The organism is Paenibacillus sp. FSL R10-2796 (assembly GCF_037965315.1).
Lineage (GTDB): Bacteria > Bacillota > Bacilli > Paenibacillales > Paenibacillaceae > Paenibacillus_AQ > Paenibacillus_AQ odorifer.
In genome coordinates this window covers 807400-865070 of record NZ_CP150178.1, presented here as the reverse complement: position 1 = coordinate 865070, position 57671 = coordinate 807400, and the positions used below count along the sequence as shown (strand labels likewise).

The 57671-nt window shown below is 43.5% G+C and carries 48 protein-coding genes, 1 pseudogene and 1 riboswitch (2 of these 50 only partly in view); of the genes and pseudogenes, 9 read left to right on the top strand and 40 right to left on the bottom strand.

The annotated features are described in order from the left end of the window. The 6 genes from NST58_RS03960 to NST58_RS03935 all read right to left on the bottom strand — a co-directional run. A protein-coding gene (locus tag NST58_RS03960) for a helicase-related protein (protein WP_339246332.1) crosses the window boundary here: on the bottom strand, positions 1–1271 show its 5' end (the start). Its footprint begins 1930 nt before the window's first position; 1271 of the gene's 3201 nt are visible here — the first part of the coding sequence; the start codon lies at positions 1269–1271; its stop codon lies off the left edge, out of view. 171 nt (positions 1272–1442) lie between these two features. Next, a complete protein-coding gene (pglZ, locus tag NST58_RS03955; RefSeq protein ID WP_339246330.1) occupies positions 1443–3947 on the bottom strand; it encodes a BREX-1 system phosphatase PglZ type A in 2505 nt (834 codons plus the stop codon). Positions 3948–4124: 177 nt separating this feature from the next. Then, positions 4125–7580 carry a BREX-1 system adenine-specific DNA-methyltransferase PglX gene (pglX, locus tag NST58_RS03950; protein WP_339246328.1) on the bottom strand — a complete coding sequence of 1152 codons (3456 nt, stop codon included), beginning with the start codon at positions 7578–7580 and terminating at the stop codon, positions 4125–4127. 51 nt (positions 7581–7631) lie between these two features. Next, a complete protein-coding gene (gene brxC, locus NST58_RS03945; protein WP_339246325.1) occupies positions 7632–11222 on the bottom strand; it encodes a BREX system P-loop protein BrxC in 3591 nt (1196 codons plus the stop codon). Positions 11223–11234: 12 nt separating this feature from the next. Beyond that, the gene (locus NST58_RS03940) at positions 11235–11786 is read right to left on the bottom strand and encodes a BREX protein BrxB domain-containing protein (protein ID WP_339246323.1); all 552 of its coding nucleotides are present in this window, start codon (positions 11784–11786) and stop codon (positions 11235–11237) included. Next, entirely contained in the window at positions 11764–12375 is a 612-nt protein-coding gene (locus tag NST58_RS03935) for a BrxA family protein (RefSeq protein ID WP_339246320.1), read from the bottom strand. Before NST58_RS03935 ends, NST58_RS03940 begins: the two co-directional genes overlap by 23 nt. A gap of 603 nt (positions 12376–12978) precedes the next feature. On the opposite strand from NST58_RS03935, the gene NST58_RS03930 reads away from it, so the two are divergent. Then, entirely contained in the window at positions 12979–13146 is a 168-nt protein-coding gene (locus NST58_RS03930) for a transposase (protein WP_339246317.1), read from the top strand. A 571-nt stretch (positions 13147–13717) separates the two neighbouring features. Here NST58_RS03930 and NST58_RS03925 read toward each other — a convergent pair. The 4 genes and pseudogenes from NST58_RS03925 to NST58_RS03910 all read right to left on the bottom strand — a co-directional run. Continuing rightward, positions 13718–14034, bottom strand: a pseudogene (locus NST58_RS03925) (transposase); the annotation flags it as partial. 200 nt (positions 14035–14234) lie between these two features. Next, complete coding sequence (locus NST58_RS03920; protein WP_339246314.1) at positions 14235–14825, bottom strand: zeta toxin family protein; 591 nt, start codon at positions 14823–14825, stop codon at positions 14235–14237. Continuing rightward, positions 14818–15003: a hypothetical protein gene (locus NST58_RS03915; RefSeq protein WP_339248818.1), complete on the bottom strand. Its 186-nt coding sequence runs from the start codon at positions 15001–15003 to the stop codon at positions 14818–14820. Before NST58_RS03915 ends, NST58_RS03920 begins: the two co-directional genes overlap by 8 nt. 224 nt (positions 15004–15227) lie before the next feature. Then, positions 15228–15392, bottom strand: coding sequence for a helix-turn-helix domain-containing protein (locus tag NST58_RS03910; protein WP_339246312.1), 165 nt, complete (start codon positions 15390–15392; stop codon positions 15228–15230). Positions 15393–16084: 692 nt separating this feature from the next. On the opposite strand from NST58_RS03910, the gene NST58_RS03905 reads away from it, so the two are divergent. The 5 genes from NST58_RS03905 to NST58_RS03885 all read left to right on the top strand — a co-directional run bounded on the left by NST58_RS03905 (position 16085) and on the right by NST58_RS03885 (position 22126). After that, positions 16085–16918: a hypothetical protein gene (locus tag NST58_RS03905; protein WP_339246310.1), complete on the top strand. Its 834-nt coding sequence runs from the start codon at positions 16085–16087 to the stop codon at positions 16916–16918. Between the two features lie 115 nt (positions 16919–17033). Continuing rightward, complete coding sequence (locus NST58_RS03900; protein WP_339246307.1) at positions 17034–18566, top strand: site-specific integrase; 1533 nt, start codon at positions 17034–17036, stop codon at positions 18564–18566. 2 nt (positions 18567–18568) lie between these two features. Then, complete coding sequence (locus NST58_RS03895; RefSeq protein WP_339246305.1) at positions 18569–19672, top strand: tyrosine-type recombinase/integrase; 1104 nt, start codon at positions 18569–18571, stop codon at positions 19670–19672. A gap of 9 nt (positions 19673–19681) precedes the next feature. Further along, the gene (locus NST58_RS03890) at positions 19682–20605 is read left to right on the top strand and encodes a site-specific integrase (protein ID WP_339246302.1); all 924 of its coding nucleotides are present in this window, start codon (positions 19682–19684) and stop codon (positions 20603–20605) included. A gap of 345 nt (positions 20606–20950) precedes the next feature. Continuing rightward, on the top strand, positions 20951–22126 hold the full coding sequence (locus NST58_RS03885; RefSeq protein ID WP_339246300.1) for a site-specific integrase: 1176 nt from the start codon (positions 20951–20953) through the stop codon (positions 22124–22126). Positions 22127–22282: 156 nt separating this feature from the next. Here the strand turns inward: NST58_RS03885 and rlmD are convergent, their stop codons facing one another. The 4 genes from rlmD to NST58_RS03865 form a co-directional block, all read right to left on the bottom strand. After that, positions 22283–23842, bottom strand: a complete 1560-nt coding sequence (gene rlmD, locus NST58_RS03880; protein ID WP_339246298.1) for a 23S rRNA (uracil(1939)-C(5))-methyltransferase RlmD — start codon at positions 23840–23842, stop codon at positions 22283–22285. Positions 23843–23906: 64 nt separating this feature from the next. After that, on the bottom strand, positions 23907–24797 hold the full coding sequence (locus tag NST58_RS03875; protein WP_036680719.1) for a diacylglycerol kinase: 891 nt from the start codon (positions 24795–24797) through the stop codon (positions 23907–23909). Positions 24798–25027: 230 nt separating this feature from the next. Next, complete coding sequence (locus tag NST58_RS03870; RefSeq protein ID WP_036680721.1) at positions 25028–25798, bottom strand: CbiX/SirB N-terminal domain-containing protein; 771 nt, start codon at positions 25796–25798, stop codon at positions 25028–25030. 3 nt (positions 25799–25801) lie between these two features. Next, complete coding sequence (locus NST58_RS03865) at positions 25802–26092, bottom strand: YerC/YecD family TrpR-related protein (protein ID WP_019913624.1); 291 nt, start codon at positions 26090–26092, stop codon at positions 25802–25804. Between the two features lie 429 nt (positions 26093–26521). Here NST58_RS03865 and NST58_RS03860 point away from each other — a divergent pair, with 429 nt between their 5' ends. Continuing rightward, complete coding sequence (locus NST58_RS03860; RefSeq protein WP_038568686.1) at positions 26522–27082, top strand: hypothetical protein; 561 nt, start codon at positions 26522–26524, stop codon at positions 27080–27082. A gap of 82 nt (positions 27083–27164) precedes the next feature. Here the strand turns inward: NST58_RS03860 and corA are convergent, their stop codons facing one another. The 9 genes from corA to NST58_RS03815 all read right to left on the bottom strand — a co-directional run bounded on the left by corA (position 27165) and on the right by NST58_RS03815 (position 36334). Beyond that, a complete protein-coding gene (gene corA, locus NST58_RS03855; protein ID WP_076136897.1) occupies positions 27165–28124 on the bottom strand; it encodes a magnesium/cobalt transporter CorA in 960 nt (319 codons plus the stop codon). Positions 28125–29277: 1153 nt separating this feature from the next. Then, positions 29278–29595: a hypothetical protein gene (locus tag NST58_RS03850; protein WP_280753612.1), complete on the bottom strand. Its 318-nt coding sequence runs from the start codon at positions 29593–29595 to the stop codon at positions 29278–29280. Between the two features lie 81 nt (positions 29596–29676). Then, positions 29677–30669 (bottom strand): inorganic phosphate transporter, encoded by a 993-nt coding sequence (locus tag NST58_RS03845; RefSeq protein WP_036686873.1) that lies wholly within the window; start codon positions 30667–30669, stop codon positions 29677–29679. A 13-nt stretch (positions 30670–30682) separates the two neighbouring features. Further along, positions 30683–31300, bottom strand: coding sequence for a DUF47 family protein (locus tag NST58_RS03840; protein WP_036686871.1), 618 nt, complete (start codon positions 31298–31300; stop codon positions 30683–30685). Between the two features lie 202 nt (positions 31301–31502). After that, complete coding sequence (locus NST58_RS03835) at positions 31503–32600, bottom strand: DUF3048 domain-containing protein (protein WP_076104156.1); 1098 nt, start codon at positions 32598–32600, stop codon at positions 31503–31505. A 204-nt stretch (positions 32601–32804) separates the two neighbouring features. Beyond that, positions 32805–33581 carry a class III extradiol ring-cleavage dioxygenase gene (locus NST58_RS03830; RefSeq protein WP_038568677.1) on the bottom strand — a complete coding sequence of 259 codons (777 nt, stop codon included), beginning with the start codon at positions 33579–33581 and terminating at the stop codon, positions 32805–32807. Positions 33582–33666: 85 nt separating this feature from the next. After that, the gene (locus NST58_RS03825) at positions 33667–34497 is read right to left on the bottom strand and encodes an alpha/beta fold hydrolase (RefSeq protein WP_339246296.1); all 831 of its coding nucleotides are present in this window, start codon (positions 34495–34497) and stop codon (positions 33667–33669) included. A gap of 330 nt (positions 34498–34827) precedes the next feature. Then, positions 34828–35211 carry a hypothetical protein gene (locus NST58_RS03820; protein WP_339246294.1) on the bottom strand — a complete coding sequence of 128 codons (384 nt, stop codon included), beginning with the start codon at positions 35209–35211 and terminating at the stop codon, positions 34828–34830. Positions 35212–36133: 922 nt separating this feature from the next. Beyond that, entirely contained in the window at positions 36134–36334 is a 201-nt protein-coding gene (locus NST58_RS03815; protein ID WP_036680885.1) for a hypothetical protein, read from the bottom strand. A gap of 183 nt (positions 36335–36517) precedes the next feature. On the opposite strand from NST58_RS03815, the gene NST58_RS03810 reads away from it, so the two are divergent. Both NST58_RS03810 and NST58_RS03805 read left to right on the top strand, forming a co-directional pair. Next, positions 36518–37180: a DUF1129 family protein gene (locus NST58_RS03810; protein WP_076128474.1), complete on the top strand. Its 663-nt coding sequence runs from the start codon at positions 36518–36520 to the stop codon at positions 37178–37180. Positions 37181–37231: 51 nt separating this feature from the next. Then, entirely contained in the window at positions 37232–38170 is a 939-nt protein-coding gene (locus NST58_RS03805; RefSeq protein WP_339246292.1) for a hypothetical protein, read from the top strand. Between the two features lie 87 nt (positions 38171–38257). Here NST58_RS03805 and ilvA read toward each other — a convergent pair whose 3' ends face one another. The 17 genes from ilvA to NST58_RS03720 all read right to left on the bottom strand — a co-directional run. Beyond that, positions 38258–39520 (bottom strand): threonine ammonia-lyase IlvA, encoded by a 1263-nt coding sequence (gene ilvA / locus NST58_RS03800; protein ID WP_076104158.1) that lies wholly within the window; start codon positions 39518–39520, stop codon positions 38258–38260. Positions 39521–39678: 158 nt separating this feature from the next. Beyond that, on the bottom strand, positions 39679–40974 hold the full coding sequence (locus NST58_RS03795) for an SEC-C metal-binding domain-containing protein (RefSeq protein ID WP_076128473.1): 1296 nt from the start codon (positions 40972–40974) through the stop codon (positions 39679–39681). A gap of 287 nt (positions 40975–41261) precedes the next feature. Beyond that, on the bottom strand, positions 41262–42527 hold the full coding sequence (gene purD / locus NST58_RS03790; protein ID WP_076142419.1) for a phosphoribosylamine--glycine ligase: 1266 nt from the start codon (positions 42525–42527) through the stop codon (positions 41262–41264). A gap of 23 nt (positions 42528–42550) precedes the next feature. Continuing rightward, complete coding sequence (gene purH, locus NST58_RS03785; protein WP_339246289.1) at positions 42551–44098, bottom strand: bifunctional phosphoribosylaminoimidazolecarboxamide formyltransferase/IMP cyclohydrolase; 1548 nt, start codon at positions 44096–44098, stop codon at positions 42551–42553. A 206-nt stretch (positions 44099–44304) separates the two neighbouring features. Then, a complete protein-coding gene (gene purN, locus NST58_RS03780) occupies positions 44305–44922 on the bottom strand; it encodes a phosphoribosylglycinamide formyltransferase (RefSeq protein ID WP_339246286.1) in 618 nt (205 codons plus the stop codon). Further along, positions 44922–45962: a phosphoribosylformylglycinamidine cyclo-ligase gene (purM, locus tag NST58_RS03775; protein WP_076128465.1), complete on the bottom strand. Its 1041-nt coding sequence runs from the start codon at positions 45960–45962 to the stop codon at positions 44922–44924. The genes purN and purM overlap by 1 nt, the downstream gene beginning before the upstream one ends. 562 nt (positions 45963–46524) lie before the next feature. After that, the gene (purF, locus tag NST58_RS03770) at positions 46525–48021 is read right to left on the bottom strand and encodes an amidophosphoribosyltransferase (protein ID WP_036680905.1); all 1497 of its coding nucleotides are present in this window, start codon (positions 48019–48021) and stop codon (positions 46525–46527) included. Then, positions 48006–50252, bottom strand: coding sequence for a phosphoribosylformylglycinamidine synthase subunit PurL (gene purL / locus NST58_RS03765; RefSeq protein WP_076282750.1), 2247 nt, complete (start codon positions 50250–50252; stop codon positions 48006–48008). The genes purF and purL overlap by 16 nt, the downstream gene beginning before the upstream one ends. Beyond that, entirely contained in the window at positions 50230–50919 is a 690-nt protein-coding gene (gene purQ / locus NST58_RS03760) for a phosphoribosylformylglycinamidine synthase subunit PurQ (RefSeq protein ID WP_036680909.1), read from the bottom strand. The genes purL and purQ overlap by 23 nt, the downstream gene beginning before the upstream one ends. 5 nt (positions 50920–50924) lie before the next feature. Then, positions 50925–51170: a phosphoribosylformylglycinamidine synthase subunit PurS gene (purS, locus tag NST58_RS03755; protein ID WP_036680912.1), complete on the bottom strand. Its 246-nt coding sequence runs from the start codon at positions 51168–51170 to the stop codon at positions 50925–50927. 124 nt (positions 51171–51294) lie between these two features. Next, complete coding sequence (locus tag NST58_RS03750; protein WP_076279486.1) at positions 51295–52185, bottom strand: phosphoribosylaminoimidazolesuccinocarboxamide synthase; 891 nt, start codon at positions 52183–52185, stop codon at positions 51295–51297. A 278-nt stretch (positions 52186–52463) separates the two neighbouring features. Then, positions 52464–53759, bottom strand: coding sequence for an adenylosuccinate lyase (gene purB / locus NST58_RS03745; RefSeq protein WP_036680917.1), 1296 nt, complete (start codon positions 53757–53759; stop codon positions 52464–52466). Between the two features lie 5 nt (positions 53760–53764). After that, the gene (gene purK / locus NST58_RS03740) at positions 53765–54997 is read right to left on the bottom strand and encodes a 5-(carboxyamino)imidazole ribonucleotide synthase (protein ID WP_076309277.1); all 1233 of its coding nucleotides are present in this window, start codon (positions 54995–54997) and stop codon (positions 53765–53767) included. Next, positions 54994–55479: a 5-(carboxyamino)imidazole ribonucleotide mutase gene (purE, locus tag NST58_RS03735; protein ID WP_036680920.1), complete on the bottom strand. Its 486-nt coding sequence runs from the start codon at positions 55477–55479 to the stop codon at positions 54994–54996. The genes purK and purE overlap by 4 nt, the downstream gene beginning before the upstream one ends. Before the next feature lie 305 nt (positions 55480–55784). Beyond that, positions 55785–55886, bottom strand: a riboswitch (purine riboswitch). Between the two features lie 233 nt (positions 55887–56119). Further along, positions 56120–56554, bottom strand: coding sequence for a universal stress protein (locus NST58_RS03730; RefSeq protein WP_036680923.1), 435 nt, complete (start codon positions 56552–56554; stop codon positions 56120–56122). Between the two features lie 40 nt (positions 56555–56594). Further along, positions 56595–56858: a DUF1294 domain-containing protein gene (locus tag NST58_RS03725; protein ID WP_036680925.1), complete on the bottom strand. Its 264-nt coding sequence runs from the start codon at positions 56856–56858 to the stop codon at positions 56595–56597. A 91-nt stretch (positions 56859–56949) separates the two neighbouring features. Next, on the bottom strand, positions 56950–57671 hold the 3' portion of the coding sequence (locus NST58_RS03720; RefSeq protein ID WP_081393633.1) for an MFS transporter. Its footprint extends 502 nt past the window's final position; only the last 722 of its 1224 coding nucleotides appear in the window; its start codon lies off the right edge, out of view; it ends in the stop codon at positions 56950–56952.

Below are 57671 nucleotides of genomic sequence, written 5' to 3'. Positions count from 1 at the left end.
ATTAGTGCTTCAATTTCCTCTTGTTCATCAATCGACAGTTCATCATATTCAAAAGGTTCAACCGTTTTAACTGTTGATATTTCCGACTGCAGTAGTTCTTCTAACTTTTCTTTTCGTCGTTTTAACGATAAATAAATCGCATCTATGGATGAACTTAAACGACGCTGTAAAATCATCATTGCAAACGCAACATTTGGTTTATTATTTTGCTTCGCCCTATTAAAATGCTCACGAGCATATGCTGTTACTTCTTCATAGAGCTGTTGTTCTTCAGAGCTTAAGTCAAATGCAATTGTTTTCGTTGTACGCTTCGGGAATAATGGAGTGCCATCAAAGTTTTTCATCGTTTCTTTTAAACGACGAATAACAAACGGATTACTCTTTTCATAAATAGATTCTCCTGTATTTAATCGTGAAAAAATATCATGATCGACTAAGCTCATCAAATGACGGAAGTTTTCTTTATCGCCCTTATGGGGTGTAGCAGTTAACAATAAGCAATGTTCGGTATGGCGAAGTAAACCTTCTCCTAGCTGATAAATTTTCGTTCGACTAATTTTCCGTTTCTTCACTCCATGCGTATAGGCAGCCATTTTATGAGCCTCATCGACAATGACTAAATCAAAATTAGCCTTCATTATGTACGCTTTAATCTCTTCTCTTGCAGCCCAATAAAGCGATGCGATTATTTTGTCATGTGTTTCAAAAGGATTCACTTCGCTCGAACTATTCAATAGGCTACGATTAACAATCGTAAACTCTTCCCCAAACTTATCCTTTAACTCCTCTTGCCATTGCTTTAACACTAATGGAGGTACTAAGATCAAAACTCGCTCTGCCGCTTGTCTAGCCATTAATTCTCGAATGAGCATCCCAGCCATAATCGTTTTCCCTGCCCCTGGATCATCGGCAAGTAAATAGCGAATTTGTGGAGACTGTAGCATTCGACTGTAAACAGCCTCAATTTGGTGCGGAAGCGGAATAACCTTTTTATTCCCACGTGCGCGGGACTGAGAGTACTTCTCTTCGACTTTTAAAATGTAATATTGAAGATAATGTTGCAGACGCTCGGCATTAAATGTATTTTCTTCTTCTTTGATGTTCTCTAGCTGACAAAGCTGTGCTTTATCTAGATACTGCTCATAATACTTATTCGTTTTACGTCCAATCGATTCTACTAGATATAGGTCTTCATCGATTTCTTCAAAGTGCTTAATTTCTACGATTTCTGGCCAGAATGAGCCTTTAATAATTTCTCCAACTTTGAGCATAAGTAAATTCCTCACATCCATTAAGTTCTTATAGCTAAAGTATAGAACAACGCAAATCATTTGTTAATGAATAGTTCTATTACAATGGATAACTTATGTCAATAACATGAGCGTATGTGTTCTTATCCAACTAAAAGAAGCCCTGAAGATTAAATTATCAGGGCTTCCTTACTAATACAACGCATTATACATATGAATCGTAAATTCCGCTTCACTATAAGGCGTTACTTTATTTCCTTCTACTGTCGCCATTTTTAGCGTACATTTTTGACCTGCTTTATAATATTGCTCGGTTAAATCAAATACTAATTTCGCAGTACGTTCATGGTTTAGTCCTTGCATAGTAAATGTATAATCAATTTCATTCGAAATACGTTCTCCTTCTAAATAAAACGCAAAACGAACAGTATGAGCCATAAATTCTGTTGAAATACTTTGCTCTTGGTACATCGGCACTTCAATACGGAAGTTTTTAATGACACGTGATGGCATCGCTACACTAATTTCTACTGGTGCCGCTTGTGACGTACGGCGATAATCAATTAACGGTGTAATGGACTCCTGTGGTGTTGCACCGCCATGTACAAATTGTAACCCACCGCCACCAACAAAACGGTTGATTCCTTTCGCAATAGCCTTCTCTGCACCTTGTAAAGTCGTAAAGGTTTCTGGTACAGCTATTGCCCCATCACCAATGACTAAGTTTTCACCAATGAAAAAGCGACGATTGCCATCAAATTTCTCACCGTCAACACTTGCTACTTTTTCCGCATTTTCAACTTTCGAATTTTGATATAAGAACCCATGATCTGCCGTAATGAAAATCCGCTTCGCCTGCCATCTAGAAAGCATGTCCACAAGTATCTCTAATTCATCTAACGCCCGTGCTACTGCTGCATATGTTTCTCGCTCTGATTTAACAGAATCACCCGTAGCATCAATTACGTCATGGTATATATATACTAAACGTTTACCCTTTAACTGCTCATCCGCTGCAGCACGTGACCAAGATGAAATTTCATCAAATCGAACAGCAATCGATTCTGGTTCAGATTTTTGTAATATCTTAATACGATTCGTTAAACCATTTGTCGGCTCACCATCTGCTAGTACTGTACCTTTTGTATCGATCGTTAATGTTTTATGTGGTAAAAGCGAAGCCATTCCGAGCTGTGTATAGGTTGGCATATTGGCAACAAGTGGACTAATTGCAGCGCTACCATTTGACCGTGCATCTAATCGTTCACGCAACTCGGCACCCGCTTCATAACGTAATGCATCTGAAATGATGACAAACACACGGGTTGACTCCTTTTTCATAATTGGCTCAACGTTTTCCCTATAGAAAGCAGCCTGTTTTGGAAGCTTATCTAGTTCAGCTTGTTCTAACGTATAGTTGGTTTCTTCCGCCACTTTTGATAGATACTTATTTTCATACCAGTTTGTTAACTTTTCAGCTAACTCATCTAATACTTCTTTATTTTCAAGTTGCTTATAACCTACTATAAAACGGCGATAGGCCTGATCTATTAAATATAAGCTACTTGCATACTGCACATATAACGGAATACGCGTATCATATTTCTTTAACAACGTTTTATACATTGTTAAATCGACCGCATGTACTAATATTGTTAACATACTATGAATACGTTTGTTACGATTTGCCCAATGCAAGTTTAAGCGATTTTGTAAAATATCTTTCCATTCTTCTAGATTAGCCGTATGATGCAGTAGCTCTGTCACTAGCTTTTCAATTAATAACACATCAATAACAGGAAACGTTGAAATATCTGCATAATGCTCAATTGGACGGTCATTTAACAATTTAACAATTGAAAACTTCTCTTCAATTTCTTTCATATACTGCTCTAACACTTCACGGTCTTTTGTTTGTAGCCAATCATCTATAAATAAAGCGCTGGCATTAGCGCGGGTCATTTCATACTTTTTCTGCAACGTAGCATCCTCAAACTGAGCATAACGTTGGAAATGGGCATACAAAATATGCTCCATTAAATGTTGCAACGTATATTCCTCAACATGAACACCAAAATATTGTCCTAATAATACAAAGAGTTGCTCTTTACTAAAACGCTTCGCAATCGATTTATAAAGCTCATTTATGTACTCTTGTAAGCCAGCCAATAATAGATTTTGCGCAATTTTATCCATATCCGCAATTTGCGCCCCAGTCAATACAGCTAATATTGCATATTCAAATTCACGCTCACTCGCATGTGGCTTCAACACTTTTTTTAGCTTATCTTTACGTTCTGCACTTTTGAAAAACTCGGGATACTTATGTATCATGTCACGCAGCAGTGCATCACTCACTTGTAGCTGCTCTGCAAATAAAGCCGTCGTATCTGCTTTAAATTCTGTACCGTACAGCTCCATATCAAGCAAATAATTTTTTTCCTTTTCAGGTTTTGCAAAATTCGCATATAGTAAAAATGAATCGTCCTTTTTCTCTGTTTCAATTTCAATTTTTAACGAGAAGAAATTATTACGTGTCAAGGCTCGCACATGAATCGGCTGATCTGCTAGTTCTTCTTTTAACGATTCCACCGTATACTCCCCCTGCTCGTCATACCAAAACACAACCGTACGAGGCTTGCTCTTTTTATGTAACTCATCTTCTATGCGTTCTTTTAATAATTGTAATACGTTCAATGTGAAGCTCCTTTCGAAAATTATTTATAACGCATCATTTTTATAATAAGAGTTTATAAACAATTTGAACATCATCTATCCTCACTACATTATCAAAGAGTAAAGTGTTTCCATTTATATAATAAAACATTCGTCACACTATAAAAATAGTATAACGAATGTTTTACTCAGTAACTATTAAATCTTCGCTAAAACGCCTTTACCACCACGATAAAACTTCTCGTAGTTCACCTTCACACCGTCATCTAAATCAATTTTAATTTCCTCTGCTGCAATGGCGGCTAAACGTTTATCAAACTCACGAAGCTCGTCGATTTTCTTTTCAAACGACACTTTCTCAGCATTTAGCTTTTTCTTATCTGTCGCACTTAAGTTAGGATTTACTAAACGATTTTCTAAGTCAGCAATTTCTTGTTGATACTTCGCTTGTATTTCTTGTAAATGCTCGAAACGGATTGTTGCCATTGTGTCAGGTTGATAATGATGCATATATATCAAAGTTCGTAGGCCTTTTTGTTTACCAGAGTCTACTAACCAGTATATTGGGCGTTTTTGGTACATTTTACAATGATCTGTAAAGAATTCATCTAAGAAATAACGGCGGATACGAGACTCTGCATCTTCTCCATCCTTCATTTCTAAAACTTCTGCTAACCATTGCATATTCTCATCTATTGTATCTTTAGAACAAACTATGCTAAGAAAATCTCGCAATTTAAATATAATATCATTATCAAAATACTTTTTCTCTGAAAAATTAATTACGTTTTGTCCTTCATTTTGAAGACCGCTTTTAAATCTCCCAAATAAACAACCAATAAAGTATGAGATGAATTTAATTACAATCTTTTTTTGATTGTCACTATTTAAAGTTACTTCTGTTTCTGATATTTCAGAAGTAAGTTCTTTTTCTAATCCATAGGAATTAATAAATTTTTCATTAATTAAACTTTCAATTTCAATTACCTTTTTTATTGAATCCTTTTGATCTTTTAAAAACATTTCTACCCTTAATTTTAATTTATCAGAATCATAATTTATTAATGGGTGCTTTTTAAATTCCCAAGATATCTCATTACTATTCCAATCTTTTTTATGAATCTCAATAATCTCTTCCACTAAATCTACTATTTCCTTCTCCTGCTTTATTATAAGCGGAATTTTAGCAACAGACCCCACTTGTAAAGCCATTGTGGGATTTAGAATTGGGATAAACAACTTACTAAGCTTTGAATTTAGTAAACCTAAAATATACTTTACATTTATCTCATTATTTTTATATGTGAAGAGCGAAGCCCCCGTTGTATCGAAAATAAACCCTTTTTCCATATACCTAAATGCCATAGTATTAAGGCTAGTAACTCTAGTCCAAGTAACTCCTTCTTCAAAAATATAATCTAAATTATAATTATGCGATTTAATTTTTTTCCCATTGCCCTTATAATTCCTAATTTCAAATCCTTCATTTTCCCAATCAACAACATATTCTAAATTACCATACCACTTCCTATATGTTCCACCTTTCATCAATGGATAATATTTATTAGGAGAACTGTGCATGGAGGTTCTTGAAAAATCTACTTCATACCAAAGTCTCAAAAATTTTTCATTATTCCCTGTTGTAAGGCCTTCTCTAGTTTCCCCGTGACTTGTTAGTAATTGATGCTTTTTAAATAATTCCCTAACTGTATCAGATGCCCAAAACGCTATTGGCCATCCTATTATTTCCTTTAAGACTAATTGGTCTAATTCGAATTTTTTAACATTATTTTTATCTTTTATAATTCTTAATGCAGCTGCTTGTTTATCAGAATGATTTTTATAATCTACTAGTTTTATATATATACCAAGAAGATTTCTAATATTATAGTTCCTTAATACGAACATTGTTGATTGAACCTTCTCACCACCAATTTCTTCAAATGCTCGAGTTCCTAAATGTATCATTGTATCAATGGTTTTATTTTCAATAATATATTTTCTTAGATCCTTATATGAAATGGTAAACATCCAACTTTGTTGGTTAATAGCTGCAAACAGACCTTTCTTCTTCAAGTACGAATTTTGAAGCATAAATGCTGCATATAAATCAGATTTACCTATTTCATAATTTTTCTTTATAAATTTAGATAATTCTTCTCCCATACTAACAAAACCCAAATAAGGCGGATTCATCACCACAACATCATACTCGTTCCGCATAATCTTTGTCTGATGAATCAATACCGGCATTACTTGTTTCGCAATCTCATGCTGTTCCACATAGAATAAATCTTCTACAGGGTTATTTTCAATTTGCTCAAGTCGCTCTTCAATAAATGTAATCTCACGTTCTGTAATATTAATTAACGATCCGTATGTTTTTGCATTATGATATTGATCAAAGAATGCTTTCACACTGTTATATTGCTCACCAACTTCTTGTTGGGCAATATAGGAAATTAGTTCATCTGTAATATGATTCGTTTCTTGTATCGACGCTAAATTTAATTGAATACCTTTACGTTCTAAACTCCGTAAGAACCGTTTAGAACGTGAAGCTGCCTTCATTACTATCGCAAATGCTGATAATAGGTAGGCACGATCATCAATATCTAAGCCGTATAAGTTGTTTTCTAAAATTAGGCGTGGAATATCACGCTCTGGGTATCCGCACTTCTCGTAAATTTCATAGAATACTTCAAAAGCGTATACCAAAATATGTCCACTTCCCATTGCAGGATCCAGTAGCTTAATGTCTTCTACTTTTAATTCTTTGTTCACATATGGAGCAATCTTTTCGCGGAAGTCTTCTTCTTCATGTTTGATGAAGTATTCCCAGTTATCGATTAAATCTTCGTCTTCTCGATGTGCTTCTGTCCAATAACGGCCAAGTGAGTTTTGTACCATGTATTGTACAATCCATTTTGGTGTGAACAGTTGTGTCGCAAATGGAATTTCTTCTTTTTTATACTTGGATTTTTGCGCAAAGACACGGTCTTTTTCCTCTGCGATATAGTATTGATACAACCAACCAATCACTTCAATTTCCGCAAAACTCTCTGTCAGTTCTTCACTGTGAACAAGCGTTTTAATGACAGACTCTGCATCTAGTAAGAAGTCCGGTAATAGTAACTCTGTATAGTCTTGAATTTTTTCAAACATAAACGGCAGGATTGGATTTAACGCATTACATTGCGCTACAAATAAAAGACGGTACGCCGCTTCTGTATTACCAGTGTTAATCAGCTCACGTACTTCCTCATGATTAATCCCTAAATCCATCGTATCGTATTCAAATAAAATATCCGGATCTACTCGTCCGACACTACTTGATAACACATTCACTCGTTCAGGTAAGTATTCATGTACTTCCATATAGCGAATGGCGATGATTCGGTTAAACCATGTGTAAGCTGCTTCTTCCAGCAATTGCTTATAACCTTTTTGTTCTAATTGCTTTTGTAATGCTTTAAAAGCGCCTTTCATTGATAACGGGTACTTTTCGCCATTAATTAATAGCTGTCCAAACTGTTCTTCTATATGCAAACCATTCTTTTCATCAATTCCATATAAGAGTGCTTTTGTTTGAACTTGCTCAATTAATTTACGACGTGACCAAGTTGCGAAGTTTTTTAATGCAGTTTTATTCATAATTTGCTCACCTCTTGTAAGTAAAAGAAAGGGGGATCTCCCCCTTCCCTTTTATAGTTCAAATTTTAATGTATTGTCTTTTAACTCTTTTAAAAGTTGTTGTTTTAACCCTGCTAATAGATCATCTAATTCGGACTGTGTTTGGATTTCCGTTTTCACTAACATCCCTCGTAGTGTCTGCGATGAAATAACCTTTGTCCCTTTTTCTCGAATAACTGGCGGTGATGTAGGATCAGTTGGTGTTTCCCCTACAGGCTTTTTCGCTAGAAGAAGTAATTCGTCTTCTTTTTGTTTTGCGGCTTGCTGAATTTGTGTTGTCACATCACGTAGCTCGTTTAATTTCATTTGAATCATCATTAAACTATCAGCTTCTAACAGTTGCTTCAGTACATTCGTAAATCGGGGCATTCTTTCAGAAATTATGCTACTTACTACCTCGTTATTTGAATAAAATTCTTGAAGTTCATTTAATTTTTGCTCTAACTGTGTAATTTGTGTACGAACCGCTTGTTTATGATCAATCACTTCCTGTGCAATTGCCTGCTGTAACTTTTCAATAGTTGAAGGAATTAACGGAATATCACGATACGGCTGTGCCTTTATTAAAATATCTGTTAGTTGTTTTTTTAATAATTTCACTTCGTCCGACTGTGTATGAGTTAGATCATTATAAATCGTATTTAGGTATTGTACTGCTTCATCAAATCGTTTAATTGGTGCATTTAAGTAAAAGCCTGATAAATCTTCAAGCTGTTCTTGCGCATCAATCAGATCATCCTCTGCTTCTATAAAAGCTTTCACTAACTGTTCTGGATCACGAATTTGCATTAAGCGTTTTATATCATTTGAAATGGCGACTACTTTTGTATATTCAGGATACGGATATTGCGCTGAATTCCCTCGTTGATAACAATCCGTAATGTTTTGAAGTGGTTCGCTAAAATGTTTATCCATTGCCGCAGTTAAAGCGTCTGCAAACTCTTGATAAGAATCCCCACCATCTAATCGACCGAATAAATCTTTATATAATGCGATGAATTCTCTCCGTACTTTCGGATCAACTTCAATTTCAGGTACGATACGAATTTTATCGCGATCTGTTGTGCGATTTAACTTTGTATAGAAATCCGTTGCGATAGTTGGACTAAACAGTTCATCTGTAATCGTAAATTTCAATTTATTCGCATGCAGTAACGCTAACAAAATACCGATTGTATCAATTTCTGTCCAACCGTATGGCACTTGGCTATATTTATCTAGTACCTCTTTTAATGAAGGCTTTTGATGGAAACGGATCAGTTCTTCTAAATAACGAAGCACTGCATTGTAAGCTCGAATATTTCCTGTTGTATTTAGCAGGTCCTGTTGAATTCCTTGCTCATATATACGTTTCCATTCTGCTGTCACATTCTTCATCAAGATTGGCTCATCGATATATTCTAAATACTTATATGTGTTTTGTACAAGCATTTCAAATGCATCATTTACTTGCTTTTCAAAGCTACCACGGAATGTACGTTCTTGCATTTGAATATAGAAAGTTGCTGATTCACATGCTTTTGCCAATAGCTCTTTTGCTTTTTGATCATAATCATCGACACTCGCTAATTTCGCATCATAAATACGGTGCTGAGCTTGTGTTGTACTTGGGTTACGCTTTGCAGATACATAACGACGAATTTGCTCCGATAAGCGAATTGCTTCTTCTGCCTCTGCCACTAGTTCTTCGTTTAAATAAACAACCATTTGTCCTTCAACCGATTGCAAAGCCGATTCTGCTGGTGTCATAGAGCCTGCAATAACTTGCATCGTTAACGGATATTTCATGTTTGACTTTGAATAGTTGTCAAAGCGTTTATTGTATTCAAAGATAAAGCCTTTGCTATTTGTAAATTTCGCCTTATTGTACATTTCAGTGAAAAATGTCTCTGCTAAGTTTGCCTTAATCGTACTCACATTCACATCTACATTACGAATTTCACTATTAATTTCTTGTTCCTCATCTGAAAGGAAAGAATACGTACCGTCTGCGTGTTTTTCAATAAACATCGTTTGTTCTAGACGATTTAACGATTCTTTAATTGCCATTTCATTTTGCTCGGCATCAATCCGTGTTAATAGGAGCGCCGCGATATTACTTGATATTGCCTGAATATGATCGATTCCTTTAATTAAGTAAAGGACTTTTAAAATATCCACATCCGCTGCGTACAGACCTTCGTTATTAGCTGCTCGGTTTTCCGCTTTCGTAATTGTTTGTACAATTGATGACTCTAGATGCTGACGAATCGTCGGATAAAATTCAGCCATCGTTACTATCGTGCCAAGCTCATCTTCGTTATGCTTAATCGCTGCATCTTGGAATGATTTTAACAGTGAACGTTCACCTCTTGATGCGTAAGAACTTCCTTCACCATGAATACCGATTTTTTCAAGTACAGCTTGTAATAGTTCTACTTGATATGGAACGAACGGATAAATGGCAACAAATTCATCTGTTGATCGGTACGCTGAACGATATTGTGTTTTTTCTTTATCAAAAGATAAGCGGTTGCGAATTAACTGCTCATTTGGCTCATACATGGCCTCTAATGTTTTGGCTGCCGTTTCTGACTTTTCAAGTAAACGACGCTTTAATACTTCATCTGTATTGGAACTGGATAGATTAATACGTGTTTTGAAGCGGCCTTGGATTTTCGAGAAGCTTGTTGTATCAACAACGTTTGCTACGGATTTAATGTTTTCTTGTGAAGTAATAGCAATCCAAGCTTGTCCATTTGTAGCAGCACCGATTTCTTCCACTGCATTTTGTAAGTCGAGCATTAAATTGTTGTCCATACCGATGTATTGACCTACTTCATCAATAAGGAATACTAAACGGTAATCTGCACCCTTTGACTGGCAATATTCAGCGATTAATTTCCCTAATTCTTTCGCTGAAATGCTAAATTCTTTTTGTGCATTGCGTACCATAAAATCTGCAGATGCTTCGTCATAGCCAATTGCCGTTAACGCCGCAATCATTTTCCCAAAACGCATACGGAATTTTAAACGATAGTTTTGCCACGTTTCGCCGTATAGTTCTTCAATTTTATTTGTGAAAGCAAGGTACTTCCCTTCGCGCTCTAATTGGCGTTCAAAATCCGCCACCCAAAGCGTCGTTGAATATCCAACATGCTCGTTAAAAATACGTAAAATGATTTCAATGATACTCTCTTTACTGCCGCGTGTCGCATTTGTACTTGCTTCAGAGCCAACATTGAATAGTAATGCATCAGATGATTTACCGCCAATTCGCCGCATCGCTGCTATTAACTCGTCGTCTTTAATTTTGTCTTCTAAATACTCGAATGGCGCACGACCTTTAATTTGTTTGTTATCTAGTAAGTAAGAAAGGATTTTTAAAAAATGAGATTTACCTGAACCAAAGAATCCAGATATCCAAACACCCACGTCTTTTGTAGGCACTCTATAAACGTCTTCATAGTTTTTATAAAATTCTTTTAAGCTATTTAAAATCTCATCTGTGACAACGTATTCCCTTAACTCCGTGTGAATCGTTTCTACGTCTGTTTGTCCGGCCTGTACAACACCGTTAATAGGCCGATTAATATCTTCTTTAAAGATATCTTTAATGATCATGTAACGCACTCCCTAAGAAATTCTCGTAATTTGATATTCGTCTTCGTGACGGAATTGATTATATAATCGTAAATCGAGACCTGTAAAATGTCCCGGATAGAACAATATTAATGGCGTCCTATAAGCATGATTAGATAGTTTTTTTAGTAGATGGCTAGAACGAATAAACGGATGTACTGTACCTACACCTGTTATAAAAATGAGCTCAGCTCCTTGCGCTTGTTCTATAAAGCTATCCACTAACAACGTACGGTCCTCAAGTACTGTTTGAATTGCCTGCGAAAGTTCCTCGTACCCTTCTTCTTCTGCCAATTCAATAAGTTCCTCTAAATCGTCTTCAAATAATTTAAGCAGGAATTGAAACATATTTATTTCTATTATATTTAAGGGTGTACGCTTTAATAAACTCTCTGTATATGTACGTACAATCAATTCATCTTCCGCTGGATAATCGAATACGAAATGTGGGATTTCACTACCAATTCCTGTTGGTGTAGTAAAACCCTCTTGGTGAATACGGGCTTCTAATTGCTCTAGTCGTTTATAAATCGTCAATATTTCCACCAACCTCTAACTTAATCATTGCTGCTAATAAGTTGTCATGTTTGAAAGCATATTCTTTTAACTGTGAACTTACATGTAATTTTGAGATTGTATATGTATTATCACTTAGGTCAATTATACCACTTGTTTTGTAAAATAATAGGATAGTGTTGCTAATCTTCTTCTTAGAAACACTACTCCAACTAGCAATTTTTTCTGATTGTTGCTCCTTTTCCTCCATATAAAAATTCATATGTACTAACGTTAGCTGTTTATTCTTTTGTTGATAACGATAAATAATCAATTCAAAAAAGTTTTCGTAAGCATAACGGTATCTTTTTAAAAATGTATATAAAATCAATGCTTTTTGATCGTATTTTGTACCTGTTAAATAAAGTCTTCTAAGCTCATTAGTTAAACTAATAGCCCTATTAAAGGCTAACTGAAATCGCTTTTGTAGCGCTGACTCTGTTTTCAGTAAGAATGGATTTTTATTGAAAACAATTTCTCGAATTTCTTCTCTACTCTCACCTTTTTCTAATGAGACCAAAATATATTCAATTTCTTGCTGGTACCATCGTTCACTTGTCATTCCCGATGAGTATTCCATATTAAAACCTCCATTTTTGTTATTATAACAATTGCTAGTTAAATGAGAAATTGATTTATATTTCCAAGATTTAATCCTAACTATACACCCACTGCACTTAGTAAAATCATTTAGTTCCCTATAGAAGTTGGACACTAAGTGAGTAGACAATATGGTGCCACAAGATGTCAAGACAGTTTTTTTGATTTTTAATGTGTATACAAAGGGGATGATGCTAGTGGTTAGAAATAAAAAATCACTAGCATTTAAGTTGCAAGTGATCTGGTAAGCACGTGAAACAGTTAATGAATCAGCTATATTTAGACATAACGAGATTACTACAAATATGATGCACTGTTGGATCTGAGAAATTGAGCACGGTAAATTACATGGAATTGATCTTGTTATCAAATTCAATTTGCACAGTTTTTCTAATAAACCAGTGCTATTTATTTTCATAAACTCTCATTTACTTGTGAATCGTTAATAATTATACCTATAACAAATTACCACATCATTCTCACTATCTATAACAATTCGTTCATGGATCGGCTACACTTAGTTGGACAATAAAAATAAGGGCTTGTAGAATAAATCTATCAACGTAATGAGCGGATCTCTACAATGCCAAAACAACAACGTCGTACCTTTACAACAGCATTCAAAAAGCAAATGGTTGATCTATATAACAATGGAAAAACTCGTTCAGATATCGTGAAAGAGTACGATTTCACCGCATCTGCATTGGATCGCTGGATTAAACAAGCACAAGCGTCAGGATCCTTTAAATAGAAAGACAATCGTTCTACAGAAGAGAACGAACTTATTCTTCTACGCAAAGAAATCCAACATTTAAAAATGGAGAACGACATTTTAAAGCAACCCTCGCTGCTCATGGGACAAAGGTAGCTATCATCCAGAATAATCGATAAATACTCGGTATCAGCAATGTGTGACGTCCTACAAATCGAAAAGAGTACCTTCTACTACGAAGCCAAAGACCGACAATCTGAAGAGCAACTAACTGAAGCGATCGTGGACATATTCCAAAAAAATAGACGAGTTTATGGCACTCGGAAAATAAAAGTAAAGCTTCTAGAACGTGGAATGATCTTATCTAGACGTGGCATTGGACGAATCATGAAGGGTTTCCACGTATACCATTGCCCAATATAAGCCACACAAAAGTACGTGTAATGAGTCAGCTACAGCGAATGTATTGAACAGAGAGTTTCATCAAACAGAAGTCAAACGCTTCGTCGTTAGTGACTTGATCTATGTGAATGACTTATTCCGAAAAATGAATGGTTCTTCCCCCCTCCCAAAAAAAGGGCAACTACTTTCCCTTGTTACATTTTGGATGTCATTCCAATTGGGCAATTCGAGCTTCGATTCGCTTCCAAGCGTAGCAGACCGAAAACGTTGAGCCATTTTAAGAATCGTGGTGCGGCTGTGCCGAACTAAGATAGCCGCACATTGAAAAAACTCTTTTCGGAAGCGGTCAATGGTATAGCGTTGATGGACGGGCTCGCAGCAGTCACGCTTAAAGCGTTCAAATAGATTATAAGCGAGTAGATTGACGAGTAGGTCCAACTCATTGGTCCCAAATTGGCCTGTGACAATTCAATCGATGGAAAAGCCATATTTAGCTTCTCTGTTGTAGTTCTCCATGCATCTGCGCTTGATAATTTCTTACAACTCATCCCATTCATTAGTTTTATTCGTCCAAACAACCTGTTTGACCGCAGCTTGATCTTCAGCTTTTTCTACTCTTCGATTAAGTCATTCTTTTCGTCACACTCGCTCATTTCCCCCTCTAGTTCAGCTTCAAAATTTTTCATTTGTATTCAAAAAGAACAGCCCAAATATTCTGGCTGCTCTTACAAGGACTGTAATCTATGCACAATGGATTCACTCCATTGTGGAAGATAATCCGACCGATATGTTATTGAACCGTCATCTGCACCCAGAATAACGACACCTTCTGTATGGCTGTTATCTATTACAACTAGATGGTCAATTAAATGTAGATGTGAAAGTAAGTTTTGAATGGAAGTATCATGTCTTCTGATAATATCCTCAGTAGCAATGTGATGTCCGCCATTTTTAACACGAACCTTTACTCTCTCGATATTCAAGTGATAATCACCCAAACCAACATAAAACATCGAAACTTCGAATCCTTTCGCCTTAGCGTCATTCATGAGACGAATGACATTACCTCCGGCCAATGTTGTTTCAACTGAAAAATCACGTTTGTTACGAATACAGTCCCTAGCTAATTTAATAGCCTCTTTTCCTGCAGAAATTTTTCGACTATCCGGATTAATTGAATCGATTCCTCGGGCCAATGAATCGGGATCAATATTAACACTGATTCCAATTCGATCAACAATTAGATTACGAATTGTACTTTTTCCGCTTCCATTGTTACCTGCAAAAACGTACATGACAGGAGCCGAATCATGCATGAGAACCGTCCTTTTCAGGCACAGGAATAACATTACCGTTATTGTATTCCTTTACGATTTGGCCATGTTCAGTTTTATATACAATGTATGTCTCGTTTACTTTAGCATCTAACTTAGCTCGTTCACCAGTAAGCCTAATTAGTTTTTGAATGTCTTTGAATTGATTCATTTGAATCATCGTCCTTCTTCCTTAAGTATCGGTATTTGTTTATAATTATAACATACGTTTCTCATTACATCGGAGTATCAATTATTATATCTAATTGTTAACCATCTTTGGGTCTAGTGTATATACGGCAAATAATTAGTGTATTCTTGGTGCCAGCGATTTTTCCTTGTAAAAATTCATCATAAGGTTTCATTTGGAGCTCTTGTTGCAACTCCTCCAAGTTCCGTTCAAATTCAACCTTGATTACGAAGCCATTCCTCTAGTATCTCAATAGAAAAAATTATCTTTCTTCGAATTCTAACGTGAGGAATTTGATTTTCTCGTACCATTGCATAGATACTATCGGTTGATACATTTAAATACTGGGCAACCTCAGAAACAGTAAAAGTTTTTTTCAAGTTACATCATTCCTTTTCTATATTTCTAATCATTTTTTTGTTAAAATGAAACTACATCTATCAATTGGGCACTCCTCATGCTCGTACCTGTTCTCCACAGGCCAAAACAGCATCAAGCTGTAATTACGCTCCTACCTAGCGGCTAGAGTTATGCTCTCTTTAAGCATGCCTAATTCGTGATAGCACATGGAGAACCTAAATATGCAACTCGCCTTCTCAATTCTCCCTAATCTGGCTAATACTTTTTAAATATTGCAATTGCAAACACTTTGAGGAGCTCATCCCAAGGTGTTTTTAATGTGTAAATTAATTTCGTACTAATGGGTTCACATACATTGCGCCTGCAAACTTAATAAAAAACTTCGTTCCCTTGAAATTGTTCTACTCTAACTCATTATCAATCAGTATACTCACTGCTTTTCTTTCCCTAGGAATCCTTAGTCTGACTGAGGATAATTTAAACCTACTATGTCACGTTGTATAAAGCTTTTGATCGGGATTAGGTATATGGTGTTTTCAAATTTCATGAGTGTTTACAGCTTCAAGTTCCTAGTCTAACAAATTTTAGTGGAGGTGCTCTCGATAGTAACAAGTCTTTCCTTTTATACGGTGTGTTTAGGAATTCTTAGTCGAACTAAGAATTCCAATAACACTCCTAAAACTGCGATATCATGGTTAGTGGTGATGATTATATGAAACTTAATCCAATAATGTATAAGATAAATCGCAACGAAGTACACGAGAACTATAACATATATTTAATTGAGACCCAGAAAATAGAGCCTGTTAAAAGTGCAGTTGTGAAAGCAAGAAATAAGATTCTAAATCTTTGGCATTATGAACTGCTTATTTTGCAAAGTTCTAAAGAGCATTGGGAAAAGCTGATGAAGGATCCAAGCCTTAACTTTAGGCGGGAGTTATGTGCTAACCTCTACAGACTCGAACGGACAAATATTATGGAAGAGCTAGATCTATCAAGTGGTGCAGTCAGTAATCTATTTAATGAATCTACCAACCCAAAATGGCCGCGGCCATTTCAACTTAGTGTTCTCTTTGAGCACCCGTGGCAGCTTGTCAATTATGAAATTCCTGATCCATATTCTTATTCAGAATCACCAGAGTATTTTGAAGAAAGAGTATCTAAAAAAATACACCTTAATGATCTAGCGAATGAAAGATCAAAAGTATTGAGCATAAGAGGATACGTGATTATAAATGCCCCAGAGTTGTTCCAAGAGGAATCTACTGCTTTGACTGGACGCTGGGTGACGACGTACCCCGAGTTTGATTACTTTGAATTTCATTTAAATTACGAACCTATAATCGATAAGTTGCTTCGGGAAGCACTTCTGAAACTGTTTCCGATGGCTAAATACCTATTTACAACATATCGTCCATTTAAGCCGCTATCCAAACGAGCGTTATGGGTCATCATCCCTAAAAACGAATCATTACCTTCATACGAAGGAATGCTTCACGAACTGAAAGAGTATCGAGAAAATACGGAATACCACAGACTGAAATAGATATTGTAAGAATTCTTCAAGTTATCTTCTAATTTAGTTGAACTAAGAAAAACAGACCTCCACCCCATTCGTGTCAATGCTAAGTATCAAAAGGACATGAATGGAGGAAATCTAGGTGGATCATTTTGAAAAATCAAAAACTTCGTACCAAAACCCTCATCAGATCAACAATCTGGAATACACAAAAAACCAAGAATCTTTTCGGCAGATTGCTTCTTTAGCCGAAAAGATTCTTCTCAATGAAGGTATGTTTACCCGCTGTAGTGACAATCATGATATTAGAAAAATAACCCGAGCGAGGATTGAGAACATGCTGTACGCGAACAATCTTCAATTATCAGAAACACCGGTCAATATCCACATTGGACGTCAAGAAATCAACCACTGGATATGGGAAAACAAAGTAATACTCGATATTCCAACAAAACAGTTAAAAGATTATCTCAATCAGAAGATAACGAATGATGCCTTTGCTTTTTATAACGAGTATATCGTGGTCTTAGAATTAGCAAAAAAAATTGCTGCCTATCTAAAGATACCTGTCAGTGAAATTTCAGATGAGCACCTTATGGAGAATAAAGTCTTAACGTACTTGTCTACATCATTCACAACAACCATTAAAAAGCAACATCTTATAGCGTTTGTAGTTCAGTATGCTAAACAGACTGTCCTGCACGATACAGAAAATTATCGCCTTCTTTTTACTCCGCGAAGAACGCGTAAAGTAAAACCAGTTCATCCGAAAATTGATATGTATATGAAGCAGTTAACAAAAGAAGGAAAATCCGAACTTACCATAGCAAGAGTCACAACTCACATCAATGCTATGCTGTTTTGGTTGGTTAACAATATGAAGGATTTCGCAGAATATGAATCTCATACAGTTCCAATCTTATCTATTAAAGAGATACACCTACAAGAATTTCGCTCCTACCTTCTAAAGAAACAACGAAAAGGAGAGTACAGCTCAATTACTATCAGTGAATGTATCTATGCCATTAAAAGCTTCTTTCTATTTTTGCATAAGAGTTTCGGGTTTCCAGACCCGTCTAGAAAAATTAAATCCATCAAAGCGTCTCGATATCGTTATAGGAATCTGCCTACTGAAGAACAGATCACTGCGTTTTTTAATGTAATTGAAACATACTCCGAAAATCCACTTTTGGAGCGGATCGCTTTTCAATTTATGCTTACACTTGGATTACGCTCTATGGAGGTCTCGCAAGTATCATGGAATGACATTAATATGGGAATCCGAACGATTTGTATTCACAGCAAAGGCGGAAAACATCACGAACTACCACTGGCGGGAAAACTTTATCGTGATTTACAAATGATCCGGAGTATTCCTTCAACGTCAAAATACTTATTTGGCGATGATCCAAAAAGGGCTATACGGGAACTTCAAAACAACTACAAATTATATAGTCTTATCGCTGGCTGGACTTTCACTGGCGGACTGCATTTGTTCCGCCACTGTTTCGTGACTAATCTAGCAGGCCAAAATCCGCCACCACAAGCACTTCAAGCACTTTCCAGGGTAGTTAAGATGGATACGGTTAGCTTATATACACACCTAAATCAGAAAACGAATTGGCTAGCTCAAGAAATTAACAAGCTTAATTATTCGTACCAAGGAGGCAAATGAGCATGCCTATTTACGATAAGGAATTTGAAATGGACCTTTTAATAGAGGATAAGATTAAAGAAATAGCAGAAGCCTACGGACCCCATAAATTTCTGCATGCCTTAAATCAAATGGATTGGATTCCAAAAGTCACTAATAACGAAAAAACTGCAGAACATGTGATGCTCTCTGATTCAATCGAATTTTATTTTTCTAGTGATTCCTTTACAGAACTTGCGGAAAAATCACAAATAGCTTACCGCTATGAAATGAATTTGTTTGTAAAATTCTGCAATCAACATTTCGATCAAGATCCAGATTTCAAAACGATCTGCACATCTCAATTTTTAAGTGATTATCTGAAGCCGGTAAAAAATAAGAATACTCGAAGCAAAAAGGCTGCATTTTTAAGAAGCTTTTTGCGAACCATTCTTGAAAACTTCTATGAAGAGAAAATAGATAAACTAAAGCGGGTCTTGAAAGTAGAAGTTGATAAAAGACGTGTACCACGTGCTTTCACCAAAGAACAAATTGATGAGTTGATGATGCTAGCAAGATTAGGTCGCGAATCCCATCGAAATTTTATCATTTTATGGACTTTCCTTGGAACCGGAATTCGCCTCAGTGAATTATGTACTCTGCAGATTGGGGACATAAAACCTCAGACGCAAGATATTTACATTCGTTCAAAGGGAGCAAAGGATTTTAAAACTCCATGTAAAATCACTAATTTTTCGCTTGAGCTGTTATGTAAATATGTAAATTTTAGATACGGCTCTATTAAGCACTCTCCTGATTATACTGAACGATATGTATTTTCCGACGATAAAGGGATCTCACCGCTGCATGAGAGTACCATTCAAAAAATGTTTAGCAATCTCATTGATGAGGCATCATCGATTACGGAGGATGATAAACGGGTTTATCAGCTATCTGTTCACTCCCTTCGTCATTCATTTGCCCTTTATTTGCTGGAGTCTGGTGTAAATATATACACCATTCAAGAGCTGCTTAGGCACAAATGGCTCAGCTCAACGCTCGTTTATCTTAAAATGTTTGACAGCATGCTTGTCAAAGTGATCAATCAGCATCCACTGGGAAATCTAAAAGTCAGTGATTTTTTCTAGGAGGTCCGAATGATGAATAACGTATTATTTGAATCAAAGTACTATAAATTTTGGCATGAGCATGTAGATCTTACGGCGAAGAATTATGTAGAACGCGACCTACGAAAATTCGAAAAGTATTTACATTTGAGAGGGTTTGAAGGCGAGCTTGATTTCGATAGGTTCCATGGCAGCCAAAAGCATCCCGGCTCCTTTCGTCCCATTCAGCAATACTTTATTGACCAATTTGTAGAGTACCTTCGTGTCGATTATCAGGCAACGAAGAATGTTATGTACAATGCGATCAGTTCATTAAAAAATTTCTTTAAATTTCTATATGATATGGAGTTAATTAGACATAATCCGATGGAGGATTATCCAAATCCATATTACAACCGACCGATCAAAAATACTGCACTTTCAAAAGAGGAATGCCTTGCTCTTCTCGGCGCTGCCTTAAAAAAAGAACCTTTCTTTCGTCAGGAGTTCGTTTTGATCTGGTTTATGCTTGTTACTGGGGTTAGGAATTCAGAAGTTAGATTCGTTTCTCGAACGAGTATTAACCTCGAGAACAGGATGGTATTGATTATACACAAACAAAAAAATGATGCTCGTTCTACCAGCATCACAACTGCTCTATCTGAAGAGCTTAAAAGGTATATTAATCATCCGAATTATATCGCTTGGGAAGAAAAAGGAAATGACAAACTATTTTTTCAGAAAGATAAACCACTAACCTATAAAGCGTTGCGAGTAATTCTGAACAATTTATGTATGGAAGCAAATTTATCCAGGACTGTAACTCCTCATGATTTGAGACGTACAGCTGGCTATCTCATGCAATCAGTAGGAATGAATATGGTTGAAATTCAAAGGCAGCTTGGACATCAGATAATGTCTACAACATTACCTTATATCCCGCCACTGAATGACTTATCCAAGATTCTGATCTAAACATGATATCTCTTAATAATTAACCAATGCTTAAATAAAGCAATCCGATGTTTGATTTGGTTGATTTATGATAAAACATTGTTATGACTAAGCGTGGTCACTGGAAAACAAGCGATCTTCGAGAAGGCCGTCAAACCTTTTACCTCGATTGATCGCTTGTTTTGTTTTAATTGATAATTAAGCGTCTTCTGTGCCAAATATAAATGAGTCTGCGAGTTCCCGTTAAAACGACCAGGGCTTTTTCTTTTTTAATGATTCATTAATCATCCTCTTTGATGTTTTGCCTGTATATAAATTGGGAAAAATATAGTTGTACATGTATGCAACGAGAGGGGGAATTACAATTTGGCTAACATTCAAAAGCGCGGTGACAATTCATGGTTTTTGACTGTGAGTATTGGAAAAAATCACGATGGAAAATATATTCGCCGTACGAAAACAGTTTATTGCCGAACCAAAAGAGAAGCTGAAAGCGAATATGCAAAATTTCGCCAAGAGGTTGAGGCCGGGGAATATATTGCGCCTCAGAAAATGACATTTGGAGCATTTGTTGAAGAATGGCGTGATAAATATGCCATTAAACATCTTGGATATAAGACCTTATATACTTACGAATCCAATTTAAAGAACAGAATCCTCCCTACTTTTCACCACCTGCGATTAGAGGATATCAAGCCTCTTCATATCTTAGATTTTCTTAGTAAACTAGAAAAAGATGGTAGTCGTGGAGATAAAAAAAGCGGCGGGTTGGCCACTGGAACTATTGAAATACAGCACCGCATCTTAAAAAATATTCTCAAACGGGCGGTTGAATGGAGAATTATCAAGCGAAATCCGGTCAGTGATGTACAAAAACCAAAAGTTGATTCAAAAGAGATTATTCCTTACGATGAGGCAGAGGTTGAACAGATGCTTCGCTCCTTGCAACGTGAGCCTTATCACTGGAGGATCATGATCACATTAGCCCTTACATCCGGTTTACGAAGGAGTGAGTTGCTTGGTCTTGAATGGAAGCACCTTGATTTTAGCACAGGCGTTTTAGATGTTTCACAAACCATGATTCACGCTTTAAAAGGCGACATCATTGTAAAGCAACCTAAAACAAAGAAATCCATTCGAAAAGTTGCTTTACCTAGCTCCATGCTCAAGGAACTAAAGGAATATTACGACTATAGAATGAAAGAACGAAATGAGATTAGGGATGTCTGGCGGGGCGGAAATTGGTTGTTCATGTTCTCACATCCTGATGGACAACCTTTCCATCATGAGCGGCCCTATCTTTGGTTTCGACAGTTCGTTAAGAAGAACGGATTCCGGTACATCCGATTTCATGACCTTCGTCATACCTCAGCTACAATTTTGATTAACCAAGGCGTCCATGCCAAAATCATTTCGGAGCGACTTGGGCACGGAAGTATCACCACAACAATGAACATTTACGGCCACGCTCTCCGCACTGCCGACCAAGCAGCAGCTGATAAATTTGAGTCGCTCTTTACATTAAAAACTGCACAAGAATAACGAAGACGCCTAGGAGTTTCCTAGCGTCTTCTGTTTATTTAGGCTGATATCCGGTCGATTTTTACATCAATTTTACATCAAGACTGTTTTCGAATCCCTGTACTACTAATAACTCAGAACTGTATTATATCAGAAAATCTAATAACAATAAGGGTTTTACTTTACTGTTTCATCCCTCACCAACAAAGCGACGGATTCTATATGACTCGTATGCGGGAACATGTCCACCGGAGTTACCTCCACTGTCTTGTACCCTCCATCTTCGAGCACCCGCAAGTCTCTTGCCAGTGTCGATGGATTACACGACACATACACCACACGCTCTGGCTTCATCGCCAGAATCGTCTCTAACAACCGCGGATCGCAGCCCTTACGCGGTGGATCGACAACGATAACATCCGCCGTAATCCCCTGCTCTTTCCAGTTAGGGATTACATCCTCAGAGGCACCAACCTCGAACACTACATTCTTCATCTCATTTAACTTCGCATTCGCCCGAGCATCCTCAATTGCCTCAGGCACAATCTCTACTCCATATACCTTGGCTGCGTGCTGTGCTAGAAAGAGGGAGATCGTACCGATGCCGCAATAGGCATCAATAACCGTTTCGTTGCCAGTTAGTCCGGCATATTCAACGGTTTTACCGTACAGCACTTCGGTCTGTGCCGGGTTCACTTGATAGAACGAACGTGCTGAGATAGCGAACTGTACATCGCCGATGTAGTCATAGATGACATCTCTGCCCCACAGGACGCGAGTTTCGCCACCGAAGATGACATTCGTGCGCTGAGTGTTGACGTTCTGGCATATGCTGACTACATCCCGCAGCTGTTCGCGGATGCTGCCAAGCCAGGCGTCCAGGTGTGGGATGTCGCGACCGTTGGTTACGAGGACGACCATCATTTCACCGGTGCGGAAAGCTTTCTTCACGACGACATGGCGCAGCAAGCCACGACCGGTTTCTTCACTATAAGCAGAGATGCCAAGTTCTCTGCCGATGTCTTTCACCTTGCGCACAACGTCATCATTATCCTCATGCTGGATTAAGCAGGTTTCCATATCGATGATACGGTGACTTCCGCGTGCGTAGAAGCCTCCTACAAGACCGCCTTCGGTTACACCAATTGGTACCTGAGCCTTGTTGCGGTAACGCCAAGGTTCGTCCATGCCGAGTGTAGGGCGAACAAGAATGCCATCTGTCTGAGCTACTCCAGCGCCATCAGTCGTACCATCCACGATGCCACCATCGTTAGCACTATCTATCTGACTCTCAACAGCTTCATTCTCTTTGCTCTTTCCGCTATCCCCGCCACCACTCACCCGAAGCTTCCCAATCCGCTCCAGGTTGTCCACCACCAGCTGCCGTTTCCACGCCAGCTGAGCAGTGTAGTCCATATGCTGCAGTTGGCAGCCGCCGCATTGGTCATAGATCTCGCAAGGCGCTGCGATGCGGGCGCTGCTCGCTTCTACTATATTAAGCAGCTTGGCGTAGCCATACTGCTTTTTGGTCTTAAGCACCTTTGCCCGGACTTTCTCTCCGGGAAGGGCTCCCTGCACAAAAAGGGTAAAGCCTTCTACGCGGCCTACCCCTTCACCTTCATGGGTCATGCCGATAATATCGAGCATAACCTCATCATTTTTATTCACAGGCAGTCCGGCGACAGGCGCCTTGCCGGCTGGGCGGCTGGTGCTGCGTCCACTGCGGTGTTTACTCATTATTTATAGTTCACTTCTTTCATTATCATCGCTGTATAATCCCACACTCTTGCTTTCAATCAACCTAATTATTCTGAGCAAAAATCCGCAGATGCTGCGGCAAAATCCGAAAACGACCCGGCAGCTCTCCGCCAAGTTCTCCATCCAAGTTCAATTGGACATGCCCTGGAGAGATTACATCCATTGCATCCGTACGGAAATACACAACCTTTTTATCCTGCAAATGCTCGCCACGAAGGGCCAATCTAACCAAACGGACAAACTCTGCCAGGTTGCATTTTTTAACCGCAATAACATCTAACAGACCGTCATCGATTCGAGCGCCGGGGGCAAGTTTTTCAAAGCCGCCGACAGAATTCGTATTTGCAATCAGGAACAGCATGAACTCATCATGAATAACCTCCTGCCCATTGGCACGAATGATTAGTTCCTGAGGAGATAGGCTGACCATTTTTTCAATACCTTTTAAATAGTACGCAAGCTGCCCTATCATGGTCTTCAGCTTACTTGGAACTTCATAGGTCAGTTCGGTTAGACTGCCACCGCCTGCTATATTAATGAAATAACGATCATTGGCTTTACCGATATCAATCGGACGCGACTCTTGACGAAGGATTAAATCAACGGAATCTTCCCAATTCTTCGGGATCCCCATCGCACGTGCAAAATCATTGGTAGTCCCAAGTGGCAATACGCCAAGCGGGGGGAGATTAGGTTTCTCCGCCATACCATTGATAACCTCATTTAAAGTGCCATCCCCACCGGCTGCTATGATTAGATCATAACCGCGCTCTACTGCATCCGCAGCAGCTAACATAGCATCGCCTTCTCCGGTCGTTGCATGGCAGGAGGCTTCAATGCCACCCGTATCCAGCCGGTCCAAAATGTCGGCGAGCCGCTTCTTCATTTCTTCCCGTCCAGAAGTGGGATTATAAATCAATCTCGCAGTTTTCATTACCGGAACGCCACCTGTTTTTTATAATAGAATAACCTAATTGATTATACCTAATTCGGACCACTACAATCAATGTCAGAGGACATTTATCGTAAATATTCCATTATACAACAATTCACGACACCTTATTAGGCAAAAACAACTATATATATGTCTATGCAGCAAATCCCGTATTATCCACGGAAATGGGCACTATTTTTCATGATTAAGTGGGCTAAAAAGGAAGCTTTTTAACTCTTTTTTCGAATCTGTTCGAGGAGTGTCTCTACCTGTCTCTCAATCCAATGCGGAAGAAGCGGGTGCGGCAAAAGCGTCTGGCCAGAATACTTATAGGTTAACCCTTTAAGTCTGTTCGGAACCACATGTTTAGTGAAATAACCTTCACTCAAAAAAAGCGGCGCCACCAAAACCTCGTGACCCTGCTCCTGCCAATACTCCACTTTGCTTCTTACACTGTCCGGATTCAGCAGACCGTAATCGGCAGCTGCTACGCCGCTCACCTCACGTACACGTCCTGCCAGTGAAGAGATGCCCTGCTGCCAACGCTGGCGGAAGCCATCATAAATGCTGCCGTGACCTACCAACAGAATCGTCTCACGTTCAGGTTCCGTAGACAGCTTACGGAGCTTGTCCCAGATCATCACAGCGATGTCCGGGTCATCGTCGACAGGATAACCATAGTGAACCTTAGCCTTCACGTGGAACGGCTCTAAATCGGTCTCACGTTCAGGTGCAGGTTTAGCCCCTAGTGCATATTCTATTTCATCGACATGTGTGCTTCCCGAGGAAACGAACAATGGGATCACAATTATATCTGTGACCCCTGCATGTTCCAGTTCATTTATTCCATCTTGAATCAGACGGCCCTCTACCAGCTCTAAAAAAGAGACCACCACTGGCATCTCTTCATCTAGCGATAATTCGCTTACGGCCTCTTCCACGATCGACACCCAAACCTCGTCGCGGGAGCCGTGACTGATAATAAGTACGCCCGGTACCATAAATTAGCGTCCCAAACGTTCCAGCGTTAATTTATAACCATCATTTCCGTAGTTCAGGCAACGTTTTACACGGGAAATAGTAGCTGTACTTGCTCCTGTCTCTGCTTCGATCTGATTGTAGGTCGAACCTTTGCCAAGCATACGCGCTACTTCCAGTCGTTGCGACAGCGATTGAATCTCGTTCACGGTGCACAAATCATCAAAGAAAACATAACATTCTTCCATATTCTTTAATGTTAAAATGGCTTCAAATAATTGGTCTATACTTTTATCATTTAACTTCTTAAGTTGCATCAATTTTTCATCCCCTAAAAGTTCTATCAGCATTAGTTTCTCTGATTAAGCTCCGTACAAAACTAGCTCCGGAAACATCAACCTAATGTCACTATCCTGCCTTTACTATATTGCACTGGAGCGCATTTTTCAAGCATTAACGATTTCACGCTGTAAAGAACGAAAATGATGGACAAACGTCCACCCCACGCGCACACCATTTATGTACCCCAATACAAGTATTTTTCTCTACATAAGAATTATCGCCTACACTATAGTACTACAAAAGCGCCGAAAATCAAGCTCGTACACGGTTTCTTCACTACTTTAACCTGTTTATAGGCATACGCCCTTTTCCGCTCCTATCCCTATTACCCGGGCATTCGTCTATACCGTATGTTCGCCCATGACATACAGTATAGCAGACCACTAACAAAGGAATGTGATATTATGCCTGATCATTACTATAATCATTCCCGCCGGAATCAGCGTTCACTGAGCGATTCGTATAATGCCTCTGCCTACCCCGGCCTCAGTTCATATGCGCCCTCAGCTCTCCCAGGTGAGACCGGAATCCTTCCTGCTTTAGGAGCAGAAGCTGCCACCGAAACTGCGCTAGCGCTCCCTGCAGCTGAAGCTGCAACAAAGGCAAGCGGCGGGCTTGCCGGACTGCTCAGCGGCTTAGGCGGCGGTGGCGGAATTGGTGGGAATATGGAGCAAATCAAAGGCATCATCGATCGTATGGGCGGCATTGACGGGATCGTAAACTCTATGGGTAAAGTACAAAAGGTGATGTCCGGCTTCCAGCAGATGGCTCCAATGGTTAAGCTGTTCATGGGTAGCTTCGGTAAAAACAAAGGCGCAGCAGGCGCACTAGCCGCCGAAGAGGATGCCGCCCTGTACAGTCCTAATCGCCGCAAAAAAAAGCGCTCCACCTCACCCCGTCGCAAATCTACTACAACTACTCGCCGGCGCTCTACTTCTTCCACCGGAAAACGTCGCCGCAAATAGCGGTGACGTTTTCTAGCTATGTATCAGAAAAACAGCAATTCTCGCAGGAAAGAGATTTGCTGTTAGCGCTTCTGCTCTATTTTTACTTAAACCAGCCACTCCGTCGAAACCATCGGAACATCCCAAAACCAACTACCAGCATAAACAGCAGCACACCAAAATAACCATACTTCCACTCTAGTTCAGGCATCTTCACAAAGTTCATCCCGTAGATCCCGGCGATAAGCGTCAGCGGCATGAATACCGTCGTGATTACCGTTAGTGTTTTCATAATCGAATTCATCCGGTTGGAATTGAGTGAAATGTAGCTGTCACGCAAATCCGCTGTCATTTCCCGATCAGCCTCAATCATATCGGAGAGTTTTAGCAGATGGTCATAAATGTCGCCAAAATAAATCCGTTCCTCGCCGTTGCTCTGGACATGCTGTGAATTCACGATCCGGTACATCAAGTCGCGCATCGGCACAATCGTCCGCCGCATTTTGAGCAGCCTTCCGCGCACGCCAAACACCTGGCTCATCAATTCCTCCACCGACTCACTGCTGCCGCTGCTTTCCAGATCCGCAAGCTCGTCCTCTAAACTGTAGAGACATGGAAAATATTTATCCACCAGCTTGTCCATCACCGTATATGCAGCTGCCATCGGCCCACCCGACCAGCCTTTTCGACTATGTATTTCGCTCTTCACCTGTTCCCACGCTTCATTCATCTCTGCTTTTTCCTGATGGTGATAGGAGACAAGAAAGTTCGCGCTTAAAAATAGGTCAACCTCCTCAGCATCCAACGTCCGCTCATTCAGTGCATGCAGCACAAAAAACTGCACATTCTCATAATGATCCAGCTTTGGCCGCTGCAACACATGCATACAATCCTCTATCGCTAAGGGGTGAAAATGAAAATATTGATCCAGCAAAAGCGTTTCTTCTGGCGTAGGCGTAGCAAAATCTGCCCATATCCAAGCATAATCCTCCAGCCGGATATTTTGCAGAGGGATCTCTGTCAGCACCTCACCTTTATGTGTGACAACAAGTGTACGTATCATAAATGTTCCTCCGCTTCATCTTCTTCCACGCCTCTATTGTACAGCAAGAAGACAACTCTTCCAAAAAGCAAAAAACATAACCAGCAGCACCGCTCAAGCTAGACTAAGAAACATTTGGTGCTTCGTCGTTCGTTAATGCTCGATTCATTTGTGTAAGGTTGGTTGCGCTGGGGGCGAGCTGTCCTTATTCTCTGCTGTCGGTATCGGGTTTATGAGTGAGATGAATTCATAGCTGTAAATTACTATCGCTATTTTTACTAATTAGTTGGTGAAAAAGTGCTCATTAGGGATGGTAAACAACCCTTCGATCGTAAGCAGACTGACCTTGATTTCGCAAAAGTTTGAGTTCATCGCCTCGCGTTCATTTACCGTAAGTAACATATGTTTTACTTTGGGCTGATAGTGACCGTGGGATAGGGATGCAATTCTTGACTGTAAAGTTGAGTGCAAGTGGGAATTGTGAATATAGTGATGCTCATGGACGGCAGAAAAGCAGGGAGAAAGAGAATAGGGTTGGGTTGGGTTGGGTTGGGTTGGGTTGGGTTGGGTTGGGTTGGGTTGGGTTGGGTTGGGTTGGGTTGGGTTGGACTACGGTGCGGTAGATTCCGCTGAAATGGCAAGTTGGATTGTGTTGAGTTAATTTGTTTGTGCCAGGTTGCGTTACAATGGACTGAATTAAGGTGCGCTGGGTTCCGTTGGAATGTGTTACGTCGGACTGGGCTGAGTTATTTTGTGCCAGGTTACGTTACGATGGACTGGATTAAGGTGCGCTGGATTCCGTTGAAATGAGGTAAGTTGGACTGGGCTGAGTTAATTTGGGCTAGGTTACTTTATGCAGGGCTGGACTTCGGTGCGCTGGATTCTGCTGAAATAAGGTAAGTTGGACTGGGCTGAGTTATTTTGGGCTGGTCCACCTTCATTCAAGTCAGGTTACGTCATTCTAAGACATTTATGCCTTTATTTCTGCTTCTTCGACGCTATTCCACGAATTGTAGGGCATTTATGCCCTTATTTCTGCTTCTTCGACGCTATTCCACTAATTCTAAGGCATTTATGTCTTTCTTTTTGCTTCTTCGACGCTAGTTCACCCATTCTAAGGCATTTATGCCTTTATTTCTGCTTCTTCGACGAAGTGTCCCTAATTCTAGGGCAATTATGCTCTTCTTTTTGTCACCACCCCGAATTTCGTAAATTCAGCGGGATTTATACCGTACACTCTTCCTCCAGCGCCAAACTTCGTCACTTCTACGGGATTTATACCGTACATTCCCCCTCGAGCGCTAAACTCCGTCATTTCTACGGGATTTATACCGTACATTCCCCATCCATCGCCAAACTTCGTCACTTCTACGGGATTTATACCGTACATTCCCCCTCCAACGCCACACTTCGTCATTTCTACGGGATTTATACCGTACATTCCCCCTCTAGCGCCAAACTTCGTCATTTCTACGGGATTTATACCGTACATTCTTCACCCATCCTCATGTCCAAACAACAAAAAAAGATGTCCGCAGCCCAATGGCTAACTGACATCTTTATTAAAGGGTGTTTAAAAAATGATTTTGAAAATCAGACCTGCTAATACCGCACTGATTGGAATCGTGATGAACCAAGTGACCACAATACGTCCGGCTACTCCCCATTTCACTGCAGAGAAACGTTTGGCAGAGCCTACCCCAAGGATCGCTGATGTGATCGCATGCGTTGAGCTTACTGGCAAATGCAGCAGCGTTGCTGAGAAAATAACAGATGCCGCGGAAATATCAGCCGCGAAACCGTTAATAGGTTCGATTTTAAAAATCTTCGTACCCATAGTCTTAATAATCTTCCAACCGCCAATGGAGGTACCGAGCGCCATAGCCGTAGCTGCAGCTATCTTAACCCACAAAGGGATAACATCCATAGTTTCTTGACGTCCTGAGGTAACGAGTGCAAAAGTAATGATCCCCATCGCTTTTTGCGCATCATTCGTACCATGTGTGAACGACTGTAACGCTGCCGTAAGGACCTGCATAGAGCGGAAGCCCTTGTTGACCGTATGTGGACTACGCTTAGCAAAGATCCATTTCAGGATGGTCATGATAATATAACCAATAACAAACGCAATGATTGGGGAGAAAATCAGTCCTTCGACAATTTCCACAAACCCGCCCCAATTGATGTGTGCTGAGCCTGCCCCCACGTATACTGCACCCGCTAAAGCGCCGATCAGTGCATGAGACGATGAGGATGGAATCCCGAGCCACCAAGTAATCAAATTCCAAATAATCGAAGCAATCAGCGTCGCTATTATGATATCCAACCCATTTTCAAGCAAGGTCGGGTCGGTGATACTTCCGCCGATTTTTTTGGCCACACCTGTAAACATCAAGGCCCCAACAAAGTTCATCAGTGCTGCCATAATAATTGCTGTTCGCGGTTTTAAGGCACGTGTTGAGACAGAGGTAGCAATTGCGTTGGCCGTATCATGGAATCCATTGATAAAGTCAAACGCAAGCGCGAGAAATATAACAATTCCAAGAATCCATATAGATGTTTCCATATTCTAGTACCCCTTATGAGTTGCGCATGATGATCGATTCCAACATGTTGGCTACATCTTCACATTTGTCTGTAGTGGTCTCGAGCCGCTCATACAGTTCCTTGCGTTTAATCAGCTCAATCGGGTCTTTTACAGTTTCGAACAGGACCTTAGTACAAATACGAAGCACTTCGTCCCCTTGATTCTCAAGGTCATTCAGACGGATTGTATATTCACGAATCGCAAGCAGCTTCTTCTGGGAGAGCAAATGAACCGCTTTTTGGATTTCATAAGCACACTGACGAAGGATTTCGGCGAATTGTACAATGTATTCATCCGGGTCAAGAAGGTTGTACATATAGAAACGTGAGGCGGATGCCTCCAGACCATCGATGACATCATCCATGCTTGTGATCAAGTCCATAATGTCGTCACGTTCAAGCGGCGTAATAAACGTCTTGTTCAATTCTTTGATGACGGTGTGCGTGTAAGTATCACATTGGGATTCGTACTTTTTCATCTCTGCAGCGAAATTATCGACATTATTCCGGAGATCAGTGATATTCTGAGCAAAATAATCTGCAGCTTGGACAATAGTATCGGCCATATTTTCCAGCGTCTCAAAGAATATGTCCTTTTTTCTCAACTTCATTGTTTTAAACCCCTTTACATAAAATTACCGTGAATACAGAGCCATTCATATGTAAAAAGCATGAAAATGAATGACAACCCTTGTTATCTTATCATATCCGTACAAGGTATAGAAGCTATAGAAATGAACTTTTTTACACTCTATTAACACATACCCATTATTCCGAACACAAATCTGTATAACACTGGATATTCCGACTTTCTTATGTTGTACCATCCGCCCCGCCATATACCACATGACTGCTAAATGAAGGTGCATTAGGGACCACCAAAATATGGGTAATTCCTGGATACATCAGCTCTTCTTTTCCATCCCTCACAAAGCGGATCACATCCCCTGGTTCACGCGACCATCTGCCTTTGGTGACCTGTCCCCGCTGAAAAAGCAACGCTTCCCCGCCAAGCTCCACATCAATCTGAAGTCTTCCGACATCATCAAGCACTTTATGATCGGCTCCAATAACCATCACATTGGCCGCTTCCACCGGATTATCGTTATTTAGATCCAAATGAGGTTTGTCATTCACATAACGCTGATAGGTCTGACGTTTAGGATCATATTTATAGTCAACTTTATAACTTTTGAGCAGATAGTTTATGCTAAATTCAGCGGCTTTCTCTCCGTCCGCCGGTATGTAATCTGGATTGTTAAAAAGATACCCGGGTACCTTCACACTTTGCGCAAACCCAAGCTTCTCGGCACCTTCCCGCAGTTTGGCTGCGTTGCTGTACAGGTTATGAGGTGCTTTTCGCGCTTTATCCCGCCAAAAATAAGCTCCGGCACGGCCGATCTCGTCCATATCTTCTTTTTTCTCTTTTTGCAAAATGGCGTAAGCTGCCGGACTTCCTCCTGCATGCACCGTCACACCACCGTAGCTCTCGCCAATATCCAGCAGATAGGGGCGGATGCTGCGAATCGGTCCGATTTTCACCACACCTGTATGGCTCTGAAAAATACCAATCAAACGCGTAATACCACCTTCGGCAAGAATCTCATACAAAATATCTGCTTCACTAACCCCCGATTGCGGCCGGGCGGCAGGAGCATTATTTATCATTACGGCCAAGGGACGTGGAAGACTGTCTTCAGAAACTGGAAGACCTGTTAATCCGGATACGAGCTCAGCAGCGGGATCAATGGTAGGTGAGGGTTGAATCGTTTCGATAGGCGTGGGCTCTGCGGTAGGCTGCTGTGTCGGGGTGATCTCATTATTTGCACTCTGTGTTCCGCAAGCGGAGAGCAATAGGGTGGTCAATACAATGGCAGATAACAGACGGGAAGAAGAGCAATTTACTTTCATAAGCTTGTAGTTCCTCCTAAACGTTTTATGAAACTCACTGATTCCTTCCATTTAATCACAGTCAGTCCCATTTGTCTTGATCACCTTCTCCCTTTTTTCATAGCAAGCATAAGGAAATTTTATAGCATGGAATAGATAAATTCTTATATTAAAAAAAGGGTACAGCCATTGCGGCTGCACCCTGCGGGTCTCTTATTCATTCAGTTAGTCTAGCTTCCAGCAATTCAGACTTAATGTCCCATACTGATAAGCCTGAAAAATCCGCTCTGCCTTCCTGCTGCCATCCGCTGTTCCCATCGCGTAAAAGAGAGGTGCAAAATGCTCTCTTCCATAAGAAGGAACCGCATCGCGTACATGTGGAGCTTTTTTCTCATACGCAAAAAGTGAAGGCAAATCCCAGGCTTCTAGTCCCTTGGCAATCCAGGCATCGAATTCAAGTGCCCAATCCTCAGGCTGCTCACTTTCACTTAGCATCCGCAAATTGTGAACAAGTCCACCGCTTCCAATCAGCAGTATGCCTTCGTCACGAAGCGGTGCTAACATCCGCCCGATATTGTACTGCTCCTTGGGAGAGCGCAGGGAATCGACGGATAAAGCAACTACCGGAATGTCGGCGTTCGGGAACATTTTTTTCAGTATCACCCAGACTCCATGATCGAGTCCTCGCCCCAGAACGGGCTGATGTGATAGATTGTTATCCTTGAAGAGCTCAGAAATCCGTCTTGTTAGGGCCGGATCGCCCGGGGCCGGATAGGTCAGCGTGTAAACTTCTTCAGGGAATCCGTAGAAGTCATGCTGTGTCTCGTGCAGTTCATCAACGGTAAGTAGCTGTTCAGGGCTATCCCAATGCGCTGAGAAAACTACTATACCGCGTGGCGCTTCAAGTTCTTGACCAAGCCGCTCCAGAAAACGGGTATACTCGTTATCCTCCAGTGCGAGGAGCGGAGAACCGTGCGCAATAAAAAATGACGGTAATTTCATAGGATGCCAACCTCCATAACCCAGTATATGGTGTGCATCTTTATTTTACCGCTTATTGCAAGTTAATGCGAATAAAAACCTTCTCCTAAATCATCCAATTCTGCCACTCTGTCTGCAGATGCTCTTGTTCGTTCATCCATTCTATAGTCCGCTTAAGCAGCTGCTGCTGCGCCGGTCCAGAAGAAAAGGTGTGATCCCCTTGAAAAATGATCTCTTTATCGCAACGTCCTTCGGGACGTGTCCAGAACAGCTTCTGGTAAAGAAAAGCGTAATCCACCGGAATGACATCATCAGAGGTGCCATGAATGACGAGTACATCTCCGCTAAATTTGCTCGCTTCTTGGAAGGGCTGAAAAGCCGCCAAAGAATTAAAATATACCGGCGTAAACGAGTAGCCCACATAATCGGCTGATCCATTCTTCACAGCGCGATCATACGCCTCCCGCCCTACAATTTTCACAATATCATTGAAAGGATAACCAACAGAGGCCCATAACACGAGATTCTTCACGCGGCGATCGCGAATACTTGTCAGCAGCGCCACCGCGCCACCGAGGCTATGGCCAATCAGCGTCACGCGCTGTGGGTCCACATCAGCAGAGCTAATTCCGTAATCAAGCACCGCTCTAGTCTGAGCGATCATCGATTCCATATCTTCGCCGCCATAATTCCCGCTGCTCTCGCCGCAGCCCACATGATCAAAACGAATAACCATATATCCCTCTTGTGCCAGCTCACGAGCCGCCTTTACAAAAATCCGGTCTACGCCAATCCGATTCCCCACAAATCCGTGGCAGATCACGGCTAATGGCAGTCTATCCTTGCAACGCGAAGAGGTTCCCTTCTCTTTGTTCGGGTAATGTATGCTCGCCGTCAATTCTTCTCCGTTATGCCGGATTACAATATTCCGTTCCATTGCCGCATCCTCCTATAATTATATTTGTAATTTAATTTATTTTAATTTATTAGAATTCCGATTAACTTAGTATGAATTATAATCTAATTATAAAGATTTCGTTCATATTGTCAACAGCAAGGGGACAATTCTTAATAAACGCACGGAGTATTTGGGCATTAGAGTCTGCGCGACAAATAGGGTGTCCCGTAAGATATGAACATGACTCTAGGGCTCCCACGTCGAGTGGATTGAAACCGCCAATCCGGGATTCAGCAACTCTATCGGATTCAGTAGCTCCTTCGGACTCAGCTGCTCCCTCGAGTTCAGTAGCTTCATCGGACTCAGCGGCTACTTCGGACTCAGTAGCTTCAGCGGACTCAGTAGCTCCAGCGGACTCAGTAGCTTCATCAGACTCAGTAGCTCCAGCGGACTCAGTAGCTCCAGCGGACTCAGTAGCTCCAGCGGACTCAGTAGCTCCTTCGGACTCAGTAGCTCCAGCGGACTCAGTAGCTTCAGCGGACTCAGTAGCTCCAGCGGACTCAGTAGCTCCAGCGGACTCAGTAGCTTCATCGGACTCAGCAGTTCCTTCGGACTCAGTAGCTTCATCGGACTCAGTAGCTCCACCGGACTCAGTAGCTCCAGCGGACTCAGTAGCTCCACCGGACTCAGTAGCTCCACCGGACTCAGTAGCTCCAGCGGACTCAGTAGCTCCAGCGGACTCAGTAGCTTCATCGGACTCAGAAGACCCTATTCGCAGATTTAGCACACTTTTTGAATTCTATCGGACCCCATAGTCGCTATCACCCTGTAAAACAGCAAATAAGAGCTACTTTTCGAGCAATAGCGTCACTGGGGTCCGAAAATGTGCTGAAAAGGCGATAATTTGGCTAATAACGTCATCTGAGTCCGAAAGATGGTGGATGCTACGACAACCGGGGGTCTGGGAGCTCTGGAGTTCCCGGGGTTCCCGGGGTTCCGGGGTTCCGGGGTTCCGGGGTTCCGGGGTTCCCGGGGTTTCAGAACCCCACCAAAAAACAACAGAGCAGCGATCCCAGTATCGGAGGATCGCTGCTCTATTGTTTTTTCGAGATGAATGACCAGGGTTGTTAATCAATCGTAGCTGTCGTTAAACATCTCATGGGTTTCATGGGTTTCATGGGTTTCATGGCTGCCTTGCCAATCCTTAAGCAGGCCCTCGGGGGTATCTTCCGCGGAAATCCCGCTGCTGAATCCATCGGATTCAGCAGCTCTATAGGACTCAGAAGACCCTATTCGCAGATTTAGCACACTTTTTGAATTCTATCGGACCCCATAGTCGCTATCACCCTATAAAACAGCAAATAAGAGCTACTTTTCGAGCAATAGCATCACTGGGGTCCGAAACTGTGCTGAAAAGGCGATAATTTGGCTAATAACGTCATCTGAGTCCGAAAGATGGTGGATACTACGACAACCGGGGGTCTAGGAGCTCTGGAGTTCCCGGGGTTCTGGGGTTCCCGGGGTTCCGGGGTTCCGGGGTTCCGGGGTTCCGGGGTTCCGGGGTTCCGCGGTTCCGGGGTTTCAGAACCCCACCAAAAAACAAAGAGCAGCGATCTCCAGTATCGGAGGATCGCTGCTCTGTTGTTTTTTCGAGATGAATGACCAGGGTTGTTAATCAATCGTAGCTGTCGTTAAACATCTCATGGGTTTCATGGCTGCCTTCCCAATCCTTAAGCAAGCCCTCGGGAGCATCTTCTGCGGAATCCCACATGCTGAATCCATCGGAGCCGCCCCAATCCCCCATTGAATTATTGGGCGTAGGCTCGAAACCGTTGCCCATGGATCTTCCCTGTTCTTTCTTGTTCTCATGTTCCATAAAGCTCCCAACCTTTCCCAATGCTATATTGATCAAGCAACAACATTATCAGTGTTCACTCTTCTAAAAGGATTATGCATATCGCCATAGAAATGGTTGTCCTTGCGTAGACCTGTCATGCAAACGTATACTCTAGGTTAAAGACTATACCGATTAACAACACTGGAGGTTTACATCCAAATTATGAAAGTGAAAGATATGATTAAGGAAAATAACGCCCTGCGTGAGCAGTTGACGCCCTTCAATCGCTCCTATTTAGAAGATATGATCCTTGCGGTGCGAGCCAGTCGAATTGACCCTCTGCGCGGAGAGGAACTTTTGCTGGATGCGGCCAAGCTGCTGTTGAAGGAACAACGTAAAGGGAAAAATGCCAAGCAAGTATTCGGCGAGAATCCGCACGATTATTTTAAAGAAATCATAGACAGTGTTCCCGGGCGCCCGGTGCGCAGTAAATGGAACTATTACTTGATGATTCCCTGCGCAGCTCTGACCTGTCTTTTTGGGATATTGGCAATCGGTGGACTCTTCTTCCAATGGACTGACGATTCACCTGGAATGTTCGGACAGATCAGCCTTTTCACCCTGCTCGCTGTGGGAGTAGGCTCCATTATCTTAATTGAACTCATTATGAAATGGATGTCTTCCTTGTCGGAAAGCGATGCACCCAGTGCCAAACCTTTTGATATAAAAAGCCTTGGCATCTATATTGGCATCGCAGTAGCTGCTGTATTTATCGGTATGTTCCTCGATCGGTTATTTCCGGTCATTACAATATCCCCGTGGGTAAGCTTAATTCTGTGCATCATTGGGGGGTTGGGACTGAAGTTTATATTTTTCAAAAAATAAAGATCTAGGCTGAAATACTTTATTCCATCCGATAGATAGGGGGAAACTTCCATGATTAAGAAGCATTATATTCTCTACTCCGTTCTAGCTATAGCCTTAGGGCTAGGCATAGTGCCCAGTGCTATTCACGCCGAAGGTGCTACCAGCCCTCCTGGGGAAGGCGCTAAGGCAATAACCCAAGCAGCTAGCAATAATCATGCAGAGGCTGTCTATAAAGCTGCGTTACCGCTCTTATCTACCTCTGACAAGTTACCCGAAGCCATAAAATATTTGAACTCCAATATGTATGCGGTAGGGTCGTATCGTGCAACAATGCTGACCCTGAAGCTTGAGAATCTGCATAAAGCTGCGCTGCAAGCCTGGGAAAGTAAATTCAGTACCAATGCTGTCCAGCGGAAGCTCACCGCCATTTATAAAGCAGGCGCCAGCATGTCTTCTCTTGCTGCTATTACTGATGATCTCCAGCTGCGTACACTGCTGAAAAGTGCCAGCGAAAGCGGATATAAGCTGGAGACAGCTGAGGGTACTTTTTTCCCGGTGATCGATTATGGGGCTTACCGCAAGTACAAGCTATACGTCACCAATGATATCAGCGCTTATATTACCATTATGGCCACCGAATCGGATCTGCCCTCTTCCAAGGACAACGGGCTAGTTATCGCCTGGACTGAGGTAGCAGCCAGAGCTTTATCTCAAGAGCAATTCATTCAAAATCATCCGAAATCAAACCGAATTTCTGCTGTAAAAGCCTTGTACACTAAGTACGTGAATAATACGTTTTACGGCCAGAATAACACTCCTCTCTTCCATTATGACAATCTGGAAATGGATTTGGAGGCGCAAAAGGCTTACTCCAGTATTCTGACCAAAAATAATGACAACAGCCCATTTCTACAAAAGCTGGATAGCTTCATGAAATTAATGAAAGATAATAGCTATAAATTGACCGATGAGGTCGAGCAATATCGTAAAACTTCGTTACCTCTCTAATAAAGAAATCACAAAAGCCCGTCCCTTAAATGAATAGGGACGGGCTTGTTTATGTTCGTTAACGAGATTATTAAGTCTATGAGAGAATTAAATAAGGATGTTAAAGAGATTAGAATCCTTATTGATCTCTACATAATCGACGCCCTTCTGCTGCATCCGTTCGATGAGAGGCTCGTAGGCATCCGTTGACAATAATTCAATGCCCACAAGCGCGGGACCATTTTCTTTATCATGCTTCTTGATATACTCGAAACGGGTAATATCATCGTGAGGTCCAAGGATTTCGCCCAAGAACTCACGCAGCGCACCTGCACGTTGCGGGAAGTTCACCATGAAATAGTGTTTTAAGCCTTCGTAAATCAATGAACGCTCTTTGATCTCCTGCATCCGGTCAATATCGTTGTTGCCGCCGCTTATGATACAGACAACTGTTTTGCCGCGGATTTGATCACGATATTGATCAAGCGCTGCGATAGGCAGCGAACCTGCTGGCTCAACCACTATGGCATTCTCGTTATATAGTTCTAGAATCGTGGTACAAGCTTTACCTTCAGGCACCATCACGATGTCATCCAGATGACGGGAACAAATATCGTACGTCAATCCGCCAACACGTTTTACAGCCGCTCCGTCCACGAACTTATTAATTTCCTTTAGAGTCACCACTTCTCCAAGCTTAATCGCTTCCGTCATAGAAGCTGCTCCGAGTGGCTCCACACCAATCAACTTGGTAGAAGGACTAACTGTCTTCACATAGGTGGCTATACCCGCTGCCAGACCGCCTCCACCAATGGTTACGAACATAAAGTCTGCAGGGTTGTCCAGACTCTCCATCACTTCCATTGCAATGGTGCCGTTGCCCGCAATGATTCGTGGCTCATCAAAGGGATGGATCAACGTCATCCCATGATCTATACAAGCTTGCAGTGCTTCATCATAAGCGTCATCAAAGGTATCTCCCTTCAGAATGACCTCAACAAACTCACCGCCAAACCGCCGCACCTGCTTAACCTTCTGGTTAGGCGTAGTGCTTGGCATGTAGACCTTGCCTTTAATTCCAAGCGCCTTACAGGAATAGGCTACGCCTTGTGCATGGTTGCCCGCACTCGCACAGACAATCCCTTTTGCTCTATCTTCTGCTGACAAACTACGAATCATATTATAAGCTCCGCGGATTTTGAAAGAACGTACAATCTGCAAATCCTCGCGCTTCAAATACACATCACAATCATACTTGGCTGACAGCACAGCATCACGTTGTAGGGGTGTCCGGATTATGACTTCACGCAGTACGTGATGAGCCCGCACAATATCTTCCATTCCTACGATTCGGTCTTCCTCTTCTCTCATAACCCTCTCGCCTCACTATCTATCTGTTATTCTACTTCTTGTAACATACTCTCCCGAGGACATTTTTTCAAGCATCCTAATCAGTGATAAAGAAAAAGAGACTAAAGGAACCCTATAGTCTCTTACTAATATTTGCTATCCCTATGCTATGAAACCTACTAGTCCTGTTGCTTCAGCATCCACTTCACCAGGTCTGGTAAGCTTGTCCACAAACGTGAATGTACAATAACATATTCGATAGCCTCGTTAGCGTCACCCACGCCTACAAAATCAGGCAGGTTATGCGGCAATCTTTTGATACCTAACAGATAATCTGGCACATGCTTGTTCACATTCTTCGCCACGCGGTATAGCATTTTGAGCTGGGAAGTAATCCCGTTCTTCTTATATTCTAAAACCATACGGTCATATGCTACTGTTGCTGCTGCATCCTTGCCGAACTTCTCCAGTACCTTCTCGGTCTTCTTAAGCTTATTAGTGTAAAGGTACGTTGCCGTTAGAAGGTAACGTGCACCTGTGTTATCTTCTGGGTTCAATTCTAGAATGTGCTCCAGCGTCTTTTGTGCTTCTTCTGCATTTCCGCTAAACCAGCAGGAGTCAGCGTAGCTTTTGCAAATTCGAATGTACGAACGTGTCTCGTAAAGACCCCAGAAATGTCCTTTGTTCTCAGTGAAAAAGGCTTCTCCAAGCTCACGCGCACCCGCTTCCATCCCTGCTTTCAGATAAGCACGGGCATCTGCTTCATTCTCGGCTTCCTCAGCCAAAATGAGATAGGCGTCCGGACTGTCCGGATAAACTTCCAATGCCGCTTCTGCTAGCTGGATCCGACGATTGGATGCTTTAGTTTCCATTGCTTTTTGCAGCAAAGCCTGTTCCTGATCCTTCGGAGTGCCTGAAACGTTGAGCAAAAGTAATTCTTCCTCTGCCCCGCCCATGCCGTACTGTTCGATATAATTAAGCATCTCTTTAACTTTTCTGGAGATGGTAGGTGCAGTAACCTCATGTTTGATCGCTAGATCAGCTTGAGTTTGAAGGAATCCATATTCCTCAGACAAGATAAACTCGATAGCTGCACAGAAGGAGCCCATTTTCTTCACTGCAGGCTTGATGTGACGGGAATAACCATTCCATAGAACCAGACCTTCCCAGATTAGCTCCCGGTCATAGCTGTCTCTCATGGTCTCAATAAGATGCAGAGCCAATTGTTCATGTGCCGGATGCTCCCATTTCAGATCACGTGACACCTTTTTTTTGAGCGTAGTTAGGGTAAGCTTAGCTTCAGGAATTGCTGCCGCTTCTGGTTTCTCGGCCACAGCCACAGTAGCAGCGGATTCTTCCGTTGTTACCAGTCGCATGATGGATTCCACTGCAGAAGTTTCTTTCCCTAGGCAGCATTTCTTATATTTTTTCCCGCTTCCGCAAGGACACATATCATTTCTTCCAATCTTACTCAAAACGAATTCCCCCTTAAATCTGTGAGTAGCCATTCGCCATAAGCGTATCGCTAGTATGCACTATAAGTATCAACATTTTCAGGCACGAGGCATCCTTTATAAGGTTACTGCACAAAGTCTGAAGGACTCCGATTTAAAAGGGCCTTCCCATGATCGGAAAGGCCCTTATCTGTATATATCCGCACATTTTCCCCCGTACGTGTAGTATTATAGCACTTCTTCTATCACTTGTCAGTCCTTTTTTAGGACTTAAAGCGCAAAAAATTGCTAGATACAGTGCTTTATCCTTATACCAGAGCCTTCATAGCGATGTCGCTGCGATTCTGTTTCCCGGAAAAAGAGATTCCTTCAGCCCTAGCATAGGCTGCTGAACGAGCTTCGGCAATCGTAGCACCCAGGCCTACCACGCCTAAGACCCGTCCGCCGTTCGTTACCCAGCTGCCATCTGCCCCCCGTGCTGTACCGGCATGGAAGATCAGCCCTCCTTGGCTGTCCTCAAGCCCTTCGATCGGCACTCCCTTAGGATAAGAGCCTGGATATCCTCCAGAAGCGAGAACCACGCACACCGCTGCTTCGTCGCTCCATTCAATGTCGATATCCGCAAGTCTACCCTCGGTTACTGCCAAAAAGATTTCTAACAAGTCGCTCTTCAATCTAGGCAGCACGACCTGTGTCTCCGGATCCCCAAACCGGGCATTAAATTCGATGGTCTTTGGTTTACCTTCTGGAGAAATCATCAGCCCTGCGAACAAAACGCCGCTGAAAGAACGGCCTTCAGCTACCATAGCCTTGGCTGTTGGCTTAATGATGGTCTCAATCGCTTCTTGGATAATCGCCTCGTCGATATGCGGCAGAGGCGAATAGGTACCCATTCCACCAGTATTAGGACCTTTATCTCCATCGTAAGCGGGCTTATGATCCTGAGCGGCAGCCATCGGACGAACTGTCTCTCCATCAACAAAAGCCAAAATCGACATTTCCTGACCCGCTAGGAACTCTTCAATGACAACCTGAGCACCAGCCTCACCAAACACTTTGGTTACCATAATATCAGCTAGTGCCTGCTCTGCCTCTTCCCGTGAATAGGCAACGGTCACGCCTTTTCCTGCGGCAAGCCCATCTGCCTTGATTACGATCGGCAGCGGTTGCTCGCGTAAGTAAGCCAGTGCAGCTTCATAGCCATCAAATTTTTCATAGGCTGCTGTCGGAATATTATATTTGTGCAAAAGATCCTTCATAAAGGTTTTGCTGCCTTCGATCTCAGCTGCATTCTTACGTGGACCAAACACTGGAATAGCCTGTGCTTCAAAAGCATCCACAATGCCCCCTGCTAACGGATCATCCGGTCCGATTACGACAAGGCCAACTTCCTTCTCTTTGGCAAAAGCCGTCAGACGATCGAACTCGAACACACCGATAGGCACACATTCTGCTAGCTGCGCGATTCCGGCGTTGCCGGGTGCGCAATAGATTTTACCAACCTTGGGGCTTTGGGACAGGCTCCAAATAATCGCATGCTCCCGGCCGCCGCCGCCAACCACTAAAATATCCATTAGAATAAAATCCTCCCAGCGTTCTAGTGTTTGAAATGACGGACGCCTGTGAAGACCATAGCAATTCCATACTCATTCGCGACCTTGATCGATTCTTCGTCTTTAATGGAGCCGCCTGGCTGAATAACTGCGGTAATACCTGCTTTAGCTGCCATTTCAAGTGTATCTCCCATTGGGAAGAAGGCGTCAGAGGCAAGGACTGATCCTTTGGACTTCTCGCCAGCTTGTTCAATCGCAATTTTTGCCGCGCCAACGCGGTTCATTTGCCCTGCACCTACGCCAACTGTCATATCATCCGCCGCTAATACAATCGCATTAGATTTCACATGCTTAACTACCTTCCAGCCGAACAACAGCTGTTTCAATTCTTCTTCGGTTGGCTTACGGTCCGTAACAACTTGCAGATCATCCGGGTTCACAGAATGCACATCGCTCTCCTGTACAACCATTCCTCCATCAATAGAGGTAAGTACGAAGCTGCTCTTACGCGCGCTAGCCGTGCTAAGATTGCCGATTTTGAGCAAACGCAGGTTCTTTTTCTTCGTAAGGATTTCCAGTGCTTCATCCGTAAACCCTGGCGCCAATACGATTTCGAGGAAAATCTCTTTCAGCAGATTAGCAGTGTCTGCATCGATAATCCGGTTAGCGGCTACAATTCCGCCAAAGATAGAGGTTGGGTCTGCGTTGTAAGCTTTTTGATAAGCTTCGTATACACTTTCACCGACACCTACACCACAAGGATTCATATGTTTAATGGCTACGACAGCAGGTTCTTCAAATTCTTTCACGATTTGCAGCGCTGCGTTAGCATCGTTGATATTGTTGTAGGATAATTCTTTGCCATGCAATTGCTCAGCTGCTGTAAGAGTATCCCCCGCAGCCAAAGGCTTGCGATAGAAAGCCGCTTTTTGATGCGGATTCTCGCCATAGCGCAGATCCTGAATTTTCTCATAAGTCACGGTGTAGCGCTCAGGAAGCGGTTCGCCAGTAACATTAGCCAAATAATCGGAAATTAAGGCATCGTAAGCCGCCGTATGACGGAACACTTTTGCCGCAAGACGTTTGCGTGTTTCCAGCGTTGTATCTCCACCTGCGCGAACCTCTTCAAGCACTGTAGCATAGTCGTTAGCATCTACCACTACACTTACAAAAGCATGGTTCTTCGCCGCAGAACGCAGCATCGTCGGTCCGCCGATATCGATATTCTCGATGGCTTCTTCATACGATACATCCGGTTTAGCAATGGTTTCCGCGAACGGATACAGATTTACTACTACCAGATCAATGTAGTCCAGACCAAGCTCTTTCATTTGACGCGTGTGTTCCTCATTGTCACGAACCGCTAGCAATCCGCTGTGTACAGCCGGGTGCAAGGTTTTGACACGTCCATCCATGATTTCCGGGAATCCTGTAACATCGGAAATACCGATGACTGGAACACCTTCCTTAGCCAAAAGCGTGCTTGTTCCACCTGTGGAAATAATCTCTACGCCTAATGCAGACAACTCGCGGCAAAAATCCACGATACCTTGTTTATCCGATACGCTAACTAGCGCTCTTTTGATACTCACTTTGAATAGTCCTCCTTCGGGTTGTACGTGCGATTTAATGTGATGACATCTAAAAGCTTGGGAAATTACTATAAGAAAGAATCTGACTCTATTACCTACTACACGACACATAATGCCGCTTATGCAATATTTCCCGAGAAATACCCTAAAATCTCTCCGCCTGTCACCAAATGTCGATCCAAAACTTCTAATGGCTACAGTGTGGCTTACTTTTCGCGGATAATCGTCTTTCTTCCACTCAGTTCCACTTTCCCGCTGGCAAAAGCGCCAACCACTTCAGGATACAACTCATACTCAACCTTATGAATCCGTTCCGCCAATGAATCCGCCGTGTCGTTATCCAACACAACTACGCTACGCTGAGCAATAACCGGCCCGGTATCCATACCTCCATCGACAAAATGCACAGTGACTCCCGTCAGCTTCACGCCATAATCCAGCGCTTGTCCGATCGCATCCTTTCCAGCAAAAGCAGGCAGCAGCGATGGGTGAATGTTAATAATCCGACCCGCATACGGCGTTAAAAGCACTGGTGTAATGAGGCGCATATACCCTGCCAACACAACCAGCCCGATTTCCCTTTGCTGAAGCTCTGCTACAATCTCTGCTTCGTAGAGCTCACGGCTGGCGAAGTCTTTTGGCCGTAGCAGGAGGGCGGGAATTCCCGCATCCTCCGCACGTTGTGCTACAGGCGCTTCCGGCTTGTCCGAGACAAGCAATTCAATCCTGCCGTCTCCAAGCAAACCTGCTTTCTGTGCCTCGATCAGTGCTGCAAAATTGCTGCCCTGCCCCGAAGCAAAAACAGCGATTCGACTTGATTGCATCACACTTCAGCTCCAGTAAAGGTTACTTTGCGTTCCCCTTCTGTTACTTTACCAATGATATACGCCTCTTCTCCGCTAGCTTTAAGCAGTTCAAGAGCGCGTTCTCCATCAGCAGCGCTAACTACCAGAACAAGACCAATTCCCATATTAAAAGTAGTGAACATATCACGGTTGCTTACGTTACCTTTGTTCTGCATCAACCCGAAGATTGGCAGAATCGGCCACGATCCGTAATTGATCTCCACATCTACATTATCAGGCAATACGCGTGGGATATTCTCGATAAATCCGCCACCCGTAATATGAGCCATACCTTTTACCGGAAGCTGCTCCAGCAGTGCCAGCAAAGGCTTCACATAAATCTTAGTTGGTGCAAGGAGTACATCCGCAAGCGGAGCACCAAGCTCAGGAAGCACGTCATTCAGGCCATAACCCTCTTGCTCAAGCAAAAGCTTACGCACCAGCGAGAAGCCATTGCTGTGCACACCACTGGAAGCCAGACCAATCACTGTGTCGCCAGCAGCGATGTTAGCGCCTGTTACCAGCTTCGCTTTGTCAGCTACGCCCACTGTGAATCCAGCGATATCATATTCACCTGCTGAATACATACCCGGCATCTCAGCCGTTTCGCCGCCAATCAGTGCACAACCCGCTTGGTGACAGCCTTCAGCGATTCCAGCTACGATAGCTTCGATTTTCTCCGGCACCACTTTGTCGCAAGCCAGATAGTCGAGGAAAAAGAGTGGCTCTGCACCTTGCACTACAATGTCGTTCACGCACATAGCTACAGCGTCGATGCCAATCGTGTCATGGCGATCCGCCGCGAACGCGATTTTGAGCTTTGTGCCTACACCATCGGTTCCCGATACAAGCACTGGCTCTTCATATTTATCTTTATTGAGGCCAAACAGCGCTCCGAACCCACCAAGATCCGTCATTACTTCTGGACGGTAAGTACGTTTTACGTGCTTTTTCATGCGTTCTACCGCTTCATTACCAGCCGCAATATCCACTCCGGCGTTTTTATAAGCTTCCGACACTATTGGACACCTCATCTTTTAATAGTTTAGAGCGCGTTTGGGCGCATTCGGCTTTTGGGTGGTTGCAGGGGAGTTATTGCGAGGAATGTTTGGACTTCCGATCGCTGTTATGGTTGGATTTCCTGATTCGAACCGCTCTTCGCGGTAGAAATCCAACCATAAAGGCGAACGCTACGCTTCTACAGTTCCAAACTTCCTCTCCATAACTCCCTCCAACCACCGGTTTGTCCCTACTGCAAGCCGCAGTGCGCGCCTTGCACACGGACCTCAAGACCTCGGTGCATGAGCTGCGCCATGCACCTTCTTAAGCGAGACAAGCGGCCCTCGTATTTGCGAAGCAAACAGAGGGAAGCTTGGCAAGCCAGTACCGGCGGCGGATGCAGCGGGGGGGCGGAGCGCCGTAAAGCGTGTCCCGTCCGTGCGCAGCACACAGGGACAAAGCGAGCACTCGTACCCAAGTCTTCTTAGCAAGTTATAACCCAATTCCTACCGCCGAGCTTTCGGGTGGCCGGAGGGCAGAGCCCTTCGGAATCCCCCTTTGAAAGGGGGACTTAGGGGGATGTCAACACGAGCAGCCATCTTTCTCTGCCCCGCCAAAATCCACCTGCGTCGGGTAATCATTATCAAAGCAAGAAAGGCAAAGTCCGCCTTTGTAGTCGTCTTTGTTGTGTCCACCAATGGAAGAGATTAAGCCTTCCGGCGACAAAAATGCCAAGGAATCGGCGTTGATCTCTTCGCACATTTCCTCAATGGTCTTGTAGGACGCGATGAGGTCTCGGCGGTCTGGTGTATCAATGCCGTAGAAGCAAGGATTCTTGAACGGTGGCGAAGTAATCCGCACATGCACTTCAACAGCTCCCGCTTCCCTAAGCAGATTGACGATTCGTCGTGAGGTCGTGCCACGAACGATAGAATCATCGATCATAACGACACGTTTGCCATCAACTACACTGCGCACGGCGCTCAGCTTCATCTTCACACCTTGCTCACGCAGTTCTTGGCTCGGCTGGATGAAGGTCCGTCCAGTGTACTTATTCTTAATGAGCCCAAGCTCATAAGGAATTCCCGTTTGCTCGGCATACCCGATGGCTGCTGAAATACTGGAATCCGGCACCCCGGTTACGAGATCAGCATCGACAAAAGCTTCCAGTGCCATGCGGCTACCCATCCGCTTACGGGCGGAGTGCAGGTTAGAACCGTTCATATCACTGTCTGGGCGTGAGAAGTAAATATACTCCATCGCGCACAGCGCTTTACGTTTGGGTTCGGTAAAACGGTCCTCCAAGAGACCGTTTTTGTCGAGGACTAGCAGTTCGCCCGGCTCAATATCTCGAACCAGCTGTGCCCCAATGACCTCTAATGCGCAGGACTCGGAAGCAAAAATATAAGCTTCACCAATCCGTCCCATCACTAGCGGACGCAAGCCATGGGAATCTGAAGCGACAATTAACTTATCATTTGTCATAAGCAGAAAAGCAAACCCGCCAACGAGCTGCTGCAGCGCATCTTTTGCCGCTTCAACAAAATCCTTTGGCGAACGGGCAATTAAATGCGCCAGCACTTCTGTATCACTCGTAGTTTGAAAGATCGATCCGCTTTGCTCCAGTTGTTTGCGGATCAACGGTTCATTTACTATGTTGCCGTTCGTAGCAATTGCCAAATCGCCGTCACGATATTTAAATACCAGCGGCTGCGCATTGGTTAAACGGCTGTCTCCACTAGTGGAATAACGTACATGCCCAATGGACATGTCTCCAACCAATGAGGCAATTTTGTCCTTGTCGAATACTTCTTTTACTAACCCCATCCCGCGGTGATAGTTGAAATCGCGACCGTCTGCTACGCAGATTCCCGCACTTTCTTCTCCACGGTGTTGTAAGGCGTGTAAGCCGTAATAAGACATGGACGCCGCTTCCGGGTGTCCGAAGACCCCGAAAACGCCGCATTCTTCTTTTAATGTGTCAAAAATATCTCCCGAGCCCGTTCCTTCATTGTAAAAGTCACCAGTCCACAGGATAGGAGTCTCCTGCTCTTTCCCGGTCTTTATTTCATAAGACATGGAATAGCATCCTCCCAAACGAATTTCAATTCTGCTACAGCTTCATCTAGTGCGGACACACCGTCCAGATTTACGCGCAGTCTGTCTCCACCTACAGTTCCGATGATCTCCACTGGAACACCGCTGGCTGCAATCGCTGCTTTCAGCTCTTCCGCACGTTCAGGAGCTGCTGTCAGCACAATGCGTGATTGGCTTTCGCTGAACAATGCTACATCAGATCTAAGAGCGTTAGCTGAAAGCTCAACGTTCGCTCCGATTCCGCCGCTGATACAGCTCTCTGCAAGCGCTACGGCAAGTCCACCTTCGGACAAGTCATGTGCGGAACGAACCAGACCGCCACGAATTGAGGTAAGGACTGCGTTCAGCAGTTTTTTCTCAGTAGCCAAATCCAAAGCCGGAGGACGACCCTCGGTCACACCATGAACAGCATATTGGAATTCACTGCCGCCCAGCTCAGCCTTGGTCACTCCCAGCAGAAGAATAGAATCTCCTTCTTGCTTGAACCCTTGAGTCGTAATATGATCCGTGTCCGCTACTAAACCAACCATGCCGACAACCGGCGTTGGATAGATGGAACCCGTAGTATTTTCGTTATAAAGACTGACATTACCACCGATAACCGGAGTATCCAGCACACGACATGCTTCAGCCATACCATCAACCGCACGCTCCATTTGCCAGAACACATCAGGCTTCTCAGGATTTCCGAAGTTCAGATTATCCGTGATGGCCAGCGGTTCAGCACCGGAACAAACGATGTTACGTGCCGCTTCGCTGACTGCAATACGTCCGCCCACTTCAGGATCAAGATGAACATAACGGCCATTACAGTCTGTAGTCATCGCAAGTCCTTTACGAGTACCATGAATGGTAACTACAGCCGCGTCAGATCCAGGACGTACAGCTGTGCTCGTCCGCACCATGTAATCGTATTGATTGTATACCCATGCTTTACTTGCTACGGTTGGTGATCCAAGTACTGTACGCAATGCACCGCCCAGATCCGTAACTTCCTCATAACGAAGGGTATCTACCTTTTCATTCGCAATATAATAAGCAGGAACCTCAGAAGGTTTGTTATATACTGGACACTCATCCACGAGCGCCGTTACTGGCATGTCACCAACAACCTCGCCGTGATGATACAATTTCAAGCGGCCATCATCCGTAACTTTACCGACTTTACAGCAGATAACACCCCAGCGGTCAAAAATCTCTTGTGCCTGGGCCTCATCCTTCGGCTCAACGACGAACAACATCCGTTCTTGTGATTCTGAAAGCATCATTTCGTAAGGCGTCATGCCCTCTTCACGTTGTGGCACCTGATCAAGATACAGCTCCAGACCGTTGCCTGCTTTACTTGCCATCTCCGCACTAGAGCATGTAAGGCCAGCTGCACCCATATCCTGAATCCCGATAACGATGCCGCTGTCGATCAGTTCTAGACAAGATTCCATAACGAGCTTTTCCATAAATGGATCGCCGACTTGTACTGCGGTACGTTTAGCTTCTGATTCCTCACTAAGCTCTACCGATGCAAAAGTAGCACCATGAATTCCATCACGTCCTGTAGGAGGGCCTACATAGAAGACAGGGTTGCCTACACCCTTAGCTACACCACGTTGGATTTTGTCATGATCGATCAGACCCACACACATTGCGTTAACTAGCGGATTGCCGTCATAGCTATCATCAAACATGATTTCGCCGCCAACCGTTGGAATCCCGATACAGTTACCATAACCAGCAATACCAGACACTACATGTTCGAACAAATACTTCACTCGATCACTTTCCAGCTTCCCGAAACGTAGTGAATTGAGGATTGCGATAGGTCTGGAGCCCATGGAGAAAATATCACGAATAATCCCGCCGACACCCGTTGCCGCACCTTGGAAAGGTTCTACCGCTGAAGGGTGGTTATGACTTTCGATTTTGAAAACAACCGCTTGGTTGTCACCGATATCTACAATCCCTGCACCCTCGCCAGGTCCCATCAGGACACGTGGTCCGGAAATTGGGAAACGTTTCAGGAGGGGTTTGGAGTTCTTATAGGCACAGTGCTCGGACCACATTACGCTGAATACGCCGATTTCAGTGTAGTTCGGCAAACGTCCCATAAAAGACTTGATCAGCTCATATTCGCTGTCCGACACACCGAACTGGCTGTAAATTTTCTGCTCCGCAATCTGTTCTGCGGTCGGTTCCTTAACGGATACTTGCTGCGTCATGACGATCCCTCCAAGTCTTCAGTATGGATGTAAACATTCTTTTGCCGTCTTCTGAACCAAGTAAACTATTAGCCGCGCGCTCAGGGTGAGGCATCATGCCAACCACATTCCCTTGTACGTTACTAACACCCGCAATATCGGCTACGGAGCCGTTAGGATTATCGCTATAGGTAAACACGATCTGATTGTTAGCTTTCAGCTCTGCCAAAGTCTCGTCATCACAGTAGTAGTTTCCTTCACCGTGTGCGATTGGGATGATGATTTCTTCATCTTTAGCATAGTCAATAGTAAATGGGGTTTCATTATTAACAACCTTAAGCACTGTATCGTGACAGCGGAACTTCATCGACATGTTGCGGCGAAGCGCACCTGGCAGCAAACCAGCCTCAGTAAGAATTTGGAACCCATTGCAAATGCCTAGCACGTATTTCCCTTGCTCTGCTGCTTTAGCAACTTCCGCCATAACAGGAGCAAATCTCGAAATCGCGCCACAGCGCAGGTAATCACCATATGAGAATCCGCCTGGAACCAAAATGCAATCATACGCCGACAAATCCGTCGCTGTATGCCACACATAATCGACTGGTTCGCCGAGACTGTCCTCTACCGCCTTGTAGCAATCAATATCACAGTTGGAGCCTGGGAAGACAAGTACAGCAAATTTCATGTCGTTTAGTCCTCCAATTCGTAGCGGTAATCCTCGATCACCGTGTTGGCAAGTAGCTTTTCGCACATTTCCTTGAGACGCACTTCCGCTTCAGCACGGTTATCCGTATCCAAAGTCAGCTCCATATATTTCCCGATACGCAAGCTTTCAACTTCTTGGAAGCCTACCGAATGAAGTGCTCCTTGTACTGCTACCCCTTGTGGATCAAGAACGCTTTTCTTTATGGTGACATATACCGTCGCTTTTAACATATGCTTGTAGTTCCTCCTAAATTTTAATGAGCATACCCTCTGAAACTGAAATTCTACAATGAGTACATTTAGCTTCAAAAATATATACTGAATTTATTCCCATGAGTGCACACACTATGTTGAACTATAAAGACTTGCCAGTAAGACGATGATAAATGTCCAGATAACGCCGTGTAGTTTCTTCTACTACTTCCAGTGGGAGCGGATCAGGTTTACTATTCTTGTCCCAGGAAGATGCAGATAGATACGTACGAACAGGCTCTTTATCCATACTATCAATTTCAATATCAAGCGCGTATTTATCCTTAGCCCAGAAGCGGGAAGCATCCGGTGTAAAAATCTCATCGATCAGAATCACCTTACCGTCCAACAAGCCGAATTCGAATTTGCAGTCCGCAAGAATGATCCCACGCTCAGCACAATACTCTCTAGCAAAAGCGAACAGCTTTAAGCTCTTTTCCTGCAGCTCAAGCGCCAGATCAGCTCCGATTAATTCCTGCATTTTCTCAAACGGAATATCCTCATCGTGACCTACATCATTTTTAGCCGCAGGAGTAAAAATCGGTTCTGCCAGCAGCGCGTTTTTGCGGAGGTTAGCAGGAAGTTCAATACCATTTACCTTGCCGGTTTCTTGATACTGTCTCCAGCCGCCGCCAGTGATGCATCCACGCACTACGCATTCGATATCAATACGCTCCGCTTTGCGTACCACCATGACACGGTTTCTGAGAGCCTCTTTGTCCTTAACTACGTCGCCGAGCAGATCCACATCGATATGAACGACATGATTCTCCATCAGCTCTTTAGTCTGTCCGAACCAGAACGCACTCAGACGGTTAAGCACATTGCCCTTTTCAGGGACCGCCGGGTCCAGCACATAGTCAAAAGCAGATATCCGATCCGTAACTACGATCAGTACATTTTCCCCTAAATCGTATAGCTCACGAACCTTCCCTTTGTAGAGCAGCGGCGCATTGATGAGTTCCACGGCTGTGGATACGGCCGATGATGTCATGACCTTTCCTCCCTTGAACTAATGATCTTCCTAAGTTGGGCTGGTCTAGGAGGAAGCACTTCCGAGGAATGTTTGGACTTCCGATCGCTGTTATCCTCAGATTTCCTGATTTGAACCACTGCACGTGGTAGAAATCCGAGGATAAAGGCGAACGCTAACGCTTCTACAGTTCCAAAATTTCTCTCCGTTCCTTATCGACCAGTTGCATTTCAATTCTGCACAACCTTAACCGCTCGTACTATTCCTAGCTCCTTAGTTCACCACTAACTTATCTTTTCTTAGATAAGTTCTAGCTTGCGGAAGATGGTATCCACATGCTTAAGGTGCCAAGAAGGGTTAAATGCATCTTCAATCTCTTCTGGGGTGAGGACATTAGTGATTTCAGGTGTAGCTTCCACGATATCACGGAACTGCTTTTGCTCTTCCCAAGCTTGCATCGCACGTGGTTGAACAGTGTCGTATGCTTGCTCGCGGCTGAAGCCTTTATCAATCAGCTTGGTTAAGATCCGGCCAGAGAAAGGAACGCCGAAGGTACGGTTCATGTTACGCTTCATATTCTCTGGGAATACAGTCAGGTTCTTCACGATGTTTCCGAAACGGTTCAGCATGTAGTTCAATAGCATTGTTGCATCCGGAAGGATGATACGCTCCACTGAAGAGTGCGAGATATCGCGTTCATGCCAGAGCGGCACGTTCTCGTAAGCTGTAACCATATGTCCGCGAATCACGCGGGACAGACCGGAAATATTCTCGCAGCCAATAGGATTCCGTTTATGCGGCATAGCAGATGAACCCTTTTGACCTTTGGCAAAAGCTTCTTCTACTTCGCGAATCTCACTCTTTTGCAGAGCGCGGATTTCGGTAGCGAATTTGTCTAGCGAGGTTGCTACCAGAGCAAGAGCTGCCATATATTCAGCGTGACGGTCGCGCTGTAGAGTTTGTGTCGAGATCGGTGCAGGGCTTGTACCCAGCTTACGGCAGACAAATTCTTCTACGAATGGATCGATGTTGGCATACGTACCAACGGCTCCGGAGATTTTGCCAAATTGCACACCGTTCGCAGCATGGCGGAAACGCTCCAGGTTACGTTTCATTTCTTCGTACCACAATGCCATTTTCAGACCAAAAGTAGTTGGCTCAGCATGAACCCCATGTGTACGGCCCATCATCGGTGTATCTTTATAAGCAATAGCTTTATCTTTAAGGATCTCAATGAAGTTAATAATATCCTTCTCTAGAATCTCATTCGCTTGACGCAGCAAGTAACCCAGTGCTGTATCCACCACATCTGTGGAAGTAAGGCCGTAGTGTACCCATTTGCGTTCTGCGCCAAGGCTTTCGGAAACCGCACGTGTAAAGGCGATTACGTCATGACGTGTTTCCTGTTCGATTTCATCAATACGTGCGATGTCGAATTTAGCATCCTTACGCAGCTTAGCAGCGTCTTCATGTGGGATGACTCCCAGCTCCGCCCATGCTTCACAAGCGCATATTTCCACTTCCAGCCATGCTTTGAATTTATTCTCCTCAGTCCAAATGGCCCGCATCTCGGGTCTGCTGTAACGTTCGATCATATTCTTTAGTTCCTCCAAAGTTTAGATTGCTCCACCCAGGATAAGCCGTCTCCGGTATCCTTGCACAGCAGATTGATATGACCCATCTTACGACCAGTCTTACTCTCAGTCTTGCCATATATATGAAGCTTAGGTACAATACCCAGCTTATTATCTTTTTCCTCATGTGTACAGGTCGCTTTAATCGCACCATCCAAATGCTGACCTAATACATTTACCATAACTACAGGTGTCAAAAGCGTTGTATCGCCCAGCGGCAGATTACAAATCGCCCGGACATGCTGCTCGAACTGTGAGGTCACGCAAGCATCCATGGTGTAATGGCCGGAATTATGCGGTCTTGGTGCCAGCTCATTGACGAACAATTCACCGTCCGCTGTGACGAACATTTCCACGGCAAGCAGTCCAACCGCATTCAGCCCTGCGATTAAAGTCTCAGCCAGCTCGCAAGCTCTGCGCTGAATGTCCGCTGACACTCTTGCAGGCACAATGGACAGATGCAAAATATTGTTTACATGAATGTTCTCAGAAGGCGGGAAGCTTTTGACCTCCCCAGATGCACTACGTGCAGCAACAACGGATATTTCGCATTGAAAAGCTACAAACTTCTCAAGCACCAGCTCCGGAATCACCTCACCGGGTGCAACCTGCCGGAAAGCTTCTTCCAGCTCTTCTTCCTGACGAATCACAGCTTGACCCTTGCCGTCATAACCGCCTGTGGCTGTCTTGAGCACACAAGGTAGTCCAAGTTCAGCCGCCGCCTCTTTTAGCTCCGCAAGGCTGTCCACCTTCCGGTACGGGGCGACCGGAACGCCCGCCGCCTCGATGGCGGCTTTTTCGCGCAGCCGATGCTGCGTGGTATACAGCAGCGCGCTGCCCTGCGGCACGTACGATTCTTCCGCCAGCAGCGCTGCTACGCCCGCGTCGACGTTCTCGAACTCGTACGTGATGACGTCCGAGCGGCGGGCCAGCTCCCGCGCCGCGTCCCGGTCGTTATACGCCGCCGTAATCTGCGGCGTAACTTGACCGCTCGGCGCATCCGGCGCAGGATCCAGCGCCACGAAGCGGTACCCCATGGCGCTGCCGGCCAGCGCCATCATGCGCCCGAGCTGCCCGCCGCCGAGCACGCCGACGGTCGAGCCGGGCAGCAGCGTCCGGACGGTGTCTGCACCGGACGCTTGTGCAGCTGGCGAAGCTGCGCCGCCAGCCTCCTGCAGCTTCAGCTCCTCCGGCCTCATAAGCTGTCGCTGCTTTCCAATACTTCATCGCGAATCGCATCCCGACGCAGCTGCACACGCTGCTGCACTTCAGGGTCGAACGCTCCGATGATCTGTGCGGCCAGCAGGCCCGCATTTACAGCGCCTGCTTTACCAATAGCTACCGTTGCTACCGGTATGCCTCCAGGCATCTGCACGATGGAGAGCAGCGAGTCCAGCCCATTAAGTGCTTTCGACTGCACGGGCACTCCAATCACTGGCAGGATTGTCTTTGCAGCCACCATACCCGGCAAATGCGCGGCGCCGCCTGCTCCTGCAATAATCACGCGAATGCCGCGGCCTGCGGCTTCCTCCGCATAGCGGAACATCAAGTCCGGTGTACGGTGCGCGGATACTACCTTCTTCTCATAAGACAATCCCAGCTCTTCCAGCACCCCACAAGCGTGCTCCATCGTATCCCAATCCGACTTACTACCCATGATGACAGCTACCTGCACAGACATGATTCGACCTACCTTCCAATCACTAGTATGAGATATCTTTATCTTGTAAATCCGAACAAGCAGAGACTACATTCTCGTCCTTCAGGGATGACTATCGTTTTCCTTAATAATATAAGGTTGATGTATTACGTGTAACTTATTCCTTATATTAAAAAAGCCCGATGTCCAGACGCATTTTGCTGCGGGAGGATCGGACTAGTAAAGGAATTAGGAAAAAACACTCCCGCTTGCCTCTCACCAAACTGGCATTAAGCGCGGAAAGCTGCACAATGCATCACTCCATTATCTGGACTGCATTATCGCATTCTAGCATCCTATTTCCTCGTAGTCCGGTAATTTACGGTTCCCGGGTAGAAACTTCCGGGCCATATTCCCGGTTTTATACGAGCTCTTCATGACATCAGTTTAACAATCCCCTACACATGATGTCAACTCAAACACGAACATTGGTAAAATCACCATAATAAATGTTCGCTTTTGGGCGAATTTAAATTCTCAATAACCTTATATTTTGTGAAGAAGTACTTCTTTCCGTACGCTCCTACCTCTAGCGCTCTATGGTGTTTAAGCTCCAGATTAAGACCTGTACAGCCTTAAATTGAAAAAAAGGAACGCTATCAGCGTCCCTTTGAACTCTATATTATTTTACAACCAGCACTGGAATACGAGCGCTTTGTACTACATTATGGCTGACACTGCCCAGAACAAATTCACGTATACCGCCAAGCCCGCGGCTGCCGATAACTATGATGTCTATAGCATTTTCCTTAGCATATTTCAAAATCACTTCCGCAGGAGATCCTTGTAAAAGCTCAACCTCAGCATTCAGGCCTTCAGCCTCAAGGCGTCCCTTCACTTCCTCGGTTGTCTGCACTGCCAAATCATAATATTCTTTATTTACTGAAGCTGGTAGTGGTGCAAGAGCTTCTCCGATAAAAAATCTTGGGAATTCAAATGCGTGTACGACATGCAATATAGAACCTGGTGTGACTTTAGCGAGTTCAATTGCGCGCTCCAATGCTTGATTAGAAGCCTTTGAACCGTCATAGGCTAGCAAAATTTTAGAGAATAACATGTACGCCACCTCTTTTTCTAGTTTGTAATCCTAAAGACTATTATCTTAAAAAATAGCTGTACAAAAAGATATTCAGCAGCAGCAGAAGCGGAATTCCGATCCTGAAGGATGTATGACGCGTCTTGTGGCGCTTACGGTACATGGCAATCAGCACACCTAGTGCGCCGCCCATGGCTGCCAGCAGAAAAAGTGTTTTCTCAGGTACACGTTCCCGCCTTTTGCGGGCTTTGTTCTTGTCCTCGGACATCACTACATACCCGATTATATTAATTACCACAAACCACAACATTACAACCTTGACCATTCTCCCGGGCTCCTCCTCCTTGCTTCCTATCTCTATTATATTCCCCTTTTGCACAAAAAACCAATCATCCTTACACGCTGTGCCAAGTCTGTTAAGTTTCTTTTAGCTGCTTCTGCTTCGTATCCTTCATCCATACCCAGGATAAAATTGTAGCCAACACCGCCGCAATTCCACCTAACCAGAATCCTCCGGTCAAGCCATATACAGAGCTCATCCAACCTGCTACGAATGGCCCTGCTGACATCCCTATCGCATAAACGGCCTGATAGAAGCCCATAGCTGTAGCCCGTTTAAAAGGATCTATTTCTGATACGGATTTACTCAACAGCAGCGGAAAAATAAGTCCCTGCATAAAACCATTCCCCACCTGAGTCAGACAAAGCGCCGCTAACGTCGGCATAGAAGGAATGAGCAGCGTAAACAGTGCGCTTCCCGCAAAGCCTAGCATAAGCTTCCCTCTATCACCCAGCAGCCCTCCAAACAGACGTGAGCCGTAGAGCGTTGCGATGGCATGCGGAATCATAAAAGCGAGTGTTAGCCAGCCCAAGCTTTCTTTGCTTGCTCCGATATTCAGCGCCTGGTTCGGAGTATATCCGAACATCGTTATAAATAGCACACAGTGCGCCAGCACAGACAACAGTGATACTCTTACCAGCAGAGGTTCCTTTACGACACCAGCCAGTTCCTTGATCTGTATGGCATTTTGCCGTTTTTCCTGCTTTTGTTCCGGTAACCGAAGCGCAAGTATTAGTGCCGCAATAGCTACAATTCCACCAATCAGGAAGGGGGCATTCCAGCCCCAATGCTCTACCA

Bases quoted from the DNA above. Each gene is read 5' to 3' on its own strand.
- purF (WP_036680905.1), bottom strand. From the start codon at position 48,021: ATGTCTTATGAAATAAAGACCGGGAAAGAGCAGGAGACTCCTATCCTG.
- NST58_RS03865 (WP_019913624.1), bottom strand. From the start codon at position 26,092: ATGCAACTTAAGAAGTTAAATGATAAAAGTATAGACCAATTATTTGAA.
- NST58_RS03860 (WP_038568686.1), top strand. From the start codon at position 26,522: ATGCCTGATCATTACTATAATCATTCCCGCCGGAATCAGCGTTCACTG.
- purB (WP_036680917.1), bottom strand. From the start codon at position 53,759: ATGATCGAACGTTACAGCAGACCCGAGATGCGGGCCATTTGGACTGAG.
- NST58_RS03935 (WP_339246320.1), bottom strand. From the start codon at position 12,375: ATGGAATACTCATCGGGAATGACAAGTGAACGATGGTACCAGCAAGAA.
- ilvA (WP_076104158.1), bottom strand. From the start codon at position 39,520: ATGAGAGAAGAGGAAGACCGAATCGTAGGAATGGAAGATATTGTGCGG.
- corA (WP_076136897.1), bottom strand. From the start codon at position 28,124: ATGATACGTACACTTGTTGTCACACATAAAGGTGAGGTGCTGACAGAG.
- NST58_RS03825 (WP_339246296.1), bottom strand. From the start codon at position 34,497: ATGGAACGGAATATTGTAATCCGGCATAACGGAGAAGAATTGACGGCG.
- NST58_RS03930 (WP_339246317.1), top strand. From the start codon at position 12,979: ATGCCAAAACAACAACGTCGTACCTTTACAACAGCATTCAAAAAGCAA.
- NST58_RS03915 (WP_339248818.1), bottom strand. From the start codon at position 15,003: ATGATTCAAATGAATCAATTCAAAGACATTCAAAAACTAATTAGGCTT.
- NST58_RS03870 (WP_036680721.1), bottom strand. From the start codon at position 25,798: ATGGTACCGGGCGTACTTATTATCAGTCACGGCTCCCGCGACGAGGTT.
- purK (WP_076309277.1), bottom strand. From the start codon at position 54,997: ATGAGGCCGGAGGAGCTGAAGCTGCAGGAGGCTGGCGGCGCAGCTTCG.
- NST58_RS03730 (WP_036680923.1), bottom strand. From the start codon at position 56,554: ATGTTATTCTCTAAAATTTTGCTAGCCTATGACGGTTCAAAGGCTTCT.
- purS (WP_036680912.1), bottom strand. From the start codon at position 51,170: ATGTTAAAAGCGACGGTATATGTCACCATAAAGAAAAGCGTTCTTGAT.
- NST58_RS03815 (WP_036680885.1), bottom strand. From the start codon at position 36,334: ATGGAACATGAGAACAAGAAAGAACAGGGAAGATCCATGGGCAACGGT.
- NST58_RS03725 (WP_036680925.1), bottom strand. From the start codon at position 56,858: ATGGTCAAGGTTGTAATGTTGTGGTTTGTGGTAATTAATATAATCGGG.
- NST58_RS03830 (WP_038568677.1), bottom strand. From the start codon at position 33,581: ATGAAATTACCGTCATTTTTTATTGCGCACGGTTCTCCGCTCCTCGCA.
- NST58_RS03905 (WP_339246310.1), top strand. From the start codon at position 16,085: ATGAAACTTAATCCAATAATGTATAAGATAAATCGCAACGAAGTACAC.
- NST58_RS03750 (WP_076279486.1), bottom strand. From the start codon at position 52,185: ATGACATCATCGGCCGTATCCACAGCCGTGGAACTCATCAATGCGCCG.
- purN (WP_339246286.1), bottom strand. From the start codon at position 44,922: ATGCAATCAAGTCGAATCGCTGTTTTTGCTTCGGGGCAGGGCAGCAAT.
- NST58_RS03840 (WP_036686871.1), bottom strand. From the start codon at position 31,300: ATGAAGTTGAGAAAAAAGGACATATTCTTTGAGACGCTGGAAAATATG.
- purD (WP_076142419.1), bottom strand. From the start codon at position 42,527: ATGGATATTTTAGTGGTTGGCGGCGGCGGCCGGGAGCATGCGATTATT.
- rlmD (WP_339246298.1), bottom strand. From the start codon at position 23,842: ATGAGTAAACACCGCAGTGGACGCAGCACCAGCCGCCCAGCCGGCAAG.
- NST58_RS03890 (WP_339246302.1), top strand. From the start codon at position 19,682: ATGATGAATAACGTATTATTTGAATCAAAGTACTATAAATTTTGGCAT.
- NST58_RS03820 (WP_339246294.1), bottom strand. From the start codon at position 35,211: ATGAAGCTACTGAGTCCGCTGGAGCTACTGAGTCCGCTGGAGCTACTG.
- NST58_RS03835 (WP_076104156.1), bottom strand. From the start codon at position 32,600: ATGAAAGTAAATTGCTCTTCTTCCCGTCTGTTATCTGCCATTGTATTG.
- NST58_RS03845 (WP_036686873.1), bottom strand. From the start codon at position 30,669: ATGGAAACATCTATATGGATTCTTGGAATTGTTATATTTCTCGCGCTT.
- NST58_RS03875 (WP_036680719.1), bottom strand. From the start codon at position 24,797: ATGAAAACTGCGAGATTGATTTATAATCCCACTTCTGGACGGGAAGAA.
- brxC (WP_339246325.1), bottom strand. From the start codon at position 11,222: ATGATCATTAAAGATATCTTTAAAGAAGATATTAATCGGCCTATTAAC.
- NST58_RS03895 (WP_339246305.1), top strand. From the start codon at position 18,569: ATGCCTATTTACGATAAGGAATTTGAAATGGACCTTTTAATAGAGGAT.
- NST58_RS03805 (WP_339246292.1), top strand. From the start codon at position 37,232: ATGATTAAGAAGCATTATATTCTCTACTCCGTTCTAGCTATAGCCTTA.
- purQ (WP_036680909.1), bottom strand. From the start codon at position 50,919: ATGAAATTTGCTGTACTTGTCTTCCCAGGCTCCAACTGTGATATTGAT.
- pglX (WP_339246328.1), bottom strand. From the start codon at position 7,580: ATGAATAAAACTGCATTAAAAAACTTCGCAACTTGGTCACGTCGTAAA.
- NST58_RS03920 (WP_339246314.1), bottom strand. From the start codon at position 14,825: ATGCATGATTCGGCTCCTGTCATGTACGTTTTTGCAGGTAACAATGGA.
- NST58_RS03810 (WP_076128474.1), top strand. From the start codon at position 36,518: ATGAAAGTGAAAGATATGATTAAGGAAAATAACGCCCTGCGTGAGCAG.
- purL (WP_076282750.1), bottom strand. From the start codon at position 50,252: ATGACGCAGCAAGTATCCGTTAAGGAACCGACCGCAGAACAGATTGCG.
- purE (WP_036680920.1), bottom strand. From the start codon at position 55,479: ATGTCTGTGCAGGTAGCTGTCATCATGGGTAGTAAGTCGGATTGGGAT.
- NST58_RS03850 (WP_280753612.1), bottom strand. From the start codon at position 29,595: ATGTACGGTATAAATCCCGTAGAAATGACGAAGTTTGGCGCTAGAGGG.